General features: G+C 60.7%; 56 protein-coding genes (2 of these 56 only partly in view). 25 read left to right on the top strand and 31 right to left on the bottom strand.

The annotated features are described in order from the left end of the window. From rsd to J1D76_RS06700, 7 genes are all read right to left on the bottom strand, one after another. Window positions 1-122 carry the 5' portion of a sigma D regulator gene (gene rsd, locus J1D76_RS06670; protein ID WP_421137592.1) on the bottom strand. It extends 337 nt beyond the left edge of the window, so only the first 122 of its 459 coding nucleotides appear in the window; its start codon is at window positions 120-122; its stop codon lies off the left edge, out of view. Window positions 123-299: 177 nt separating this feature from the next. Next, entirely contained in the window at window positions 300-851 is a 552-nt protein-coding gene (locus J1D76_RS06675; protein WP_421137593.1) for a disulfide bond formation protein B, read from the bottom strand. A gap of 250 nt (window positions 852-1101) precedes the next feature. After that, on the bottom strand, window positions 1102-2340 hold the full coding sequence (locus J1D76_RS06680; RefSeq protein ID WP_421137594.1) for a heme biosynthesis protein HemY: 1239 nt from the start codon (window positions 2338-2340) through the stop codon (window positions 1102-1104). Beyond that, window positions 2337-3512, bottom strand: coding sequence for a uroporphyrinogen-III C-methyltransferase (locus J1D76_RS06685; protein ID WP_421137595.1), 1176 nt, complete (start codon window positions 3510-3512; stop codon window positions 2337-2339). Before J1D76_RS06685 ends, J1D76_RS06680 begins: the two co-directional genes overlap by 4 nt. Before the next feature lie 16 nt (window positions 3513-3528). Further along, the gene (locus J1D76_RS06690) at window positions 3529-4296 is read right to left on the bottom strand and encodes a uroporphyrinogen-III synthase (protein WP_421137596.1); all 768 of its coding nucleotides are present in this window, start codon (window positions 4294-4296) and stop codon (window positions 3529-3531) included. Then, the gene (hemC, locus tag J1D76_RS06695; RefSeq protein WP_421137597.1) at window positions 4293-5234 is read right to left on the bottom strand and encodes a hydroxymethylbilane synthase; all 942 of its coding nucleotides are present in this window, start codon (window positions 5232-5234) and stop codon (window positions 4293-4295) included. The genes J1D76_RS06690 and hemC overlap by 4 nt, the downstream gene beginning before the upstream one ends. A 138-nt stretch (window positions 5235-5372) precedes the next feature. Further along, the gene (locus J1D76_RS06700) at window positions 5373-6119 is read right to left on the bottom strand and encodes a LytR/AlgR family response regulator transcription factor (protein ID WP_421137598.1); all 747 of its coding nucleotides are present in this window, start codon (window positions 6117-6119) and stop codon (window positions 5373-5375) included. A 460-nt stretch (window positions 6120-6579) separates the two neighbouring features. On the opposite strand from J1D76_RS06700, the gene argH reads away from it, so the two are divergent. Then, window positions 6580-7974 carry an argininosuccinate lyase gene (gene argH, locus J1D76_RS06705; protein ID WP_421137599.1) on the top strand — a complete coding sequence of 465 codons (1395 nt, stop codon included), beginning with the start codon at window positions 6580-6582 and terminating at the stop codon, window positions 7972-7974. A gap of 101 nt (window positions 7975-8075) precedes the next feature. On the opposite strand, the gene J1D76_RS06710 is transcribed toward argH, so the two are convergent. Then, the gene (locus J1D76_RS06710; RefSeq protein WP_421137600.1) at window positions 8076-8735 is read right to left on the bottom strand and encodes a glutathione S-transferase family protein; all 660 of its coding nucleotides are present in this window, start codon (window positions 8733-8735) and stop codon (window positions 8076-8078) included. A 124-nt stretch (window positions 8736-8859) separates the two neighbouring features. Here J1D76_RS06710 and J1D76_RS06715 point away from each other — a divergent pair, with 124 nt between their 5' ends. From J1D76_RS06715 to J1D76_RS06725, 3 genes are all read left to right on the top strand, one after another. Next, complete coding sequence (locus J1D76_RS06715; protein WP_421137601.1) at window positions 8860-9144, top strand: hypothetical protein; 285 nt, start codon at window positions 8860-8862, stop codon at window positions 9142-9144. A gap of 210 nt (window positions 9145-9354) precedes the next feature. Next, window positions 9355-9600 (top strand): TIGR02647 family protein, encoded by a 246-nt coding sequence (locus J1D76_RS06720; protein WP_053163770.1) that lies wholly within the window; start codon window positions 9355-9357, stop codon window positions 9598-9600. Window positions 9601-9794: 194 nt separating this feature from the next. Further along, complete coding sequence (locus J1D76_RS06725; RefSeq protein WP_421137602.1) at window positions 9795-12638, top strand: class I adenylate cyclase; 2844 nt, start codon at window positions 9795-9797, stop codon at window positions 12636-12638. A 6-nt stretch (window positions 12639-12644) separates the two neighbouring features. Here the strand turns inward: J1D76_RS06725 and rnk are convergent, their stop codons facing one another. From rnk to cyaY, 3 genes are all read right to left on the bottom strand, one after another. Continuing rightward, entirely contained in the window at window positions 12645-13055 is a 411-nt protein-coding gene (gene rnk, locus J1D76_RS06730; RefSeq protein ID WP_008050852.1) for a nucleoside diphosphate kinase regulator, read from the bottom strand. Between the two features lie 240 nt (window positions 13056-13295). Next, window positions 13296-13514: a DUF1289 domain-containing protein gene (locus J1D76_RS06735; RefSeq protein ID WP_421137603.1), complete on the bottom strand. Its 219-nt coding sequence runs from the start codon at window positions 13512-13514 to the stop codon at window positions 13296-13298. Between the two features lie 4 nt (window positions 13515-13518). After that, on the bottom strand, window positions 13519-13851 hold the full coding sequence (cyaY, locus tag J1D76_RS06740) for an iron donor protein CyaY (RefSeq protein ID WP_421137604.1): 333 nt from the start codon (window positions 13849-13851) through the stop codon (window positions 13519-13521). Window positions 13852-14072: 221 nt separating this feature from the next. Between cyaY and lptM the strand changes: the two genes are divergently transcribed. From lptM to J1D76_RS06770, 6 genes are read left to right on the top strand one after another with little or no spacing between them, the layout of a single operon-like run. Further along, window positions 14073-14249 (top strand): LPS translocon maturation chaperone LptM, encoded by a 177-nt coding sequence (lptM, locus tag J1D76_RS06745; protein WP_133835434.1) that lies wholly within the window; start codon window positions 14073-14075, stop codon window positions 14247-14249. A gap of 12 nt (window positions 14250-14261) precedes the next feature. Continuing rightward, entirely contained in the window at window positions 14262-15509 is a 1248-nt protein-coding gene (gene lysA, locus J1D76_RS06750; protein WP_421137605.1) for a diaminopimelate decarboxylase, read from the top strand. A 3-nt stretch (window positions 15510-15512) separates the two neighbouring features. Further along, entirely contained in the window at window positions 15513-16343 is an 831-nt protein-coding gene (gene dapF, locus J1D76_RS06755; RefSeq protein WP_421137606.1) for a diaminopimelate epimerase, read from the top strand. Window positions 16344-16356: 13 nt separating this feature from the next. Continuing rightward, entirely contained in the window at window positions 16357-17082 is a 726-nt protein-coding gene (locus J1D76_RS06760; RefSeq protein WP_421137607.1) for a DUF484 family protein, read from the top strand. Between the two features lie 2 nt (window positions 17083-17084). Continuing rightward, complete coding sequence (gene xerC, locus J1D76_RS06765) at window positions 17085-17984, top strand: tyrosine recombinase XerC (RefSeq protein WP_421137608.1); 900 nt, start codon at window positions 17085-17087, stop codon at window positions 17982-17984. Beyond that, window positions 17981-18688: an HAD family hydrolase gene (locus J1D76_RS06770; protein ID WP_421137609.1), complete on the top strand. Its 708-nt coding sequence runs from the start codon at window positions 17981-17983 to the stop codon at window positions 18686-18688. The genes xerC and J1D76_RS06770 overlap by 4 nt, the downstream gene beginning before the upstream one ends. Before the next feature lie 936 nt (window positions 18689-19624). Here J1D76_RS06770 and sutA read toward each other — a convergent pair. The 4 genes from sutA to glnK form a co-directional block, all read right to left on the bottom strand. Beyond that, entirely contained in the window at window positions 19625-19948 is a 324-nt protein-coding gene (gene sutA / locus J1D76_RS06775; protein ID WP_421137610.1) for a transcriptional regulator SutA, read from the bottom strand. A 101-nt stretch (window positions 19949-20049) separates the two neighbouring features. Next, complete coding sequence (locus J1D76_RS06780; RefSeq protein ID WP_421137611.1) at window positions 20050-20475, bottom strand: secondary thiamine-phosphate synthase enzyme YjbQ; 426 nt, start codon at window positions 20473-20475, stop codon at window positions 20050-20052. Window positions 20476-20689: 214 nt separating this feature from the next. Then, a complete protein-coding gene (locus J1D76_RS06785) occupies window positions 20690-22027 on the bottom strand; it encodes an ammonium transporter (RefSeq protein WP_421137612.1) in 1338 nt (445 codons plus the stop codon). A 35-nt stretch (window positions 22028-22062) separates the two neighbouring features. Then, window positions 22063-22401, bottom strand: a complete 339-nt coding sequence (glnK, locus tag J1D76_RS06790) for a P-II family nitrogen regulator (RefSeq protein WP_002555808.1) — start codon at window positions 22399-22401, stop codon at window positions 22063-22065. Between the two features lie 409 nt (window positions 22402-22810). On the opposite strand from glnK, the gene J1D76_RS06795 reads away from it, so the two are divergent. The 4 genes from J1D76_RS06795 (at window position 22811) to J1D76_RS06810 (ending at window position 26528) form a co-directional block, all read left to right on the top strand. Further along, a complete protein-coding gene (locus tag J1D76_RS06795) occupies window positions 22811-23071 on the top strand; it encodes an accessory factor UbiK family protein (protein WP_421137613.1) in 261 nt (86 codons plus the stop codon). A 318-nt stretch (window positions 23072-23389) separates the two neighbouring features. Then, window positions 23390-23836, top strand: coding sequence for a hypothetical protein (locus J1D76_RS06800; RefSeq protein ID WP_421137614.1), 447 nt, complete (start codon window positions 23390-23392; stop codon window positions 23834-23836). Window positions 23837-23934: 98 nt separating this feature from the next. Next, window positions 23935-24747, top strand: a complete 813-nt coding sequence (locus J1D76_RS06805; RefSeq protein WP_421137615.1) for a hypothetical protein — start codon at window positions 23935-23937, stop codon at window positions 24745-24747. Between the two features lie 287 nt (window positions 24748-25034). After that, a complete protein-coding gene (locus J1D76_RS06810; protein ID WP_421137616.1) occupies window positions 25035-26528 on the top strand; it encodes a YifB family Mg chelatase-like AAA ATPase in 1494 nt (497 codons plus the stop codon). A 132-nt stretch (window positions 26529-26660) separates the two neighbouring features. On the opposite strand, the gene J1D76_RS06815 is transcribed toward J1D76_RS06810, so the two are convergent. Both J1D76_RS06815 and J1D76_RS06820 read right to left on the bottom strand, forming a co-directional pair. Beyond that, window positions 26661-28637: a methyl-accepting chemotaxis protein gene (locus tag J1D76_RS06815; RefSeq protein ID WP_421137617.1), complete on the bottom strand. Its 1977-nt coding sequence runs from the start codon at window positions 28635-28637 to the stop codon at window positions 26661-26663. Between the two features lie 188 nt (window positions 28638-28825). Next, on the bottom strand, window positions 28826-29746 hold the full coding sequence (locus tag J1D76_RS06820) for a LysR substrate-binding domain-containing protein (RefSeq protein ID WP_421137618.1): 921 nt from the start codon (window positions 29744-29746) through the stop codon (window positions 28826-28828). Between the two features lie 158 nt (window positions 29747-29904). Between J1D76_RS06820 and J1D76_RS06825 the strand changes: the two genes are divergently transcribed. Continuing rightward, entirely contained in the window at window positions 29905-31302 is a 1398-nt protein-coding gene (locus J1D76_RS06825; RefSeq protein WP_421137619.1) for a NorM family multidrug efflux MATE transporter, read from the top strand. A 109-nt stretch (window positions 31303-31411) separates the two neighbouring features. Here J1D76_RS06825 and J1D76_RS06830 read toward each other — a convergent pair whose 3' ends face one another. Continuing rightward, entirely contained in the window at window positions 31412-33085 is a 1674-nt protein-coding gene (locus J1D76_RS06830; RefSeq protein ID WP_421137620.1) for a putative bifunctional diguanylate cyclase/phosphodiesterase, read from the bottom strand. 264 nt (window positions 33086-33349) lie between these two features. On the opposite strand from J1D76_RS06830, the gene rep reads away from it, so the two are divergent. Further along, window positions 33350-35359, top strand: coding sequence for a DNA helicase Rep (rep, locus tag J1D76_RS06835; RefSeq protein ID WP_421137621.1), 2010 nt, complete (start codon window positions 33350-33352; stop codon window positions 35357-35359). Window positions 35360-35416: 57 nt separating this feature from the next. After that, window positions 35417-35989 (top strand): xanthine phosphoribosyltransferase, encoded by a 573-nt coding sequence (locus J1D76_RS06840; protein WP_008086064.1) that lies wholly within the window; start codon window positions 35417-35419, stop codon window positions 35987-35989. A 106-nt stretch (window positions 35990-36095) separates the two neighbouring features. On the opposite strand, the gene J1D76_RS06845 is transcribed toward J1D76_RS06840, so the two are convergent. From J1D76_RS06845 to dadA, 6 genes are all read right to left on the bottom strand, one after another. After that, a complete protein-coding gene (locus J1D76_RS06845; protein ID WP_421137622.1) occupies window positions 36096-38021 on the bottom strand; it encodes an acetyl-CoA hydrolase/transferase C-terminal domain-containing protein in 1926 nt (641 codons plus the stop codon). Between the two features lie 270 nt (window positions 38022-38291). Continuing rightward, window positions 38292-38711, bottom strand: coding sequence for a c-type cytochrome (locus J1D76_RS06850; protein ID WP_421137645.1), 420 nt, complete (start codon window positions 38709-38711; stop codon window positions 38292-38294). Between the two features lie 183 nt (window positions 38712-38894). Then, window positions 38895-39443 carry a cupin domain-containing protein gene (locus tag J1D76_RS06855; RefSeq protein ID WP_007975150.1) on the bottom strand — a complete coding sequence of 183 codons (549 nt, stop codon included), beginning with the start codon at window positions 39441-39443 and terminating at the stop codon, window positions 38895-38897. Between the two features lie 127 nt (window positions 39444-39570). Further along, window positions 39571-40644 carry an alanine racemase gene (alr, locus tag J1D76_RS06860; protein WP_421137623.1) on the bottom strand — a complete coding sequence of 358 codons (1074 nt, stop codon included), beginning with the start codon at window positions 40642-40644 and terminating at the stop codon, window positions 39571-39573. A gap of 95 nt (window positions 40645-40739) precedes the next feature. Beyond that, entirely contained in the window at window positions 40740-41093 is a 354-nt protein-coding gene (locus tag J1D76_RS06865) for a RidA family protein (RefSeq protein ID WP_421137624.1), read from the bottom strand. Beyond that, window positions 41065-42369 (bottom strand): D-amino acid dehydrogenase, encoded by a 1305-nt coding sequence (gene dadA, locus J1D76_RS06870; protein WP_421137625.1) that lies wholly within the window; start codon window positions 42367-42369, stop codon window positions 41065-41067. Before dadA ends, J1D76_RS06865 begins: the two co-directional genes overlap by 29 nt. A gap of 157 nt (window positions 42370-42526) precedes the next feature. Between dadA and J1D76_RS06875 the strand changes: the two genes are divergently transcribed. Next, complete coding sequence (locus tag J1D76_RS06875; RefSeq protein WP_007975155.1) at window positions 42527-43015, top strand: Lrp/AsnC ligand binding domain-containing protein; 489 nt, start codon at window positions 42527-42529, stop codon at window positions 43013-43015. Between the two features lie 109 nt (window positions 43016-43124). Here J1D76_RS06875 and J1D76_RS06880 read toward each other — a convergent pair whose 3' ends face one another. Next, window positions 43125-43478: a YkgJ family cysteine cluster protein gene (locus J1D76_RS06880; protein WP_421137626.1), complete on the bottom strand. Its 354-nt coding sequence runs from the start codon at window positions 43476-43478 to the stop codon at window positions 43125-43127. 147 nt (window positions 43479-43625) lie between these two features. Here J1D76_RS06880 and J1D76_RS06885 point away from each other — a divergent pair, with 147 nt between their 5' ends. Beyond that, on the top strand, window positions 43626-44930 hold the full coding sequence (locus J1D76_RS06885) for an NAD(P)/FAD-dependent oxidoreductase (RefSeq protein ID WP_421137627.1): 1305 nt from the start codon (window positions 43626-43628) through the stop codon (window positions 44928-44930). A gap of 144 nt (window positions 44931-45074) precedes the next feature. On the opposite strand, the gene J1D76_RS06890 is transcribed toward J1D76_RS06885, so the two are convergent. Next, entirely contained in the window at window positions 45075-45305 is a 231-nt protein-coding gene (locus tag J1D76_RS06890; protein ID WP_421137628.1) for a DUF1127 domain-containing protein, read from the bottom strand. Window positions 45306-45484: 179 nt separating this feature from the next. On the opposite strand from J1D76_RS06890, the gene J1D76_RS06895 reads away from it, so the two are divergent. Continuing rightward, window positions 45485-46918, top strand: coding sequence for a PLP-dependent aminotransferase family protein (locus tag J1D76_RS06895; RefSeq protein ID WP_421137629.1), 1434 nt, complete (start codon window positions 45485-45487; stop codon window positions 46916-46918). Between the two features lie 60 nt (window positions 46919-46978). Next, a complete protein-coding gene (locus tag J1D76_RS06900) occupies window positions 46979-48553 on the top strand; it encodes a phospholipase D family protein (protein ID WP_421137630.1) in 1575 nt (524 codons plus the stop codon). 40 nt (window positions 48554-48593) lie between these two features. On the opposite strand, the gene J1D76_RS06905 is transcribed toward J1D76_RS06900, so the two are convergent. Then, a complete protein-coding gene (locus J1D76_RS06905; RefSeq protein ID WP_421137631.1) occupies window positions 48594-49739 on the bottom strand; it encodes an MFS transporter in 1146 nt (381 codons plus the stop codon). A gap of 269 nt (window positions 49740-50008) precedes the next feature. Continuing rightward, entirely contained in the window at window positions 50009-51502 is a 1494-nt protein-coding gene (locus J1D76_RS06910; protein WP_421137632.1) for an aldehyde dehydrogenase, read from the bottom strand. Between the two features lie 234 nt (window positions 51503-51736). Between J1D76_RS06910 and J1D76_RS06915 the strand changes: the two genes are divergently transcribed. Then, window positions 51737-52099, top strand: a complete 363-nt coding sequence (locus tag J1D76_RS06915) for a cupin domain-containing protein (protein WP_421137633.1) — start codon at window positions 51737-51739, stop codon at window positions 52097-52099. A 189-nt stretch (window positions 52100-52288) separates the two neighbouring features. Beyond that, window positions 52289-52501, top strand: coding sequence for a hypothetical protein (locus tag J1D76_RS06920; RefSeq protein WP_347909756.1), 213 nt, complete (start codon window positions 52289-52291; stop codon window positions 52499-52501). A 142-nt stretch (window positions 52502-52643) separates the two neighbouring features. Here J1D76_RS06920 and rpmG read toward each other — a convergent pair whose 3' ends face one another. Continuing rightward, complete coding sequence (gene rpmG, locus J1D76_RS06925; protein ID WP_003177274.1) at window positions 52644-52799, bottom strand: 50S ribosomal protein L33; 156 nt, start codon at window positions 52797-52799, stop codon at window positions 52644-52646. A gap of 11 nt (window positions 52800-52810) precedes the next feature. Then, on the bottom strand, window positions 52811-53044 hold the full coding sequence (gene rpmB, locus J1D76_RS06930) for a 50S ribosomal protein L28 (protein WP_003177273.1): 234 nt from the start codon (window positions 53042-53044) through the stop codon (window positions 52811-52813). Between the two features lie 446 nt (window positions 53045-53490). Between rpmB and J1D76_RS06935 the strand changes: the two genes are divergently transcribed. Then, window positions 53491-55077, top strand: coding sequence for an ABC transporter substrate-binding protein (locus tag J1D76_RS06935; RefSeq protein ID WP_421137634.1), 1587 nt, complete (start codon window positions 53491-53493; stop codon window positions 55075-55077). A gap of 130 nt (window positions 55078-55207) precedes the next feature. Here J1D76_RS06935 and radC read toward each other — a convergent pair whose 3' ends face one another. After that, complete coding sequence (gene radC, locus J1D76_RS06940) at window positions 55208-55882, bottom strand: RadC family protein (protein WP_421137635.1); 675 nt, start codon at window positions 55880-55882, stop codon at window positions 55208-55210. 134 nt (window positions 55883-56016) lie between these two features. On the opposite strand from radC, the gene coaBC reads away from it, so the two are divergent. Further along, on the top strand, window positions 56017-56362 hold the 5' portion of the coding sequence (coaBC, locus tag J1D76_RS06945) for a bifunctional phosphopantothenoylcysteine decarboxylase/phosphopantothenate--cysteine ligase CoaBC (protein WP_421137636.1). 863 nt of this gene lie beyond the right edge of the window; the window shows 346 of its 1209 coding nt (coding positions 1-346); the start codon lies at window positions 56017-56019; the stop codon falls past the right edge of the window.

A 56362-nucleotide genomic window follows, 5' to 3' on the forward strand; every position in this document is an offset into this window, starting at 1 on the left:
TCAGGCTTCGCGCCGAGAGCGTCGTAGGCCCCGATCAGTTCGTGTCGCTCCTGTAACCAGCGATCGATCAGCAGGTGCACTCCACCCCAGCGTTCCTGAGCATTCTGACAACTTTCGAGCATGGTGATCTCTCTTCCCTTGTGGGTCAGCTGCTCTATGCCCGCTCGCCTCTTTTCACATCGGTGGGCGGTCAGGCAGAGCGTCATCGAGCAACATAATTCCAATGACACGTGCGGGCCAGATTATGCCCGCACGTCACTGGCTTCAAGGTACGCACGCGATAAAGTTCATACAAGTGTTTAATCGCCGGCAAACGCCCGGTGCGACGACTCGCCGCTGAATGGTCGCTGATAGCTGGTCCAGACCAGTCGCGACGATTGGTAGAGCGCCAGAATCATCATCGCGACGAAGAGCAGCAGGCTCCACTCGGTGAGACTCAGATCGAACAGCGTCCAGGAAATTTCCACACAATCGGCGGCGCCGTTGAACAATTGCTGAACGAGCGACAGCCAGGGTGTGTTGGCAAACAACTCCGGCAGAGCCGTCGTGCACGTCACTGACGGGTCTGCCGGAGGGTTTTGCAACAGGACTTGCCGCCATGCCGCGGTGGCACCTGCCAGACAGCAACACAAGCCGAGTAGCCAATACAGGACGCTGGCGCCGCGCCCGGGGCCATGGACCGACGCCATCAGGCAGATCGCCGTGAAAAGCGCCAGGCAAAAACGCTGCAACAGACACAAGCCGCAAGGCCGCAGGCCGACTGCATATTCCAGGTAGAAGGAAACGCCCAGCGCCAGGGCACCCGCAATGAAAGCCATGAAAAACAAGGAGCGTGAGCAGGCCAAAGACATGGCTTTTCCGTAAAAGTAGTGACAGGTCGTTACGGTAGAGGAAAGCGCGGCGGGCTTTCAAGGCGAACGCCCACGGAGACTTCAGCAGGAGTGTAGGGAAATCCCGACGCAGGCGAGAGGATTAAAAGTAGTCCCTTGTAGGACTTTGCCTGCGACCTAAAAGGGTGAGCAAATTCCAGCTGATTTTCGCCTTGCGACGAGGGCCTTATTGCCCTCATCCCACGTCATTGCTCAACGTATTGAACGTGACTCAGGCACGGGCCGCCACCGGCAGTGGCGCCGCGAGCAAACGCTCATCCAACAGCCCCAGGCCTTCCTGGAACAGCTGGTTGCTGCGCTCGGTATCACCCATTTGCGCCAACAACCGCGCAAGCTCGGCACAGGCTTCCGGATTGCGCTGCATGCGCAGGCTGCTTTCCAGATAGTCCCGGGCCTTGCCCCACAAACTGTTTTGCAGGCACAGACGACCCAGCGTCAGCAGCAGGCTCGGGTCGGCGGGATGGTTTTTGAGCCAGCCTTCGGCGGTTTGCAGTTGACGGGCCGGATCATTGCCCCGAACCAAACCGTAGAGTCGCGCCAGATGACTGTCGTAGTTGCGCTTGAGCGCGGTGCGCAGTACCTCTTCGGCCTCGATCTGAGCACCCAGTTGGCGCAGTTGCTCGGCATACGCCAACACCAGTTGCGGTTCTTGGCGCTGCGCCGAGGTCAGTTGCTGCCAGGCACTGTCGAGGGCCTGCTGCCCTACCGTGCCATCTTCTTCGCGCTGTGCCGCCAGGGACAGGTTTGCCCCCCAGGCACGGCGCTCCAGCTCGGCGAGCTCGGCCGCGGGCAAGACTTTATCCTTGCGCAACTCCGGCAGCAGGCGAATCAACGCCGACCAGTCACCGCGCTGCTGAAGCAGACGCTGCAACTGGCGCAGGGTTTGTGCGTTATGCGGATGGCGTTCATGCATGGCTTGCAGGGTGGCGAGGGCACCGTCGGTATCGCCGCGGTCGGTCTGCAGCTGCGCGTGGCTCAAGGCAATCGCCAATTCGGCTTGCGGTTGGCGCTCCAGTGCGCGCTCCAGCAGGTTGTCGCTTTCCTCGTAATGACCTTGTTCGTTCGCCGCGCGCGCCGCACCGAGGTAGTAAAGCAGCGGCTGGCGCTCGGCTTCGGCGGCCCGGTGCAAGTGACGCTGGGCGCTGGCCCAACGCCCCTCGGCGAGGTCCAGTTGACCGTGTTCGATAGCCACCTGCACACGACGGCTACGGTTGCGCCGCGACCATGGATTGACCACGCCGCTGGAGGTCATCACCAGCTCGACCAGCGCCTTGATGCCCCAGATCAGCAGCCAGAGCACGGCCACCAACGCCAGGGTGGCCCACAGGCTCGATTCGTAGCGGAAGGTTTTGTAGGCGATCAGCACGTAACCGGAATGTTCGGCAATCGCCAGCCCCAACGCGGCGGCAGCCGCAATCACAAGGAACACGATCACATACAGGCGTTTCATGGCGTGGCCTCCGGCGCGGCAGGCTTGGCCAGTGGCTTGATCGACTCTTCGGCATTGACGTTACGCCGCTCCAGATAACCCTGCACCGCACTCAGCGTGCCGGTCAGGTCCGGCGTAACGACAGTAACGGGCTGCTTGCTCAACTCGGCGACCTGTTCAAGCATGATTTTACTTTGCGCGTTGTCCGGATTGAAGTTGCCCTTGAGGATGTCCCGCGCTTCGTCCAGCACCTGGGAGTACACCGCCGCCTGACCATTGAGCGCAGCCCACTGCGCCTGCTCCAGCGCCAGGCTCAGGGCCAGGCGCACCTGGCTCAGGCTCTGGCCGGCGAGCAATGGACGAACATTCTTGTCGGCGCTGAAATCGATACGGATGTACCGCGAAATCTGGTCCCACCATTGCGCCCAGCGACTGGCACCGTCGCCATCGGCGGTCAGGCCGAGCAGCGAGTCGCCACGGTCCTTGTACTCGGGCGCCAGCTCGGTGAGGCTGGTCACCTGTTCACGCAGTGCACCCAGGCGCAGGAACAATCCGGTGCGATCCGGTTGTTCGGTGCTGCGCAAGGCGATCAGGGTCTTGGCCACCTGCTCGCGGGCGGCGAAGGAACCCGGGTCGTTCTGTTCACGCAGAATTTCGTCGGCACCTTGCACCAGCGCCTGGGCGCTGCTGATGTCCTGCAAGGCAGACAATCGCAGACTGGCAAGGCGCAACAGGTGCTCGGCTTCAGCCAGACGCCAGTCCTTGCGGCTTGCGCCAAGCACGGTTTCCAGACGCTGGTTCAGACGCTGCTGATCGCCTTGCAGTTGAATGACCAGGCGGCTGCGCGCTTCCAGTTCATCGGCGGCAGGCAATTGCGCGAGGCGTGCGCTCAGGCGTTCCTCATTGAGCTTGAGGTTCTGCGCCTGGTCGTTCAGCGCCTGCACCTGGCTCAACTGTTGTTGGTTGGTGGCTTGCAAGTGGCGCACCTGCCACACCCCCCAACCGCCCACTGCGACACCGGCGGCGCCCAGCAGCAACGCGACGATCGCCAGCGTATTGCCTCGACGCGGCTCGCCAGCGGGTGGCGGCGGCATATCACTAACAGGTGCATCAACAGACGCATCAACAGGCGCATCAACAGGCGCATCAAGCACCGGTCGCGAGTCATCTTTAGGCAAGGCTGTTTCGCTCACGTATCCATCCTTTGCATTAGAAAACGGGTACGGGATGCTCCCGTAACGCCGTCAGCAAGGCCGCGGCACTGGCACCACGACAATCCACAACTGTTTTGGCCCCGGCGGCACGCGCAAGCTCGGCGACCCTGGGGCTTGGTACGAACAACGACAACTGCGCCAACCGCGGCCAGGCATCGCCGGCCAATTGATGCAGGTGCTCAAAACCTTGTCCACTGCTGACCACCAACCCGTTCAGGCGTTCCGCTTCGATCCGTTGCGCCAGCGCTGCCGGTGGGTAGGCGGGCAACGCCCGGCGATACAACTCCAGATACTCGACACTAGCACCAAGCTCACGCAAACGCTCAGCCAGCAACTCACGCCCACCCTCCCCGCGCAGGATCAACACGCGCGGATCAGGTCGTGCGATTGCCTCGCGCAGCCTGGAACGTTCGAGCAAGGCCTCGCTGTCATCGCCCTCTGCCGGGAAGCTCACGTCCAAGCGGTGATCCTCGAGGATCTGCGCCGTCGCCGCGCCGACAGTGAACCACTTCACACCGGGCGGCGTTGGCCAGAAGCGCTCAAGCAGTTCGACGCCAAGACGGGCGGCCGGTTTGCTGACCACGATGACGGCGCAGAATTGGTCGAGCGTCTGAATCACCTGGCACATTGTGTCAGTCGCTGCGATCGGCACGATGTCCAAAAGCGGCAGGCTGCTGCTGAAAATCCCCTGACCGGCCAAAAAGCTGCTCAGCGCTGCCGCCTCCTCGGCGGGCCGCGTCAGCAGCAAGCGCCAGCCGGTCACTCGTGACCTGCCTCGCCATAGACCGCTTTGAGAATGTCATCGGCGCCCTGGCTGAGAAGATCTTCGGCCACGCGCACACCCAACGCCTCGGCATCGCCGCGAGGGGCGCGCGCCTCGGCACTGAGCAGCAGGCCACCGCTGGGATCGCCCACCAGACCGCGCAACCAGAGCTGTTGACCTTCCAGCACGGCGTAGCAGGCAATCGGCACCTGGCAGCCGCCATTGAGGTGCTTGTTGAGGGCACGTTCGGCGATCACGCGGGTGGCGGTGTCCTGGTGATGCAGGGGCGCGAGCAGCGCATGGATTTCATTGTCGGCGCTGCGGCACTCGATGCCCACGGCACCCTGGCCACCGGCCGGAAGGCTGTCGTCGACACTGATGGCCGAGGTGATGCGATCTTCAAAGCCCAGGCGAATCAGGCCCGCCGCAGCGAGGATGATCGCGTCGTACTCGCCGGCATCGAGCTTGGCCAGGCGAGTGTTGACGTTGCCGCGCAGGAAGCGGATTTCCAGGTCTGGACGCCGGGTCAGCAATTGCGCCTGGCGACGCAGGCTGGAGGTGCCGACGATGCTGCCCTGAGGCAACTCGTCCAGGCTTTTGTAGGTATTGGAAACGAAGGCATCGCGCGGGTCTTCCCGCTCGCAGATGCAGAACAGACCGAGGCCTTCAGGGAAGTCCATCGGCACGTCCTTCATGGAGTGCACGGCGATGTCGGCTTCATTGTCCAGCAGTGCGGTTTCGAGTTCCTTGACGAACAGGCCCTTGCCGCCGATTTTCGACAGTGGCGAGTCAAGCAGCTTGTCACCGCGACTGACCATGGGGACCAGGGTCACCAGCAACCCGGGATGAGCCGCTTCAAGACGGGCTTTGACGTATTCGGCCTGCCACAGGGCGAGCGCACTTTTGCGGGTGGCGATGCGGATTTCGCGAGAGGACATGGATCAATCCGTACTGAATAGATACGGCGGATAATAACAGCTCAGCCAAATCCACTTTGACTTGTATCAGATGTTGCTCGGCCTCCCTGGCCCCGGATGTCCGGCAATCGGGTGAGAAGTTCGCCTGCGGACCGCTGTTTAAAGCTGTTGCATCATTTTCCGCACACCGGCGACATGACGCCGGCTGACGATCAACGCGTCGCCGTTGAGCCCCTTGAGAAACAGCTGGAAATGGCCCAGGGGTGTGCGTTGCAGTCGCTCGATTCGTTCGCGGGCAACCAGTGCATTGCGATGGATACGCACAAAACGGTCGCCGAATTCGTCTTCGAGGGCCTTGAGCGGTTCATCGAGCAGCACTTCACCGTTTTCGTGGCGCAAGGTCACGTATTTGTGATCGGCAATGAAGTACACCACCTGATCCAGCGGAATCAGCTCGATCCCTTTGCGGGTACGGGCGCTGATGTGGCTGCGCGGGCCGCTGCCGCTCTCGGCAGCAGGGCGGGTCAGGGCGGCGAGCTGGGCACGGTTGGGCCGCTCGGCTTGTTTTAACGCGTCATGTAGATGTTCAGTTCTCACAGGTTTCACCAGATAGCCTACGGCGCTGGCCTGTAAGGCTTCCACGGCAAATTCATCGGGCCCGGTGCAAAACACCACGGCTGGCGGGGTTTCGCGTTCGCACAACCGGGCAGCTACTTGCAGGCCATCAAGGCCGGGCATGCGGATATCAAGCAAGACGATATCCGGTTTGTGGCTGTCGATCAGTGCCAACGCCTCTTCGCCATTCGTGGCGCTGGGCTCCAGGACGTTGTATCCCTCGAGTTCGCCAACCATTCGGCTCAGGCGCTCGCGGGCCAAGGGTTCGTCATCAACGATCAGGACATTCATATTGCGCTGGATTCCTGCGTGAGTCTCGCACAAGGATAGCGTAGACAGGTGAAGTGACGTCTGTCACCGCGATCCACGCTAAGACTAGCGCGAGCGCCAAAAAGTGCCGCTGGTCCGGCGGCTAAATTTTCATTTGCCGGGCGTTTGGCGGCCCAGGCCCGCATTGGCGACGCATCGCCACAGGGTTTGCTGATACGCAATATGAACACCCCCTCTTCTTATAGTCAGCGGCGACACCGAGAAGTGCGCTGATCCTACTGTCCAACTGTAGACGGTTGCCGGGGCGATATTGCTCAATCGGCAAATATCGTTTGGCAAATATGCGTCAGCCTTGCCCGGGCGTGGGCTCTCGCACCGAAAAAAAAGGTGTCGACCAGTGTCAGCGACAGGATTGGCAACCCTGTTATTATCCGCGCCAGCGTTTCACGCCTTCTTACTTCAAGCCGATACGAGCGAATTCATGAGCACTGACAAGACCAATCAGTCCTGGGGCGGCCGCTTCAGTGAACCCGTCGACGCCTTCGTCGCCCGCTTCACCGCCTCCGTCACTTTCGACCAGCGCCTGTATCGCCACGACATCATGGGCTCGATTGCCCACGCTACCATGCTGGCCAAGGTCGGCGTGCTGAACGATGCCGAACGCGACAGCATCATCGATGGCCTGAACACCCTTCAGGGTGAAATCGAGGCCGGCCAGTTCGACTGGCGCATCGACCTCGAAGACGTGCACATGAACATCGAGGCGCGCCTGACCGACCGCATCGGCGTGACCGGTAAAAAACTGCACACCGGCCGCAGCCGTAACGACCAGGTCGCCACCGACATCCGCTTGTGGCTGCGTGACGAGATCGACCTGATCCTGGCCGAAATCACCCGCCTGCAAAAAGGCTTGCTGGAGCAGGCCGAGCGTGAAGCCGCGAGCATCATGCCCGGCTTCACTCACCTGCAAACCGCACAGCCGGTGACCTTCGGGCACCACATGCTGGCCTGGTTTGAAATGCTCAGCCGCGACTATGAGCGCCTGGTCGACTGCCGCAAGCGCACCAACCGCATGCCGCTGGGCAGCGCCGCACTGGCTGGCACCACCTACCCGATCGATCGCGAGTACACCGCACAACTGCTGGGTTTCGACGCCGTTGGCGGCAATTCACTGGATAACGTCTCCGATCGCGATTTCGCTATCGAATTCTGCTCGGCCGCCAGCATTGCGATGATGCACCTATCGCGCTTCTCCGAAGAGCTGGTGCTGTGGACCAGCGCGCAATTCCAGTTCATCGACCTGCCCGACCGCTTCTGCACCGGCAGTTCGATCATGCCGCAAAAGAAAAACCCGGACGTGCCGGAGCTGGTGCGTGGCAAGACCGGTCGCGTATTCGGCGCGCTGATGGGCCTGCTGACCCTGATGAAGGGCCAGCCCCTGGCCTACAACAAGGACAACCAGGAAGACAAGGAACCGCTGTTCGACGCTGCCGACACCCTGCGCGACTCGCTGCGCGCCTTCGCCGACATGGTGCCGGCGATCAAGCCCAAGCACGCGATAATGCGCGAAGCGGCCCTGCGCGGCTTCTCCACCGCCACCGACCTGGCCGACTACCTGGTGCGTCGCGGCCTGCCATTCCGTGATTGCCACGAAATCGTCGGTCACGCCGTGAAGTACGGTGTGGACAGCGGCAAGGACCTGGCGGAAATGAGCCTGGAAGAACTGCGCCAGTTCAGCGACCAGATCGATCAGGACGTGTTCGCCGTGCTGACCCTCGAAGGTTCAGTCAATGCCCGTAACCACATCGGCGGCACCGCGCCGGCGCAAGTGAAGGCTGCCGTGGCTCGCGGCCAGGCGCTGCTCGCCAGCCGCTAAAAGCTTCGCGAGCAGGCTCGCTCCCACATTGATCGTGTTTACACATCGAACTCTGTGGGAGCGGGCTTGCCCGCGATGACTGACTTCAAAACCCCACAGAACTACTTCTTGGCCGCGATCATCGCCATGAACGCCGGCATCGCTGCTTCCTTGTCCGCCGCAATTCGCTGCACGTTCGGGTTTTGCTCCAACAGCGCCAGCAAGGCCTTGGCCGCCGGCAGCTCGGCCAGCAGATCAATGCCAAAGAGTTTCTTCGCGACCCCACACGCCAACGGCACGCTGTACAGGAAATACAGGTCCGCCACGCTCAGGCTGTCGCCAGCCACGTAAGGACTGAATTTGCCGTGCCGGCCCAGCGCCGCTATCCCCAGCAACAGTTCGGCCTTGGTCTTCTCCTTGATTGCATCCGGCACGGTCACGCCAAAGAACGCCTCACCGTAACTGGCGCGCCCCGGCAATTCGATATACAGCTCGATTTCCCTGGCCAGTGCCAGCACCTGCGCGCGCTCGAATGGATCGCTCGGCAGCAATGGCGTGCCGCTCTGGCTTTGCTCGATGTATTCGAGGATGACGCTGGTTTCATTGATGAAACCCTGCTCTACCTGCAGGACCGGGACTTTTCCGCGAGGGCTGATCGCCAGTGCCTCGGGGCTGCTGCCGGCGTAAAACGGTACCTCTTCAAAGGGCAGCCCTTTTTCCAGCAGCGCCAGTTTGACCATGTTGTAGTAGTTGCTGACGCAGAATCCATAAAGCTTGATCATCACAAAGCCTCCAGGCCGTGCGGGGTGGGCAGTGCCTGTTTATAGAACGCTGGCGGAATTCTTGCCAGCAGCATCACGCACCTTAATGCGGGTAAACTGGCCACCTTTCCCTGAGGAGCCTGCCATGAGCGAGCCGACCGATATCGACAACGACGAAGAAGAGTTCGCCGAAACCACCCTGATCCAGGCCATCGAAAACCAGATCGAAAGCGACAACCCGCCAGCGGCCAAGGCAACGTTCAACAAGCTGACGCTGGTGGGCTACGAGCGCGAAGACATCCTTAACCTGATGGCTCACGTGTTGGCGGTCGAAATCGACGCAATCCTCGAAGAAGACCGCGCGTTCAACACCGAATGGTACGAAGCTGCGCTGCGTGCATTGCCCGAGCTGCCGCCGGAAAAGCAGTAAGCCCTCCCGCCCCTGTTAGGAGCGAGCCTGCTCGCGAAGGTCATCAACGATGACGCGTAAAACCAGATGCCCCGTGGCGCGCTCGGGTTTTTCGCGAGCAGGCTCGCTCCTACAGAGGCAAAAAACCCTGTCGCGAGCACTGGACATGCCGCACAAGCGGGTTCACCTTAGTGGCGCTGTCGTCCAATTCCTAGAAAGTCTGGAGTCCTTATGTCGCTTACCCCTGAGTTGGTTGCCGAACTGGAAGTCCTCGCACTCTTCAACCTGGACAGTTCCCAGGAAGGTCTGAAAATTCATCAGACCGCTGCCCCGAAACACATTGCCGCCGCCAAACGTCTCTTTGAAAAAGAACTGACCGACCAGCCTGATGGCGGTTATTTGACCAGCCTGGGCCGTGACGCCGCGCAAAACGTGCAAACCGTGCTGACCATTCTGAACGCCGAAGAAACCGCCTGAATTCATGCCGTCGCCCACGGAAACCCCAGGCACGGGATTTCCGCGGGCAGATCCGGTTGCCGGCCATGTCGCGCCGCGATAGAAATCTGACGCCAGAAATACAAAATCAGCTTAAAAGTCCCCGGCGCGAGGCGCTAAACTGGCGCACAACCCGAGACCCCACGTCCGAGCCCTGCGAGCCGGTTTGAGCTGACATGACGCGCACCCATGAAATCCGCCCCGATCTGGACGAGGGAATCGACCGCAAGGTTCTCAGCCAGCTGCGCGCACGCTTCCTGAAACTCAACGAAGGCCGCATGGCCCGCGCCATGGAAGGGTTGTCGACCCGCCAGCAAGGGGTCCTGACCCTGCTGCCGCTGTTTTTCCATGTCAATCATCCGCTGTTGCCCGGCTACGTGTCCGGCAGCACGCCGGCGGGGCTGTCGAATTTCGAGCCCGATGCCAATGTCCTCGCCGAAGCCCAGCGCCTGACCCGCTCGTTTTCCTACAAGCCACGCCACGGCAGCAACCCGCCCCGACCGATTCACGGCCTGTTCCTGATGGGCAGCCTCGGCACCCTGGCGCAGGCCGACCAGAGCGACATGGATGTGTGGGTCTGCCACGGGCCGGACCTGACCGAGAACGAGCTCGCCGAGCTGCGCAAAAAATGCCAGCTGTTGGAAACCTGGGCGGCGAGCCAAGGCGCCGAGGCGCATTTTTTCCTGATCGACCCGACGCGCTTCATCCGTGGTGAGCGCGATACCCAGCTCAGCTCCGAGGATTGCGGCACGACCCAGCACTACCTGTTGCTCGACGAATTCTATCGCACCGCGATCTGGCTGGCCGGGCGTACGCCGATCTGGTGGCTGGTGCCGGTCTACGAGGAGTCGAGCTACGACCGCTACACCCATACCCTGCTTTCCAAACGCTTCATACGCGCCGATGAAACCCTCGACCTCGGCCACCTGGCCTTCATCCCGCCCGGCGAGTTCATCGGTGCCGGGCTCTGGCAATTGTTCAAGGGCATCGAGTCACCGTACAAGTCGGTACTCAAGTTGTTGCTGACCGAGGTCTACGCCAGCGAACACCCCAGGGTTCATTGCCTGAGCCTGCGCTACAAGCAAGCGGTGTTCGCCAACCGGCTCGACCTCGACGAGCTCGACCCGTACGTGGTGGTATACCGACGCATCGAGGAGTACCTGATCGCCCGCAACGAACCGGAACGCCTGGAGCTGGTGCGCCGCGCGCTATACCTTAAGGTCAACCGCAAGCTCACCGGCAACAGTCGCAGCCAGAGCTGGCAACGCGCACTGCTTGAGCGCCTCGCCCACGAATGGCACTGGGACCCGCGCCAACTGGCCCTGCTCGACAGCCGCAGCCAGTGGAAAGTCCGCCAGGTCAGCTCTGAACGACGGGCGCTGGTCAACGAGCTGAACCACAGCTACCGCTTCCTGACCCAGTTTGCCCGTCAGGAGCAAACGGTCAGCCGCATCAACCAGCGCGACCTGAGCGTGCTGGGCCGTCGCCTGTACGCGGCGTTCGAGCGCAAGGCCGGCAAAGTCGAATTCATCAACCCCGGCATCGCCCCGGATCTGGCCGAAGACACCCTGACCCTGGTCCACGCGCCGAACAAAAAAGAACCGGGCCAAGGCCAGTGGGGTTTGTACAACGGCAGCCTGACGGCGCTGGAGTGGGAGCATTTCGCGCCGATCAAGCGCAGCCGTCACTTGCTGGAACTGCTGACCTGGTGCCACCGCAACGGCGTGATCGACAGCAGCACTCGCCTGGCCTTGCACCCCGGCACCAGCGACTTGCGCGAGTTCGAACTGTTCAACCTGCTCGGCAGCCTGCAACAGACCATCGCCCTGCCCTCGCCGACCGTCGCCGAAGAGCCACTGCTGCGCGCCAGCGTGCCGAGCGAAGTGCTGATCCTGGTGAACGTCGGCATCGATCCGCTCAAGCATCATCGCGACCTGAACATCCTGATGACCACCGAGCGCACCGATTCGCTGAGTTACGCCGGCGTCCGGGAAAACCTGGTGCTGACCCTGGACCAGGTCACGCTCAACAGCTGGAACGAAGTGCTGGTCAGCCGCTTCGATGGCCCCCATGCCCTGCTCGATTGCGTGCGCGACTACCTCAACAACCTGCCGGCCGGACCGCAACAGCCGAAGCTGCGGGTTCGGTGTTTCTGTCATAACCGTGCGCAGTTCATTGCCCAACGGGTGGATGACATCCTCGAAACGGCGCAGAACCTGTTGCTGAGCAGGCTCAATCATCGCTACCTGATCCAGGTCCAGCAGCATTACCACGTGCTGGAGTTGGTGCCGGGCCAGGTCCAGCACATCGCACTGGCCAGCCTGCCAGCGCTGATCGATTACCTGGGCGAGGACATGGCCGGCTATAGCCCGCTGCACCTGGACCACAAGGCACTGGAGGACCACGACCTCGCGCTGTTCCTGCCGACGGGGCAGCCGGACTGCATCCAGGTGTTCTACCGGGTCAACGAGGATCAGGCCGATCTGTATGTGCTGGATGAATTCAATGCCCTGTGGCAGCAACGCCTGCCCTGGCACGACGAGCAAAGCCTGCTGGTGCCGCTGCAACGTTTCCTGCAATCGATCCAATACCGGCGCGATGCGTTGTTGCCGATGGACGCCGCCCAGCCGCTGAACCTCGACACGCTGTATAGCCAGTTGTTGCCGTCAGGCCCAGGCCGGGCGCGCCGGATCGAAGCCCGGCCAGTGCCGCAGACGCCGGTAAACAAACCGTTCTACGACGTGCAGGCAATCGTTGGCAAAGCTGCACCGGGTCAGGTGCAGGTGACGCTGTACTGCAATCAACGGGAGTTTTCCGAGCTGGAGCATGGCGACCAGCTGTTCAGCGTGGTCGCCCGGGAAATCGTCGGACAGCGTCGGGAACCCGAGCGCTACCGCTGCTACATCACTGACCTGGACCTGTCGGGCCTGCTCGGTGAAGGGCAGAGTTCGACCCATTTGTATCTGCGCTACAAGGCTGACCTGGAGCACGCATTGAACGAGGCGCTCGATCAGGCCTGAGGCAACTCACTCGGGGAACGCGCCGCCATTGGCCGGCTGCGATTCGACTTCCAGCAACGTCAGTTTCAGGGTCTTGCCGCCCGGCGCCGGCCAGTCGATGTGTTGGCCCACCTTCAGGCCAAGCAGTGCGCTGCCCACCGGGGCCAGGATCGAGACCTTGCCTTCGTCGGCGTTCGCGTCCTTGGGGTATACCAAGGTCAGGTGGTAGTCCTTGCCGCTGCCTTCTTCGCGGCAATGCACACGGGAATTCATGGTCACGACATCCGCCGGCACTTCATCGTGGCCGACCAGGGTGTCGGCGCGATCCAGTTCGGTTTGCAGCGCAATAACGCCCGGCAGCGTGTCGTCCAGGCTGTCGATCAGACGCTCCAGACGTTGAACGTCCAGACGGGTAAGGGTGATGGAAGGTGCGGTCATGATCTGGGCAGACTCCTTTCTTCTGCACGAAAAAAGCAAAACCCCGCCAGGAAAAGGCGGGGTTTTCATCAGCCTCGATGGGTTGAGGCGTTTCCGGACACTATCACAGCTCAATAAATAAACAAGCTGGTGGCCATTGTGGCGAGGGGGCTTGCCCCCGTTCGGCTGCGTAGCAGTCATAAAGATTTTGCGGCCGCTGCGCGGCCCAGCGCAGGCAAGCCCCCTCGCCACAAAAGCCCTTTATGCCAAAGATTTGCGGTGGGTAGCTTGCGCACAGATAACCCGCCGACGCTCATCATCGGCCGAGCGCCATTCGCGGATGTCTTCGACGTGGCGCAAGCAGCCCAGGCAGACTTTCTGCTCATCCAGCCGGCAAACACCGCTGCAAGGCGACGGCACCGCCGGGCTGACGTTGCTGTAGAGTGGCTTGGGCGGGCGGACCGTAGCGGGTTGAGTCACCGGCTTACAGGCCTTCGAATTCGAATTCAACACCGGCCTGCTGCCAGACGATGCGCTCGAGCATTTCACCCAGCTGCTCTTCGCTCTTGTCGCACATCCAGCGCTCGCTTTCTTCGTCGTAATCGAAGTGGAAACCGCCGGACACCGCCGCCAGCCACAACTGACGCAGCGGCTCCTGACGGCTGAAGATCAACTGGCTGCCGTTCTCGAACTTGACAGTCAGCACACCGGCCGAGCTTTCGAGGTCGATATCCAGGTCGCTTTCGTCAAAGATGTCTTCCAGGGTTTGCTGGGTGGCATCGACCAGGTCGTGGAAACGCGCTTCGGACAAACTCATTACGGCAACCTCAAAAAGTGTCTGATCAGGCTCAAGCGCCGCAAGATACGACCGAGCCCCGCCGATTGCAAAGGATAACGACCGAGAACCCACACGTGTGGGATTGCATGCGACCCACCGGCGCAGGCCAAGCCCCGCCGGACGGGCGGTCCGTTGCATAGGCAAGCTGCCGGGTGGCCGGTATACTCCGGCGCAATTAATGCATTTTCAAGGATTTCGCCATGAAGCGCCTGATCTCTTCCCTTGCTGCGCTCCTCGCGGTTGCCTGCCTTGTGTCGGCCTGCGGTCAAAAAGGCCCGCTGTACCTGCCTGACGAGAACCAGGACCCTGCCGAACAGGCCAAGTCCTCGCAACAGCAGCCTGCCTCCAAAGCACACAAGCACGACGTCTACCAATAATAAGGGAACCTCATGGACGCTTTTAACTACCGTGACGGTGAACTGTTCGCGGAAGGTGTTGCCCTGTCTGCCATCGCCGAGCGCTTTGGTACACCGACCTACGTTTACTCTCGCGCGCACATCGAAGCCCAATACCTGGCTTACGCCGATGCGCTGGCCGGCACGCCGCACCTGGTGTGCTTCGCGGTCAAGGCCAACTCCAACCTGGGTGTACTGAATGTCCTGGCGCGATTGGGCGCCGGTTTCGACATCGTCTCCCGTGGCGAGCTGGAACGCGTACTGGCCGCTGGCGGCAGCGCCGACAAGATCGTGTTCTCCGGCGTCGGCAAGACCCGTGACGACATGCGTCGCGCCCTGGAAGTCGGCGTGCACTGCTTCAACGTCGAATCCACCGACGAGCTGGAGCGCCTGCAAGTAGTGGCCGCCGAGCTTGGCGTTCGCGCGCCGATTTCGCTGCGTGTCAACCCGGACGTCGATGCCGGCACCCACCCATACATTTCCACCGGTCTCAAAGAGAACAAGTTCGGCATCGCCATCGCCGACGCCGAAGACGTGTACGTACGTGCCGCGCAGCTGCCGAACCTGGAAGTGGTCGGCGTCGACTGCCACATCGGTTCGCAACTGACCACGCTGCCACCGTTCATCGATGCCCTCGACCGCCTGCTGGGCCTGGTCGACCGACTCGGCGATTGCGGCATCTACCTGCGCCACATCGATCTCGGTGGCGGCCTGGGCGTGCGCTACAAGGACGAAGAGCCGCCACTGGCCGCCGACTACATCAAGGCTGTGCGCGAACGTCTCGACGGTCGCGACCTGGCGCTGGTGTTCGAGCCGGGCCGCTTCATCGTCGCCAATGCCGGCGTGTTGCTGACCCAGGTCGAGTATCTCAAGCATACCGAGCACAAGGATTTCGCCATCGTCGATGCGGCCATGAACGACCTGATCCGCCCGGCGCTGTACCAGGCCTGGATGGACGTCACGGCTGTACGCCCGCGTGAATCTGCCGCCCGCGCCTACGACATCGTCGGCCCGATCTGCGAGACCGGCGACTTCCTGGCCAAGGACCGTCAGCTGGCCCTGGAAGAAGGCGACCTGCTGGCCGTGCATTCGGCCGGTGCCTACGGGTTTGTCATGAGTTCCAACTACAACACCCGCGGCCGTACCGCCGAAGTGTTGGTGGACGGTGATCAGGCATTCGAAGTGCGTCGCCGTGAAACGGTAGCCGAGTTGTTTGCTGGCGAAAGCCTGCTGCCGGAGTAAGCCATGCTGCTGCGTTTTACCAAAATGCACGGCCTGGGCAATGACTTCATGGTCCTCGACCTGGTCAGCCAGCACGCGCACATCCTGCCCAAGCATGCCAAGCAATGGGGCGACCGGCACACCGGCATCGGTTTCGACCAACTGCTGATCGTCGAGGCGCCGAGCAACCCGGACGTGGATTTCCGTTATCGGATCTTCAACTCCGACGGCTCCGAGGTGGAACAGTGCGGCAACGGTGCGCGCTGCTTCGCCCGTTTCGTGCTCGACAAGCGCCTGACCGCCAAGCGGCTGATTCGCGTCGAGACCAAAAGCGGCGTCATCGAGCTCGACATACGCAATGACGGCCAGATCAGCGTCAACATGGGCGCCCCGCGCCTGGTGCCGGCGGATATTCCGTTCCAGGCCCCGGAGCAAGCCAAGAGCTATTCGGTCGACGTCGACGGCACCGCGGTCGATCTGGCCGCCGTGTCCATGGGCAATCCCCATGCGGTGGTGCGCGTGAGTGACATCAACAACGCGCCGGTGCATGAACTGGGGCCGAAAATCGAACATCACCCGCGCTTTTCGGCACGGGTCAACGTCGGTTTTCTCCAGGTTATAGACCGCAACCGCGCGCAGTTGCGCGTCTGGGAGCGTGGCGCCGGGGAAACCCAGGCCTGCGGAACCGGCGCCTGCGCCGCCGCAGTGGCCGCGATCAGCCAGGGGTGGATGGATTCGCCGCTATTGATCGACCTGCCGGGCGGGCGCTTGTCCATCGAATGGGCAGGCCCTGGCCAACCGGTGATGATGACCGGCCCGGCAGTGCGAGTCTATGAAGGACAAGTGCGTCTTTGAGAGAGCGAAATCCATGACCGATAAGCCTCAGGTACCCGCACGAGAAACCGACGAATCAGCGTCCGAGAGCCTTGAGGCGGCGGCGGTTGCCGCGTACCTGGAGGCCCATCCGGAGTTTTTCGTCGAACACGAAGAACTGCTGCCGTCCCTGCGCATTCCCCATCGACGCGGCGATACCGTGTCGTTGGTGGAACGGCAAATGACCATCCTGCGCGACCGCAACATTGAACTGCGCCATCGCCTGTCGCATTTGATGGACGTGGCCCGGGACAACGACCGGCTGTTCGAAAAGACCCGTCGCCTGATCCTGGCGCTGATGGACGCCGCCAGCCTCGAAGACGTGGTGATGTGCGTCGAAGACAGCCTGCGCCAGGAATTCCAGGTGCCCTTCGTCAGCCTCATCCTGCTCGGCGACAACGCCATGCCGGTCGGTCGCTGGGCCACGCACGCCGAAGCACAAGTGGCCATCGGCGGCTTGCTCTCGGAAGACAAAAGCGTCAGCGGCAGCCTGCGCGAGCATGAACTGGACTTCCTGTTCGGCGAAGAGCAGCGCAAGCAGATCGGCTCCACCGCAGTCGTTGCGATCAGTCACCAGGGCATCCACGGAATCCTGGCCATTGCCAGCCGCGATCCGCAGCATTACAAAAGCTCGGTGGGCACCCTGTTCCTCAGCTATATCGCCGAAGTCATGGGCCGCGTGCTGCCACGGGTCAACAACGCCCTGCGCTCGGTACGCTGATCATGGAACGGCAACTGGACGCTTACTGCGAACACTTGCGCAGTGAGCGGCAGGTGTCGCCGCACACGCTGTCGGCCTACCGCCGCGACCTCGATAAAGTGCTGGGCTGGTGCATCAAGCAGAACATCGGCAGCTGGGCAGCGCTGGACATCCAGCGTCTGCGCAGCCTGATTGCCCGCCTGCATGCCCAAGGGCAGTCGTCCCGCAGCCTGGCGCGATTGCTATCCGCCGTTCGCGGGCTGTATCACTACCTGAACCGCGAAGGCCTGTGCGACCACGACCCGGCCAATGGCCTGGCACCGCCCAAGGGCGAACGCCGCCTGCCGAAAACCCTCGACACCGACCGCGCCCTGCAACTGCTTGAAGGCGGGGTCGAGGATGACTTTCTGGCGCGTCGGGACCAGGCCATTCTCGAGCTGTTCTATTCCTCCGGGTTGCGGCTTTCAGAGCTGACGGGGCTCAATCTCGATCAGCTCGACCTGGCCGACGGCATGGTCCAGGTGCTCGGCAAAGGCAGCAAGACCCGCCTGTTGCCAGTGGGCAAAAAGGCTCGCGAAGCGCTGGAACAATGGTTGCCGCTGCGAGCCATGGCCAACCCGGTGGACGATGCGGTGTTTATCAGCCAGCAAGGCCGACGCCTTGGCCCGCGGGCGATTCAAGTCCGGGTCAAAGCCGCCGGCGAACGCGAGCTGGGACAAAACCTGCACCCGCACATGCTGCGGCACTCCTTCGCCAGCCATCTGCTGGAATCCTCCCAGGACCTGCGCGCCGTACAGGAACTGCTCGGCCACTCGGACATCAAAACCACGCAGATCTACACCCACCTGGACTTCCAGCACCTGGCAGCGGTCTACGACAGTGCCCACCCACGGGCCAAACGCATGAAAGGCGATGATTCATGAGCATCCAGTTGATCACTTTCGACCTCGACGACACCCTGTGGGACACCGCCCCGGTCATCGTCAGCGCCGAAGCCGTTTTGCGTGAATGGCTGACCGAGCATGCGCCCAACCTGGGGGCGGTGCCGGTGGAACATCTGTGGGCCATTCGCGAGCGTATTCTGAACATCGAGCCGGGCCTCAAGCACCGCATCAGCGCACTGCGTCGGCGGGTACTGTTCCATGCGCTGGAAGAGTCCGGTTATGAGCATGACGAGGCCTCGGATCTGGCGGACAAGAGTTTTGAAGTGTTCCTGAACGCTCGCCATCAGGTCGAAGTGTTTCCGGAAGTCGAACCGACCCTGGAAATCCTCGCCAATCATTACGCCCTTGGCGTGGTCACCAATGGCAACGCCGATGTGCGCCGACTAGGGCTGGCGGATTACTTCAAGTTCGCGTTGTGCGCCGAAGACATCGGCATTGGCAAGCCTGATGCGCGACTGTTTCACGAAGCCTTGCAGCGCGGTGGCGCCACGCCAGAAACCGCCGTGCACATTGGCGATCATCCAGGCGATGACATTGCTGGCGCTCAAACGGCAGGGATGCGGGCCATCTGGTTCAACCCCGCGGCCAAGGTTTGGGAAGCTGACCGATTACCGGACGCCGAAATCCAGAGCCTGACCGAGTTGCCGGCGTTGCTCGCCAGATGGAACAGCGGCGCAGCGTAATCTCACGAAATCGCCCCCATTCCCTGTAGGAGCCGGCTTGCCAGCGAAGGCGGCCTCGGATTCGGCGCAAGTCTCGAAGACGCCTTCGCCGGCAAACCGGCGCCTACAATGGCCGTGTTTGGCCGATGAAATTGCCAGCACCGAAATCCGTAGGAGCTGGCTGGCCAGCGAAGGCGGCCTCGGATTCGATGCAAGGCTCGAGGACGCCTTCGCCGGCAAACCGGCGCCTACAATGGCCGTGTTTGGCCGATGGAATTGCCAGCACCGAAATCCGTAGGAGCTGGCTGGCCAGCGAAGGCGGCCTCGGATTCGATGCAAGGCTCGAGGACGCCTTCGCCGGCAAACCGGCGCCTACAATGGCCGTGTTTGGCCGATGAAATTGCCAGCACCGAAATCCGTAGGAGCTGGCTTGCCAGCGAAGGCGGCCTCGGATTCGGCGCACGTCTCGAAGACGCCTTCGCCGGCAAACCGGCGCCTACAATGGCCGTGTTTGGCCGATGAAATTGCCAGCACCGAAATCCGTAGGAGCTGGCTTGCCAGCGAAGGCGGCCTCGGATTCGGCGCACGTCTCGAAGACGCCTTCGCCGGCAAACCGGCGCCTACAATGGCCGTGTTTGGCCGATGAAATTGCCAGCACCGAAATCCGTAGGAGCTGGCTGGCCAGCGAAGGCGGCCTCGGATTCGGCGCACGTCTCGAAGACGCCTTCGCCGGCAAACCGGCGCCTACAATGGCCGTGTTTGGCCGATGAAATTGCCAGCACCGAAATCCGTAGGAGCTGGCTTGCCAGCGAAGGCGGCCTCGGATTCGATGCAAGGCTCGAGGACGCCTTCGCCGGCAAGCCGGCTCCTACAAAGGTTTGCGCCGCGCCGGATTTTGCTCCGGGCATGAAAAAGCCCGCAGCGACGGCGGGCTTTTTCAGCAAGCGCGAAGCGGCCTCAGATAGGCCGGCTCCCGTACTTGTTATCAGGCTTCTTGGGCGGATCGGCGACCACATTGGCCTCCACTTCCTGCACCTTGCCACCTTTCGCCAAAAACTCTTCCATGGCCCGCGCTAGAGCATCGCGCTCCTTGTTCTTGGCTTCGACACTCGGCAGTTCATCGACCGATACCGCTGCCTTGGCCTTGCCTTTGGCAGTCGGAACCGGCGCATCAGCACCGTCGTCTTCAGCGACGTCTTCCGCCGCTGCTTCCAGGCCTTCCTCGGCCTCGTCTTCGTCGCCTACTTCGAGGTCGTCGTTTTCCAGATCATCGTCGCTCATGTTCTACCTCATGACTTGCGAAAAGCAGATTAGTTATAGCCCAGCTTTGCCTCCTGTCGAAGGCTGCCAGAAAAAATTCAACAACCGCTGCTGACCAGCGGCTATGCCTCTTCACCGTGCAAGGTGGCGAGGACTTTACGGGCACCGCCATGATCACGGTGCTCGCCCAGGTAAACGCCTTGCCAGGTGCCCAACGCCAACCGGCCTGCCGAAATCGGCAAACTGAGCTGACAGCCAAGTACGCTGGCCTTGAAGTGCGCCGGGAGGTCGTCCAGGCCTTCGTCGTTATGCTCATAGCCGTCTGCTCCTTGTGGGATCAGACGATTGAAAAATCGTTCGAAGTCGCGACGTACCGCCGGATCGGCGTTCTCGTTGATGCTCAACGACGCCGAGGTATGCTGCAGCCACAAATGCAACAGACCGACCCGGCACGCCTTGAGTTCAGGCAGGCCGGCAAGTAACTCGTCCGTTACCAGATGAAAGCCCCGGGGCCTCGCCCGCAAGGTAATCAGAGTCTGTTGCCACATACAGTTCTCCGCACGTTCGGGGCGCATTCTAGCGCGCTCTGGGAAAAAACAAAGGCCCTAATATTCCTTCGTTCCTGTAAGCCTTCGGCTGCACAAATACAGCCTGGATTAACATCGCAAAACCTGTAGGAAAAAACCTTTCAGCTAACACTTCAATGACAAATCGCAGACAAAAAAATGCCCGGCAAGCCGGGCAAATTTTTTATGCGCGTGCTTACACGTTGTAGCCGCGTTCGTTGTGAAGTGCCAGATCGATGCCGACAGCCTCTTCTTCTTCGTTGACTCGCAGGCCCATGACAGCGTCCACGATCTTGAGGATGACGAAGGTGGCGATCGCGGTGTAGATCACCGTGAAGCCTACGCCTTTGCACTGGATCCACACTTGTGCGGCGATGTCGGTCACGGTGCCGAAGCCACCCAGGGACGGTGCAGCGAATACACCGGTCAGGATCGCGCCGAGGATACCGCCGATACCGTGTACACCGAAGGCGTCCAGGGAGTCGTCATAGCCGAGTTTGCGTTTCAGGGTCGTGGCGCAGAAGAAGCACACCACGCCTGCGGCCAGGCCAATGATCAGCGAACCCATCGGGCCGACAGTGCCGGCAGCCGGAGTAATTGCCACCAGGCCGGCGACCACACCCGAGGCGATACCCAGTGCGCTAGGTTTGCCGTGGGTGACCCACTCGGCAAACATCCAGCCCAGTGCAGCAGCGGCGGTTGCGATCTGGGTCACCAGCATCGCCATGCCGGCAGTGCCGTTGGCCGCTGCGGCGGAACCGGCGTTGAAGCCGAACCAGCCAACCCACAACATGGCCGCGCCCATCAGCGTGTAACCGAGGTTGTGCGGTGCCATCGGGGTGGTCGGGAAGCCTTTACGCTTGCCCAGTACCAGGCACGCTACAAGGCCGGCGATACCGGCGTTGATGTGCACCACGGTGCCACCGGCGAAGTCCAGCACGCCCCAGTCGCCCAACAGCGAACCCGGACCACTCCAGACCATGTGCGCGATGGGCGCATACACCACGGTGAACCACAGGCCCATGAAGACCAGCATCGCGGAGAACTTCATCCGCTCGGCGAACGCACCAACGATCAGCGCCGGGGTGATGATCGCAAAGGTCATCTGATAGGTGACAAAGACCGCCTCAGGGAACAGCGCCGCAGGCCCGGTAATGCTGCTCGGCGTAACGCCGGCGAGGAAGGCCTTGGCGAAGCTGCCGACAAAGGAGTTGTAGTTGACGATGCCGGCTTCCATACCCGTCGTGTCAAACGCCATGCTGTAGCCATAAATGAACCACAGGATGGTGACCAGACCAGTAATGGCAAAGCACTGCATCATCACGGAAAGAATGTTTTTGGACCGCACCATGCCGCCGTAGAACAGCGCAAGACCTGGAATGGTCATGAACAGCACGAGCGCTGTGGAGGTCAGCATCCAGGCGGTATCGCCGGAATTGAGGACTGGAGGCGCCACCGGGTCTGCCGCCAAAGCCAGGCCGGGCATTACGATGGACAACAGGGCTCCTAGCCCTGCGAATTTACGCAGAGTCATATTGTTTTCTCCTGGGGCGTTGGGTTTGTGGCGGCTTAGATCGCGTCGGTATCGGTTTCGCCGGTACGGATGCGAATCGCCTGTTCCAGATTGACCACGAAGATCTTGCCGTCACCGATCTTGCCGGTGTTGGCAGCCTTGGTGATGGCCTCGATTACCCGGTCCAGATCCTTGTCGTCGATGGCGACATCGATCTTCACCTTAGGCAGGAAATCGACCACATACTCCGCGCCGCGGTACAGCTCGGTGTGACCCTTCTGCCGGCCAAAGCCTTTGACTTCAGTTACGGTAATGCCCTGCACGCCGATCTCGGACAGCGACTCGCGTACGTCGTCCAACTTGAACGGCTTGATGATGGCAGTGACTAGCTTCATGAAAACTCTCTCCCGAATTGGTGGACTTGCCCCAGGAAAACAAACCCGTCTCAAGTCTAAGCGCAGTGCCTGGCTTTGTAACGCATCGTCGGCCCTGACCTGCCCGTCCGACGCCCCTCACGAAACACTCCCCTGCTCCGCTTGGCGCACTGCATTCGTCACAACGACTGCATCAGTGCATGGGTCATGAGGGTCTAAGCAGAAAGCTTGCCATCTTCACAAAACTGACTGTTTTCAAGCGTTTGACAGGCGATGCCCCCCCCCATCGCGACGGCACTCCGCGCGTTACGCACAATAACGGTGCGATGCCGTCCGTCTGCATGCGCGAAAAGCGTGCGGTCCTTGCCCGCGCAAATGACGATAGACACCGCGTGATACACTGCCGACCATTGTTTCCAGGACATTGCCCATGCTCGCGCCAAAAGACTTCCTCGACGCCCTGACCGGCACCGCCTCGCGCCTCTTCAGCGGTGACACCCCGCTGCCGAAGGCCGAAATCGAAAGCCAGTTCAAAATGTTGCTGCAAAGCGGCTTCAGCAAGCTGGATCTGGTGAGCCGGGAAGAGTTCGACAGCCAGATGGTGGTGTTGGCGCGCACGCGGGCGCGGCTGGAAGCACTTGAAACGAAGGTCGCGGAGATGGAAGCGAAGCTCAATCCGCCTGCCGAATAACGCCCCGCCCGCCAATGGTTAACCCCATTGCGCCGTGTTAGCGAACCCTGTTCGCGATTAACTCGTAACGACCGTCAGATTTATCTGTAGGAAATGCCGGGACTGCGGTCTTCAAGCCCGCAAGAGTCCCGGCAACATCCTACGAAGCTCTCATCCGCCGTCTGATTGCGCCGCAAATCCACCCTTTCTAAGCTCACTTCTCAAATAATTCATTTGAACTCGAGCGCTGCATCCGCGCGGAAAAATTCTAGCCCGGATTGAATAATAGTTATTGATATACCCAATGGAATTTACATAACACCACAAGGAGCAACACCTATGAAACCATACTCGTTTTTAATTTCTGCTTTTGCATTGACGGTACTTCAGACAAACGCAGCTTTTGCCGGACCACCCGTGACAGTTACCTTCAAGAACATTGGAAATCAGACCGCTACGTATACACCCGAAACCAGCAATGAACTTATTACAAAAACAAACGCAAACCCCATTCCAGAAACCACCGTAAATGCAAATAGCTCGGATACTTACACCATACAAAGCCCAACATCCCTTGACTACAATCATGCTAATTTACGATATAAAATCGGAACAAAAAGCTGCATATATCTATCTACTTTTGTGTATACCCCAGGCCCAGATGGAAGCAAAATTCCAAAATGGAACAATAAAGCCACTCCCAGCGGTAGTGCTACCTGCACTATAAGAGTAACCAGAACAAACCCGTCCACCCATGCTTGGTCGGTAGAAATCACGATGAGGTAAATAACGCCGCAAAACTTAAAAGACCTTACCAACCTATTGCCAACAGATAAATTCTTTTTGCAGATTCCATCTAACTTATAAAAACAAAAGGTGTAGCAATGACGATCAATTCAACAAGCAACCCTGTAATTGAAAGCGGTCCAGTCCTGACAGGATCAAAACCAACGACAACCATTCTTGGGGGAAATACGGGCATCAGCCAGAGAACCTCCCAAGCCCCGGTTGGCAGAGAGGCTAGCACTACAGTTTCCACGATGGCGAATCAATTAAGCGAAGCCTCATTACGTGCACAAGCCCGAGATGCACGTCTGACCCGAGTGGAACTGGAGTCGCTGGCTAGAAAAACAGTCAATGAACTCACCAGCCCATACTATACTGCAAACAAATTGACGCACGACACCGAAGTTCCTGACACAAACGACCCCACATTATTAGCACGCGCCGAAAAAGCCACTTCATATACAAGAGGACTGGCCAGCAATCCATTTTCTGGAATGTCGATGGACCAATTGGCCTTAATCACATACGATGACAGCGGCACGTTTACCGTCAATGAAAGACGGGCAGCACTGGAAGAGTCAGACAAACAAGAATTTGCATGGAGGCAAAAAGTTGTTGCCCAAGCAGAGCATGAATACAACACCACAGGAAAACTGACCAAGTTCTTCCAAAGCGTCCTTGACCATTACAAAGACTTACCTCAAATACAACAAGCAGAGTACCCAAGCGACTACGAATCCAGACTTAATGAATTGATAGCTTTAGACTTTAACTACTTGACGCATGTCGCAGAAGGCAAAAACAAGATCGACATAGAAAGCTTTATATTAAAAATTCTAAATCATGATAGCAACTTACCAGACAACGAACGCCTTCCCTCTAAGCAGCCTCAGCCGAGCGAGAGATCCTGAAGCCACAAAGTTGGCCACCTATATTTCACCACACGCAGGATTGCAATAACCGACCACTTTCCACTCACACAAGCGCATCGCACATCAGTGTCTCTTCAAAGAAATGAACGATTGAATGTTTGTGGCGAGAGAGCGCTTTCCCCTCGCCAAAAAATCAATGCGCTGTCCGTGGACCGCGCAACATCTTGCGAAAATTCCTTCTCTGCCATGCACTGCGGGAACAGCGCTGCCGTCTACCCTTCAAAAACCCGCAGGAAGCGGCCCCCGTTTTAGCTCAAGGAGCGACCATGTCCCTTTCCATCGTCCACAGCCGCGCCCAGGTCGGCGTGGAGGCGCCAGCCGTTACGGTTGAAGTCCACCTGGCCAACGGCCTGCCGTCGCTGACGATGGTTGGCCTGCCCGAAACCGCAGTGAAGGAAAGCAAGGACCGCGTGCGCAGCGCGATCATCAATTCGGGGCTGCAATTTCCGGCACGACGGATCACATTGAATCTGGCGCCTGCCGATTTACCCAAGGATGGGGGGCGGTTCGATCTGGCGATTGCCTTGGGGATACTTTCGGCCAGCGTGCAAGTGCCGACGTTGACGCTGGACGATGTGGAGTGCCTGGGGGAATTGGCGTTGTCCGGTGAGGTGCGCGCCGTCAGGGGTGTCTTGCCGGCGGCGCTGGCAGCGCGCAAGGCCGGGCGCTCGCTGCTGGTGCCGAGGGCGAATGCCGAGGAAGCGTGCCTGGCGTCGGGGTTGAAGGTGATCGCGGTGGATCATCTGCTGCAAGCGGTGGCGCATTTCAATGGGCACACGCCGGTCGAACCTTATGTCTCCGACGGATTGATGCACGCCAGCAAGCCCTACCCCGACTTGAATGAAGTACAGGGTCAGAAAGCCGCGAAACGAGCACTGCTGATTGCGGCGGCCGGGGCGCACAACCTGCTGTTTAGTGGCCCCCCAGGTACCGGCAAGACTCTGCTGGCGAGTCGCTTGCCAGGGCTGCTGCCACCGCTGACCGAGAGCGAAGCGCTGGAGGTGGCGGCGATCCAGTCGGTCGCCAGTTGCGTGCCGCTGACCCATTGGCCGCAACGACCGTTTCGACAGCCGCATCACTCTGCCTCTGGTCCGGCGTTGGTGGGCGGCAGCTCAAAACCGCAACCCGGCGAAATCACTCTCGCCCATCATGGCGTGCTGTTTCTTGATGAGCTGCCGGAGTTCGACCGCAAGGTATTGGAGGTGCTGAGGGAGCCGCTGGAGTCCGGTTACATCGTGATTTCCCGGGCGAAGGACCGTGTGCGCTTCCCGGCGCGTTTCCAGTTGGTGGCGGCGATGAATCCGTGTCCCTGTGGATATCTTGGCGAGCCGAGCGGCAAATGCTCGTGTACCCCGGACATGGTGCAGCGTTATCGCAACAAGTTGTCGGGGCCATTGCTGGACCGCATCGACCTGCACCTGACGGTCGCCCGGGAAGCCACGGCGTTAAACCCGGCGGTGCAACCGGGTGACGACAGTGCCAGCGCGGCGGCGCTTGTCGCCGAAGCTCGTGAGCGTCAACAAAAACGTCAGGGTTGCGCCAACGCCTTTCTCGACTTACCGGGACTGCGCCGGCACTGCAAGTTATCCACAGTCGATGAAAACTGGCTGGAATCGGCGTGTGAACGGCTGACCTTGTCGCTGCGCTCGGCGCACCGTTTGCTCAAGGTGGCGCGCACGCTCGCAGATCTCGAACAGGCTCACGAAATTAGCCGTGAGCATCTGGCCGAGGCGTTGCAGTATCGGCCAGCGACTCAATAACAGCTCAAACCGAGTCGCACCCTTCGCGGGCAAGCCACGCTCCCACAGGTTCTGCGTCGTTCACACGATTTGCGGATCGACACATATCCCGTGGGAGCGTGGCTTGCCCGCGAAGGCGATTTCAGCCGCCCCTCAACGAAACCGGTCAACCTCGGAACGCAAACCCGCCGCCAGGCTTTCCAGCTCCTTGGCCGTCACTGCCAGGTTCGACACCACCTCCCGTTGCTCACTGTTCGCCATGGCAATACTTTGCAAATTGCTGCTGAGCAATGTTGCGGTGCTGCTCTGCTCCTGCGTCGCCGTGGTAATCGCCGCGAACTGCTGACCCGCCGAACGACTTTGCTCGTCAATCCGCGCCAGCGCCGACGCCACATTGGCGTTGCGCGACAGGCCTTCCTGCATCAGCACGTTGCCCTGCTCCATGGTGCTGATGGCGTTGCCGGTTTCCTGCTGGATGCTCTGGATCATTCCGGAGATTTCATTCGTGGCCTCGCGGGTGCGCGAGGCCAGGTTGCGTACCTCGTCGGCCACCACCGCAAAGCCACGGCCCTGCTCGCCGGCACGAGCCGCTTCGATCGCTGCATTGAGGGCCAGCAGGTTGGTCTGCTCAGCAATCGAGGTGATGACGCCGACGATCCCGCCGATTTCCTGGGAGCGTTGGCCCAAGGTGTTGATCACCGTCGCCGTACTGTTCAAGGCCCCGGCAATTTGCTCCAGCGACGAGGACGCTTCGTCCATCGAGGTGCGACCGATTCGGGTTTGCTGGGCGTTCTCCTGCGCCAGGCGCTGGGTGTTGCCCATGTTGTCGGCGATGTTCAGGGACGTGGCGCTGAATTCTTCCACGGCGCCCGCCATGCTGGTGATTTCGCCGGACTGCTGCTCCATCCCTTCGTAGGCACCGCCGGACAGCCCCGACAATGCCTGGGCGCGGCTGTTGACCTCTGCCGACGCGTTGCGGATGTGCTCGACCATCGTCGACAAGGCCTGGCTCATCTGGTTGAACGCGCGGGCCAGCTGGCCAATCTCGTCGTTGCTCGACACGCTCAGGCGCACGCTCAAATCACCAGCACCCAAGGCCTCGGCCTGACGCACCAGATCCCCCAGCGGCGCCAGTTTGCTGCGCAACAACCAGACCGCAGCGCCGACCGCCAGCAACATGGCCAGCAAACTGCCGATGGCCAACTGCAAGCCGACGCTCCAGGTCACGGCGCGGATTTCGCGTTTGGGCATGCTCGCCACCACCGACCACGGGCCACCGTCGAACGGGACGGCCAGGCTGTAGAAGTCTTCGGACTTGTCACTCCAGAACTCCCCCTTGCCCGGGGTTTTCGCCAGATTGGCGATGGTCGGGACGGCCTGATCCGGTACCTCGACACCGGCAATGGGCACCAGCCATTTATTCTGTTCGTCGAGCAACGCCAGGGAACCGGTCTGGCCGATACGGAAGCGCTTGAGGTTGGCGAATTGCGCAGTCTGCGCATCGGTGTAATCAAATCCTACGAACAGCACCGCAATGACCTTGCCACTGCTATCCCGAACCGGGGTGTACTGGGTCATGTAGGAGCGATCGAACAACAAGGCACGACCGACGTAGCCCTGCCCCGCCATCAACTTCTCGTAAGCCGGGTGTGCATGATCGAGCAAAGTGCCAATGGCCCGGTTACCGTCCTGTTTGGTCAGCGAAGTGCTGACCCGGATGAAGTCCTCGCCACTGCGCACAAACAGCGTGGCGACACCGGCGGTCATTTGCTTGAACTCGTCGACCTCCTTGAAGTTGTTGTTCAGCACTTCGCTGCCCAGATGCAAACCCGGGGTCTGCACGCCGGCCACCGTGACCGGTTCGTCCGGGTGCACGCTCAGGCCGGCGCTGAAACGCTTTTCGAACAGCCCGCTCAAGCGCTGGGTGCTTTCACGCAAGGTGCCGTGGAAGGTGCTCAATTGATCGGCCAGCAAACGGGCCTCGCTGGCCAGGTGCTCTTCCCGGGTGGCGAGGTTGGCCGAATCCAGCGAACGCAGGGCGAACACGGTGCTGCCGCTGATGACGATTGCCAGGATCACGGCGAGGGCTAGCCCCAGCTGAGAGGCGATGCGAGCGCGAGGTTGAGGCATGACAACTCCTGGCCGAGTGACCGGATCGTCCTGATCGCGACGCACACTCAGCAAAATTTTCCGGTAATGGGGCAATAACGGCGAACCTGTACGGAGGTTCCATTTGCCAATATTCGGCGGCAAACCTGAATACTTGAGTGATTCACCGGGAGATCGCAGGATGCCGCCATCGCGACGGCTTCATCGTTTCAGCTCAGGTGCTCGACGGCCGGCAGTTCCATGGAGCGCACTTCGCCTTGCAGGAAGTCGCTGAGCCGGCGCATGCGCTCGCCTCCGGGCCGGGTTTTTGGCCAGACGAGGTAGTAACACAAGCCGCTGGCCACCGCCGTCGGCCACGGCAAACTCAAGCGACCCTGGGCGACATCTTCCGCCACCATCAGCAGATCACCCATCGACACGCCATAACCGCGTGCGGCAGCGATCATGCCCAGCTCCAAGGTGTCGAACACCTGGCCGCCCTTCAGCGACACCTGCTCGGCCAGGCCCATGCGTTCCAGCCAGTTGCGCCAGTCACGGCGGTCTGGCGTAGGGTGCAACAATTCCGTGTGTGACAGACGCTCGGCATCCCAAGGCTGATCATTGAGCAAATTGGCCGCGCCGACCGGGATCAATTCCTCGGGGAACAGGTAACTCGCCTCCCAGTCCGGTGGGAAATGCCCGTCGCTCAACAGCACCGCACAGTCGAAGGGCTCGTCGTTGAAATCCACCGAATCAACGTCCATCCACGCACTGGTCAACTGCACTTCGTTGCCCGGCTGCAAGTGCCGGAAGCGACTGAGCCGGGCCAGCAACCAGCGCATGGTCAGGGTCGACGGGGCTTTCATGCGCAGGATGTCGTCTTCAGCGCGCAAGGTATTGCAGGCGCGTTCCAGGGCCGTGAAACCTTCGCGAATACCCGGCAACAGCAACCGGGCCGATTCGGTCAGTTGCAAGTTACGACCGCTGCGGTGAAACAAGCGGCAAGCAAAATGCTCTTCGAGCGTACGAATATGGCGGCTGACCGCGCTTTGGGTAATCGACAGTTCTTCGGCGGCGCGGGTAAACGAGCTGTGCCGCGCCGCTGCTTCGAATGCGCGAAGGGCATACAAGGGTGGAAGACGACGTGACATCAGGAAAGCTCCTACGGCGGAATCCGCCAACCCTAGCAGAAACGACCAAGCATGAGTTTTAATCATGCCACCCATCCTTTTTATCCCTTTGTGCAAACCGCGCAGAGCGCCGAGAATCGCTGCTCTCCTGATCCCTTTGCCCATCGAGCGTGATGATCATGCAGCATCCAGCACGTACTGAACTCTGGGCCATCCTGCGGCTGGCGGGGCCGCTGATTGCCTCGCAGTTGGCGCATATGCTGATGGTCCTCACCGACACCCTGATGATGGCGCGCCTGAGTCCCGAAGCACTGGCCGGTGGCGGGCTGGGCGCGGCGAGCTATTCGTTCGTGTCGATTTTCTGCATCGGCGTGATTGCTGCGGTCGGCACCCTGGTGGCGATCCGTCAGGGCGCCGGCGACATTGTCGGTGCCACCCGGTTGACCCAGGCCGGGTTGTGGCTGGCGTGGCTGATGGCACTGGTGGCCGGTTTGCTGCTGTGGAACCTCAAACCGGTATTGCTGCTGTTTGGCCAGACGGAAACCAACGTGCATTCGGCCGGACAATTCCTGATCTTCCTGCCCTTCGCCCTGCCCGGTTACCTGAGCTTCATGGCCTTGCGTGGGTTCACCAGTGCGATTGGCCGGGCGACGCCGGTGATGGTCATCAGCCTGGGCGGTACGGTCGCCAACTTTCTGCTCAACTACGCGTTGATCACCGGCATGTTCGGCCTGCCGAAGCTGGGGTTGATGGGCATCGGGTTGGTCACGGCGATTGTCGCCAACCTGATGGCGCTGGCGCTGGCTTGGCACATTCGGCGGCACCCGGCGTACGACGCCTACCCACTGAGCCAAGGCTTGTCGCAGCTCAACCGCCAGTACCTCAAGGAGCTGTGGCGCCTGGGCCTGCCGATTGGTGGCACCTACGCGGTGGAAGTCGGGCTGTTTGCGTTCGCTGCGCTGTGCATGGGCACCATGGGCAGCACGCAACTGGGCGCACACCAGATTGCCCTGCAAATCGTCTCGGTGGCGTTCATGGTTCCGGCGGGGATTTCCTATGCGATCACCATGCGCATCGGCCAGCACTACGGCGCCGGGCAACTGCCGGATGCGCGGCTGGCCGGGCGGGTCGGCATAGCCTTCGGGGCAGTGGCGATGCTGGGTTTTGCCATGGTCTTCTGGCTGCTGCCGAACCAGTTGGTGGGGCTGTTTCTTGACCCGAACGACCCGGCGTTTCGGGATGTCATCCAGCTGGCTGTGAGCCTGTTGGCGGTGGCGGCGTGGTTCGAGCTGTTCGACGGCACGCAAACCATCGCCATGGGCTGCATCCGTGGTCTCAAGGACGCCAAGACCACGTTCCTGGTGGGTTTGGGCTGCTATTGGCTGATTGGTGCGCCGGCGGCATGGTGGATGGCGTTCCACCTGAACTGGGGGCCAACGGGCGTCTGGTGGGGGCTGGCACTGGGCCTGGCCTGTGCGGCGGTGAGCCTGACGCTGGGGTTCGAGTGGAAGATGAAGCGGATGATTCGGCGAGAATCATCGCAACCGAACGGTTTCACCATCGCCCAGCCGGATTGAGTCCCTGTAGGAGCTGGCTTGCCAGCGCAGGCGTCGTGTCAGCCGCCAATGTGCTTGCCTGACCCACCGCTTTCGCTGGCAAGCCAGCTCCTACAAGTCGGGGTGATGATTACACCACCCCTTCCAACATCGGTTGCTCACCGGAACCAAACGTCAGGTATTGCACCAGCTCGGCCAACGGCAATGGCTTGCTGATCAGATAGCCCTGCACCTGATCGCAGTCGAACCCGCGCAGCAGGTCCAGTTGCTCCGGCGTCTCGACGCCTTCGGCCACCACCTCCAAGTTGAGGTTGTGCGCCAGGTTGATCATCGCGTGCACCAGTTTGCGGTTTTCCTCGCGCTGCTCCATGCCGCCGACAAAGCTCTTGTCGATTTTCAGCAAGGTGATCGGCAGGCTGTTGAGGTGCACGAACGACGAGAAGCCGGTGCCGAAATCGTCGAGGGAGAAGCGCACACCGAGGCGGCCGAGGGCGTCCATGGTCTGCTTGACCAGATCGCTGCGGCGCATCACGGCGGTTTCGGTCAGCTCGAACTCCAGCCACTGCGCCTCGACACCGCGTTCGGCAATCAGCCGGCTGAGGGTCGACAGCAACTGGCTGTCCTGGAACTGCCGGAACGACAGGTTGATTGCCATGTGCAGCGGCGGCACACCGAGTTCCAACAATGCCTGCATGTCGCGCAGGGCCCGGGAAATCACCCAGTAGCCCAACGGCACGATCAAGCCGCTTTGCTCGGCCAGCGGCACGAACTCGCTCGGCGGCAACAAGCCGCGCTCGGCATGGCGCCAGCGCACCAGGGCTTCGAGGCCGACGATCTGCCCGTCTTCAAGGTTCAGGCGTGGCTGGTAATGCAATTCCAGCTCATCGCGCCGCAAGGCACGGCGCAACTCGGTTTCGAGGTCGGCGATGCTGCGGGCATTGCGATTGATGCGTTCGTTGAAAATGTGAAAGGTGCAACCTTGGGTGCTTTTGGCCTGTTGCATGGCGATGTGCGCGTGCCACATCAGCGGGTCGGCACCGGCCTGGGCGCGGGCATGGGCGATGCCCAGGCTGGAACCGATTAGCAGGCTTTCGCCGTCGACCCAGTAAGGCTCGGCCAGCGCTTCGCTGATGCGTTCGGCCATCCACTCGGCACGCTGGGGTGCGCGGCGGGTGTCGATCAGCAGGGCGAATTCGTCGCTGCCCAGGCGTGCCAGTTGATCGCCGACTTCGAGCTGGCTCTTGAGCCTCGCCACCACTTGCAGGATCAGTCGGTCGCCGGCCTGATGGCCGAGGGCGTCGTTGGCGTAGCGGAAATTGTCGAGGTCGAGGTGACCGAGGGCCAGACCACGCCCGTCATTTTCCGCCAGTCGCGCCGTCAGCAGGGTCTGGAAACCCTGGCGATTGGCGATACCGGTCAGCGGGTCTTGCTCGGCCAGGCGTTGCAGGGTGGTTTCCAGCACACCGCGCTCACGTACATGGCGCAGGCAGCGACGCAACATGCCGGGGTCGAGGTGATCGCGCACCAGCCAGTCACTGACGCCATCGGGCGGGGTCAGCGGCTCATGGTCGAGCAGCAACACCGTCGGCAGGCTGCAACGGCCCGGCGCCGGTTGAAGTGACGGGATGGTCAATAACACCGCGCTGCGGTTGTCATCGAACAGGCTGCTGACCGACTCCCAACTCGGTGCACTGATGAGCACGGCCGAGCTCCCCATAGGAGCCAGACACTCGCGCAACAACGCTGCCCACGCTGGCTCTTCGGCCAGTAGCAGCAAACGCAAGGGTTCGACAGGCGTAGACAAGCTAGCTCCCTAGACTCTGCAAAGATGTAGGCGACGGGCATTATGCCGTGCCGAAAACCAATGGCAATGACATCAGTTATCAAAACGAGCCCTTTGTATCCGCAATTACGAACATTAGCTGCAAATTCGTAGCGCATCCTGCGTGAAAGTAGCAAAACCGGCAATTACAGATCGCGTTGTACGTCACAAGTCGGACAAAGCAGCACAATTCGCTGAGCCTGTTAAAATGCCGGCCCATTTCGTGACTGACTCCTGAATTTACGTATGTCCCGACTCAATCCCCGGCAGCAAGAAGCCGTGAACTACGTCGGCGGCCCTCTATTGGTGCTCGCCGGTGCTGGCTCCGGCAAGACCAGCGTGATCACGCGCAAAATCGCGCACCTGATCCAGAACTGCGGCATTCGCGCCCAGTACATCGTCGCCATGACCTTTACCAACAAGGCCGCGCGCGAGATGAAGGAACGGGTCGGCACCCTGCTGCGTGCCGGTGAAGGTCGCGGGCTGACGGTCTGCACCTTCCACAACCTGGGCCTGAACATCATCCGCAAGGAGCACGTGCGGCTGGGCTACAAACCGGGCTTCTCGATCTTTGACGAGACCGACGTCAAGGCCTTGATGACCGACATCATGCAGAAGGAATACTCGGGCGAGGACGGCGTCGACGAGATCAAGAACATGATCGGCGCCTGGAAAAACGACCTGATCCTGCCGGCCCAGGCCCTGGAAAACGCGCGCAACCCCAAGGAGCAGACCGCCGCCATCGTCTACACCCACTACCAGCGCACGCTCAAGGCGTTCAACGCGGTGGACTTCGACGACCTGATCCTGCTGCCGGTGAAGCTGTTCGAAGAACACGCCGACATCCTCGAAAAGTGGCAGAACAAAGTTCGCTACCTTCTCGTCGACGAATATCAGGACACCAACGCCAGCCAGTACCTGCTGGTGAAAATGCTCATCGGCAAACGCAACCAGTTCACCGTGGTCGGCGACGACGACCAGTCGATCTACGCCTGGCGTGGGGCGCGTCCGGAAAACCTGATGCTGCTCAAGGACGACTATCCGTCCTTGAAAGTGGTAATGCTGGAGCAGAACTACCGCTCCACCAGCCGCATCCTGCGCTGCGCCAACGTACTGATCTCGAACAACCCCCACGAATTCGAAAAGCAGCTGTGGAGTGAGATGGGCCACGGCGACGAGATCCGTGTGATCCGCTGCCGCAACGAGGACGCCGAGGCCGAGCGCGTGGCCATGGAGATCCTCAGCCTGCACTTGCGCACCGACCGCCCGTACAGTGATTTCGCGATTCTCTATCGCGGTAACTACCAGGCCAAGCTGATCGAGCTGAAGTTGCAGCATCACCAGGTGCCATATCGCCTGTCCGGCGGCAACAGTTTCTTCGGGCGCCAGGAAGTGAAAGACCTGATGGCCTACTTCCGCCTGATCGTGAACCCGGACGACGACAACGCCTTCCTGCGGGTGATCAACGTGCCGCGCCGCGAGATCGGCTCGACCACCCTGGAAAAGCTCGGCAACTATGCGACCGAGCGCAAGATCTCGATGTACGCCGCCACCGATGAAATTGGCCTGGGCGAGCATCTGGATTCGCGCTTCACCGATCGCCTGTCGCGCTTCAAGCGCTTCATGGACCGGGTACGCGAGCAGTGCGCCGGCGAAGACCCGATTTCCGCCCTGCGTAGCATGGTCATGGACATCGACTACGAGAACTGGCTGCGCACCAACAGCTCCAGCGACAAGGCCGCCGACTACCGCATGGGTAACGTGTGGTTCCTGATCGAGGCGCTGAAAAACACCCTGGAGAAAGACGAAGAAGGCGAGATGACCGTCGAGGACGCCATCGGCAAACTGGTCCTGCGCGACATGCTCGAGCGTCAGCAGGAAGAGGAAGACGGTGCCGAAGGGGTACAGATGATGACCTTGCATGCGTCCAAGGGCCTGGAATTCCCCTACGTGTTCATCATGGGCATGGAAGAGGAAATCCTCCCGCACCGCTCCAGCATCGAAGCCGACACCATCGAAGAAGAACGTCGCCTTGCCTATGTGGGCATTACCCGCGCGCGCCAGACCCTGGCCTTCACCTTCGCCGCCAAGCGCAAGCAGTACGGCGAGATCATCGATTGCGCGCCGAGCCGCTTCCTCGATGAGCTGCCGCCGGACGATCTGGCGTGGGAAGGCAACGACGACACACCGACCGAAGTCAAAGCCGTACGCGGAAACAACGCACTGGCGGATATACGCGCGATGTTAAAGCGCTAGAATTGACCACTTTTTTAAAACCTTAGGGCGCACAAGGCGCCAACAGAGGACAGCTTCATGGAAGCCCTGCACCAGAAAATCCGCGAACAAGGCATTGTGCTTTCCGACCAGGTCCTGAAGGTCGACGCCTTTTTGAACCACCAGATCGACCCGGCCCTGATGAAGCTGATCGGCGACGAATTCGCCGCGCTGTTCAAGGACTCGGGCATCACCAAGATCGTCACCATCGAAGCCTCGGGCATCGCCCCGGCAATCATGACCGGTCTGAACCTCGGCGTGCCGGTGATCTTCGCCCGCAAGCAACAGTCCCTGACCCTGACTGAAAACCTGCTGTCGGCGACCGTTTACTCGTTCACCAAAAAGACCGAAAGCACCGTCGCCATTTCCCCGCGCCACCTGACCAGCAGCGATCGCGTGCTGATCATCGACGACTTCCTGGCCAATGGTAAGGCGTCCCAGGCGCTGATCTCGATCATCAAGCAGGCCGGCGCGACCGTTGCCGGTCTGGGCATCGTGATCGAGAAGTCGTTCCAGGGCGGCCGTGCGGAACTCGATTCGCAGGGTTATCGCGTTGAGTCGCTGGCGCGCGTCAAATCGCTGAAAGATGGCGTCGTCACCTTCATCGAATAACCCGCCACACCGCAATCCCCCTGTGGGAGCTGGCTTGCCAGCGAAGAGGCCCTGACATCCAACATCGATGTTGTGTGTCGCGCCGCCCTCGCTGGCAAGCCAGCTCCTACAAGGTCTCGGTCGCCTTGAGGCCGGTGAGCAGCAAACGCTGATACAAGTCCTCTTTCAGCCCCTGCGGGTTGGCCAACTGCATGCGTTCCAGATGTTCCGGAAACGCCGCCGCCTGCGGCGCATCCAGCGCGGCCTTGCCCAACTCCAGCACTTCGCTCAGCTTGAACTTGCTCTTGAGCCAGTTCAGCGCCCGCAACACATCCCGCTCCACCGCCGTGAAATCACACCCCAGCGGGTACTCCGGAAACAGGTTCGGATGCCGCGCCTCTATTCCCTGCAAGCGCTGCGCACTGTTGTCGGCAAAACGCGGATCAAGACAGAAATCCGCGGGTAACTTGCCGATCTTCTGCGCCTGTTCGATGAGCCCCTGCTGGAAGCGCGAGTCGCTGATATTGAGCAACGCCTCGATCACCGCCGCATCGGTTTTACCGCGCAAGTCGGCGATGCCATATTCGGTGACCACGATGTCGCGCAGGTGCCGGGGGATCGTACAGTGGCCGTACTCCCAGACGATGTTTGAGCTGACAACGCCACCCGACTCCCGCCAGCTACGCAGCAGCAAGATTGAACGCGCGCCTTGCAGCGCATGGCCCTGAGCCACGAAGTTATATTGCCCGCCGACGCCGCTGAGCACGCGTCCGTCCTCCAGCTGATCCGCCACCGCAGCACCGAGCAGGGTCACGGTAAACGCGGTGTTGATGAAGCGCGCGTCCAGGCGCTGCAAACGCTTGAGTTCTTCCTGGCCGTACAACTCGTTGATGTAGCTGATGCGGGTCATGTTGAATTCGAGGCGCTTGCTTTGGGGCAATTCACGCAGGCGCTCGTAAAAGCTGCGCGGCCCGAGGAAGAAACCGCCGTGCACCGAGATGCCGTCGATTTGCGCGGCTTCGTCGAGGGTGCCGGCGTTGGCCTGCAGTTGGGTGGCCACGTCCGGATAGACCTTGCGCCGCACGATCCCGGCGTCCGCCAGAACCAACAACCCGTTGACGAACATTTCGCTGCAACCGTAAAGGCCTCGGGCGAACGGTTCGACACCGCCTTCGCGCTCGATCAGTGGCGCCCACTGGCTGAGGTTCACCTCGCTCAGCAACGCCTTGTAGGCCTCACTGTCGGCTTGCCGCGCCAGCAGCGCCGCCGTCAGTGCATCGCCCATAGAACCAATGCCGATCTGCAATGTGCCGCCATCGCGCACCAGGGTGCTGGCGTGCAGGCCGATGAAGTGGTCCTGGAAGCCCACGGGCATGTTCGGCGTGGAAAACAGCGTGGTGCTGTCCTTCTCATCGATCAGCAGGTCGAAGGTGTCGATGTTCAGTTCCGCATCGCCGGGCATGTACGGCAGGTCGTTGTGCACCTGGCCGACCATCAGGATGGTTTCCCCGGCAGCGCGGCGCTGGGCGATCATGGGCAGCAAATCGAGGGTGATGTCCGGATTGCAGCTCAGGCTCAGGCGATCGGGGTGTTCGGCATGGCTAGCGATCATTTGTGCCACCAGGTTCAACCCGGCAGCGTTGATGTCCCGGGCGGCGTGGCTGTAGTTGCTGCTGACGTAATCCTGCTGCGCCGTGGCACTGTTGAGCAGGCTGCCGGGCTGCATGAAGAACTGCTGAATGTGGATGTTCGATGGCAGCGTGTCGCGGCGCAGATCGGCGAGGAACTCCAGTTCGGGATAATCGCCGAACACGCGCTCGATGAAAGGCTCGAGGAAGCGCTTTTGCAAGCCATCACCCAATGGCGGGCGGCCCAGGCACAGTGCGGTGTAGATCGTCAGCCGCCGCTCGGGCAGCTGCGCAACACGCCGATAGAGCGCATTGACCAATGGGTTGGGCTTGCCCAGGCCCAGGGGCAGCCCCATGTGGATATGCGCCGGCAACCTTGTCAGAACCTCATCGACTGCCTGTTCGATCGAGCACAGCTGAACCATCGGACTCTCCCCTCATATTCCATGACTTGGGCTTGGACCGAGCTTGCCGGGTCTTTGCTGCAATGAACAGCCGCCGATACATGAAATCCTGATGATCGCCCGCACGCCGAACATTGTAGGAGCTGGCTTGCCAGCGAAGGCGTCCTTCCAGTCAATGCAAATGTCGCCTGACCCGGCGCTTTCGCGGGCAAGCCAGCTCCTACAAGGGCAGAAATCGCGGGACACAAAAAAGCCGCTCGAAAGCGGCTTTTTGTTGAGATTCGGGCCGGGTTACAGGCCGGACATCTTGTGGATCGCGCCTTTCAGCTCGTCATCCGAGCAGTCGGCGCAGGTGCCTTTTGGCGGCATGGAGTTGATGCCGCTGATGGCTTTGGCCAGCAGGCCGTCAATCCCGCCTTGCTCTTTGGCACGTTTGCCCCAGTCGGCGGCGTCGCCGATTTTTGGCGAACCCAGCAGGCCTGAACCGTGGCAAGCGTTGCAATGTTTTGCAATCACTTCATCCGGGGTTTTCGCTCCACCACCGCCACCGGCGGTAGCAGCCACTTCCATGCCCTTGCATTCTTTGCCCTGAACACAAACCTGGCCGACTGGCTCAAGGCGCTTGGCGATATCGTCGTTGGTCGCAGCTTGTGCGCTCACACTCACAGCCCACAGGGCCAATACGGTTGCTGGTGCAGCCAGCATTTTCATAATTAGGTTCACGCGTTCACCCTCAATGGTGGCTAGTCACGCCTACGGCCACGGTTCGCAGGCGGGCGCAAGTATAGCGATAAGCCCGTCGCTCTGAAACAACCCCAAAGTCAAAGGGGTCTTAGGCCGCGGCGGAAAAACAGCCTGGACGCCTCTGCAAAGGCTGGCAGGACGCCTCTTGTCTTAGAAATTCGCCGGGGTGGCTGCGCTGATTAGTCGCGCAGGTGCATCGAACGGATTCCGGAAACGATGGGGCTTGGTACTTTCAAAGTAGTAGCTATCGCCAGCTTCGAGGACAAAAGTTTCCAAACCGACCACCAGCTCCAGTTTGCCTTCGACCAAAATGCCGGTTTCCTCGCCCTCATGGGTGAGCATCTCGTCACCGGTGTCGGCGCCTGGCGGGTAGATTTCATTGAGGAACGCGATGGCCCGGCTCGGGTGCGCCCGGCCAACCAGCTTCATGGTCACGGCGCCATCGGAGATGTCGATCAGCTCGTTGGCCTTGTAGACGATCTGGGTCGGTTTTTCCTGCAGGATTTCTTCGGAAAAGAACTCGACCATGGACATGGGAATCCCACCCAGCACCTTGCGCAGCGAACTGATCGAGGGGCTGACGCTGTTTTTCTCGATCATCGAAATGGTGCTGTTGGTGACGCCCGCACGCTTGGCGAGCTCACGCTGGGAAAGGCCTTTGAGCCTACGGATGGATTGCAGTCGTTCACCGACGTCCAAAGCTTGCGCCTCCAGGATTCAAATTATTGGAATAGTGAACGTTATCATGGCGACAGCGTTCAGTATTTACAACACTTTGACCTGAATCCTGTTCAGCGAGGCGACTTCCGGTCCGGCCCCTTGTGCATCAAGCCCCGGAATAGAGCAGCGGCACTCGGCGCAGGTTGCAGAAAATCTGGTAAGGAATTGTGCCAGCGGCGATCGCCACGTCACTGGCGAAGATGTTTTTGCCCCACAACTCGACAGTCGAACCGAGACCGGCCTGCGGCACATCGGTCAGGTCGATGCAGAGCATGTCCATCGACACCCGGCCAATCAACTGGCTGCGCTGCCCGGCCACCAGCACCGGCGTGCCGGTCGGTGCCAGACGCGGGTAGCCGTCGGCGTACCCCATGGCCACCACGCCGATACGCATCGGCTTGGGGGTGGTGAATTTGGCGCCGTAACCCACGGGCTCACCGGCCGGCAGTTCACGCACGCAGATCACTTTCGATTCCAGGGTCATCACCGGTTGCAGGCGCGAGGCCACTTCGTTGGCCTCTTCGAACGGCGTGGCGCCGTAGAGCATGATGCCCGGGCGTACCCAATCGCTGTGAATCTGCGGCCAGCCAAGCACCGCCGGCGAGTTGCGCAAACTGACTTCGGCGGATAAGCCTTTGCGTGCAGCTTCAAACACCGCCACCTGGTCGTTGCTGGCCTGCTCATGCAGTTCATCGGCGCGGGCGAAGTGGCTCATCAACACCACTTTCGCGACCTTGCCGCTGGCCTGCAGGCGTTGATAGGCCGCCTGATAATCCGCCGGGTGCAAGCCCACGCGGTGCATGCCCGAATCAAGCTTGAGCCATACGGTGATCGGCTTGTTCAACGCGGCTTTCTCGATGGCTTCGAGTTGCCACAGCGAATGCACCACGCACCAGAAATCATGCTCGACGATCAACGCCAGCTCATCGGCTTCGAAAAAGCCCTCCAGCAGCAATACCGGCGCACGAATGCCTGCGGCCCGCAGTTCCAAGGCTTCTTCGATGCACGCCACGGCAAACCCGTCCGCCTCGGCTTCCAGCGCCTGGGCGCAACGCACCGCGCCATGCCCGTAGGCATCGGCCTTGATCACCGCCAGGGCACGGGCACCCGTGAGTTCACGAGCGATACGGTAGTTGTTGCGCAGGGCTTGAAGGTCGATCAGGGCACGGGCAGGACGCATGGCGGCAGACTTCTGGGCGGGTTATCGGGAAGAAAAAACCGGCGCAGGCTGGCGGCGTAAACCGCCAACAGCTCCGGAAGAGGGATCGTTAAAACTTACGGCAACGCGGCGACGATGGAGATCTCGACCAGGATGCTCGGCTTGGCCATCTTCGCTTCGACGGTGGCACGGGCTGGGGCGGTGCCTTTTGGCAGCCACTGGTCCCACACCGAATTCATGCCGGCAAAGTGCGCCTCGATGTCGTTCAGGTAAATCGTCGCCGACAGCAGGTGCTGTTTGCCAGTCCCGGCCTGATCGAGCAAACGCTCGATATTGGCGAGCACGTCGCGGGTCTGTTGTTCAATACCGGCGTTGAAGTCGTCGCCCACTTGCCCGGCCAGGTACACCGTGCCGTTATAGGTGACGATCTGACTCATGCGCTCATTGGTGAGCTGGCGCTGGACTGACATGTTTTTCAGACTCCTGGGTTTTGTTGCCATAACGGGAAATATCGAGGCCTTCGGCGCTGATCTGCGGCTTTTTCTTCGCCATCAGGTCAGCCAGCAAGCGACCCGAGCCGCACGCCATGGTCCAGCCGAGGGTGCCGTGACCGGTGTTCAGGAACAGGTTCTTGAACGGCGTGGCACCAACGATCGGCGTGCCATCCGGGGTGGTCGGACGCAGGCCGGTCCAGAAACTGGCCTGGGCCAGATCGCCGCCCTGAGGATAAAGATCGTTGACGATCATCTCCAGGGTTTCCCGCCGACGCGGGTTCAGCGACAGGTCAAAACCGGCAATCTCCGCCATGCCGCCGACGCGGATGCGGTTGTCGAACCGGGTGATCGCGACCTTGTAGGTCTCGTCGAGAATGGTCGACGTCGGGGCCATCGCCGGGTTGGTAATCGGCACGGTCAGCGAGTAGCCCTTGAGCGGGTACACCGGGGCCTTGATCCCCAGCGGCTTGAGCAGTTGCGGCGAGTAGCTGCCGAGGGCCAGCACGTAGCGGTCGGCAGTTTCCAGCTTGCCATCGATCCACACGCCGTTAATGCGATCACCGGCGAAGTCGAGGCGCTGAATGTCCTGGCCGAAACGGAATTGCACACCGAGGTTCTTGGCCATTTCGGCGAGCTTGGTGGTGAACATCTGGCAGTCGCCCGTCTGATCGTTCGGCAGGCGCAGGGCACCGGCGAGAATGTCGGTGACATTGGCCAGGGCCGGTTCGACGCGGGCGATGCCGTCGCGGTCGAGCAGTTCGAACGGCACGCCGGACTCTTTGAGCACGGCGATGTCTTTCGCGGCGCCGTCCAGTTGAGCCTGGGTGCGGAACAATTGGGTGGTACCCAGGCTTCGGCCTTCATAGGCGATGCCGGTTTCGGCACGCAGTTCGTCGAGGCAGTCACGGCTGTACTCGGACAGGCGCACCATGCGTTCCTTGTTCACCGCGTAACGGCTGGCGGTGCAGTTGCGCAGCATCTGTGCCATCCACAAGTACTGGTCGATGTCGGCAGTGGCCTTGATCGCCAATGGCGCGTGACGCTCCAGCAGCCACTTGATGGCCTTGAGCGGCACGCCCGGCGCGGCCCACGGCGAGGCATAACCCGGCGAGACCTGGCCTGCGTTAGCGAAACTGGTCTCCATGGCAGCAGCTGGCTGACGGTCCACGACCACCACTTCGAACCCGGCACGGGCCAGATAGTAAGCACTGGTGGTACCGATAACGCCGCTACCCAAGACCATGACGCGCATTTTCATATCCCTCATCGCGGCGTACCGCTGACGTTTGTTATTCAGAGCTTCAGATGCGCGCAGTGTAAAAAAGATTTGCCAGTGCTTTTCACTATATAAGCGCCTATATTTGGCGACAATTCTCGGCAAAAACCCTTTTCACGGAGGCGCATCCCCTATGCGTACCAACACTCAGACCAAACGTGAGCTGGACAAGATCGACCGCAATATCCTGCGGATCCTGCAAGCGGACGGGCGGATTTCGTTTACAGAGCTTGGGGAAAAGGTCGGGCTCTCGACCACGCCCTGTACTGAGCGGGTCCGGCGTCTGGAGCGCGAAGGGATCATCATGGGCTACAACGCCAGGCTCAATCCGCAACACCTCAAGGGTAGCCTGCTGGTGTTCGTCGAGATCAGCCTGGATTACAAGTCCGGCGATACTTTCGAGGAGTTCCGACGCGCAGTGCTGAAACTGCCCCATGTGCTGGAATGTCACCTGGTGTCAGGGGATTTCGACTACTTGGTGAAGGCGCGGATTTCCGAGATGGCCTCGTACCGCAAATTGCTGGGCGACATCCTGCTCAAGCTGCCGCATGTGCGCGAGTCCAAGAGCTATATCGTGATGGAAGAGGTGAAGGAGAGTTTGACCCTGCCGATTCCGGACTGACATTTGTGCTGCTGCCATCGCCAGCAGGCTGGCTCCCACATTGGATCTGTGAGCGACGAAAATCCCTTGTAGGAGCGAGCCTGCTCGCGAAGGCCAGCGACTCGGTCTTTTAGACCAACACCTGCCGGTTTGCAGCCATGTACTCAAACACCTGCTTCTCCACCCGCGGATGAATCAGTTCCACCGGCCCACGTCCATTGGGGCATGGCAAGGTCTTGGTGGTGCCGAACAATCGGCAGATCAGCGGCCGCTCGCCATACACCGTGCAACCGTTCGGCCCCAGGTGCACACAGTTGAGCTCGTCCATGGCGGCATCTTGCTCGGCGCGGGTCTTGCGCGGCAGGCGTGACATTTCTTCCGGCGAGGTGGTTACCGGTCCGCAGCAGTCATGGCAGCCGGGCACGCACTCGAATGAGGGAATCTGCTGGCGCAAGGTGCGGATTGTCTGGCTGTTGCAGCTCATTGCAGCGGTGACCAAAAGCGGAGTAGAGCGCGATTCTGACGCAAAAGCCCCGATCCAGACAGCGCCAGCCGACCAATGTTGCCCGTGCGGGAAGGTCCGGCTTATGCTCCGTCAAATTTTCTAAACATCCGAATCAGGACTCCGCACATGAATGCCCGTGCCCAACAGCCTGCCCGCCACGCCGCTTCCTACTACGCCGCCAGCAGTCTGCCGCAGCCCGAACACCCGGTGCTCAAGGGCGAAGTCCTGGCCGATGTCTGTGTGGTAGGCGGTGGGTTCTCGGGGTTGAACACGGCGCTTGAGCTGGCCGAGCGTGGCCTCAGTGCAGTGCTGCTGGAAGCCCATAAAATCGGTTGGGGCGCCAGCGGCCGCAACGGCGGGCAGTTGATTCGCGGCGTCGGTCATGGTCTCGATCAGTTTGCCAATGTCATCGGCGTCGACGGTGTGCGGCAAATGAAACTCATGGGCCTGCAAGCTGTGGAAATCGTCCGGCAACGGGTCGAGCGCTTCCAGATCCCCTGTGACCTGACCTGGGGTTATTGCGACCTGGCCAACAAGCCCAAGGATCTGGAAGGTTTCGCAGAAGATGCCGAGGAGCTACGCGGCCTCGGCTATCGCTACGAGACTCGCTTGCTGCAAGCCAACGAGATGCACACTGTGGTTGGTTCGAAACGCTATGTCGGCGGCTTGATCGACATGGGCTCAGGGCACCTGCACCCACTCAACCTGGCGTTGGGCGAAGCCGCTGCCGCGCAGCAATTGGGCGTGAAACTGTTCGAACAGTCGGCCGTCACCCGCATCGACTATGGTCCCGAGGTCAAGGTCCACACCGTCGAAGGTTCGGTGCGCGCCAAAACCCTGGTGCTGGGCTGCAACGCCTACCTCAACAATCTAAACCCGCAACTCAGCGGCAAAGTCCTGCCCGCCGGCAGCTACATCATCGCCACCGAGCCTTTGAGCGAAGCTCAGGCCCACGCCCTGTTACCGCAGAACATGGCGGTGTGCGACCAACGCGTGGCGCTGGATTACTACCGGCTCTCGGCGGACCGGCGCCTGCTGTTCGGCGGCGCCTGCCATTACTCGGGCCGCGACCCGAAAGACATCGCCGCGTACATGCGCCCGAAAATGCTCGAAGTCTTCCCGCAACTGGCCGGTGTGAAGATCGACTATCAATGGGGCGGCATGATCGGTATCGGCGCCAACCGCCTGCCGCAGATCGGACGGCTCAAGGATCAGCCGAACGTGTATTACGCCCAGGCCTATTCCGGTCATGGCGTGAACGCCACGCACCTGGCGGGCAAATTGCTGGCCGAAGCGATCAGCGGGCAGCACAGCGGTGGCTTCGATTTGTTTGCCAAGGTGCCGCACATCACCTTCCCTGGCGGCAAGCATTTGCGTTCGCCGTTGTTGGCGTTGGGGATGTTGTGGCATCGGATGAAAGAGTGGGTCTGAAAGATGGGTTGCGCCAGTTCCGACGCCTTCGCTGGCAAGCCAGCTCCTACGGGGGTTCGGCGGTGAGCACACTTGTTGTGTACACCACCCCTCACCGTAGGAGCTGGCTTGCCAGAGAAGAGGCCCTAAAGAACACTGAATAAATCAGATCCGCCAGAACGGCTTAAGCCCCTCCTCCCGCGCCTGCTCCCGCGTCAGCCCGATGTCCTTGAGCTGATCGGCCGTCAGCGTCAGCAACGCCTTGCGCGTATGCAGCCGACGCCAGAACAGGTCCCAACGATTCTCGCCAGACGACGCATTGCGCATGTCCGCCTTCTGCCCTGCCGTCAGTTCCTGACTGTGTAACGTCAGCCGCACATCGCTCAAACCGTTCATCTTGGATGCTCCTGTTTACTTGGGTAGCCAGAGGTTCCATGATGCGTGGGCGACAAAAATCGTTACAGATTCAAAGCAACTGTATTAACTCCATACAGTTTTGCCGTTTCCACCACTGAATCCTGATTTTTTGCCTGATCTGTACTGGTTAACCGACTCACCTGCTTCGAGGCTGCATCATGACCCTTTACGTCAACCTCGCCGAATTGCTCGGCACGCGAATCGAACAGGGCTTCTATCGCCCCGGCGACCGGCTGCCCTCGGTGCGGGCCTTGAGCGTCGAGCACGGTGTGAGCCTGAGCACGGTGCAGCAGGCCTATCGGGTACTGGAAGACAGCGGCCTGGCCATGCCACGGCCCAAGTCCGGCTACTTCGTCCCGGCCAGCCGTGAATTGCCTGACCTGCCCGCGATCGGCCGCCCGGCCCAACGGCCGGTAGACATTTCCCAGTGGGACCAGGTATTGGAACTGATTCGCGCTGTGCCGCGCAAAGACGTGGTGCAACTGGGGCGCGGCATGCCGGACGTCACCAGCCCGACCATGAAACCGCTGCTGCGCGATTTGGCGCGGATCAGTCGGCGGCAGGACATGCCCGGCCTTTATTACGACAACATCCACGGCAACCTCGAACTGCGCGAACAGATCGCGCGCCTGATGCTCGATTCCGGCTGCCAATTGGGCCCCGGCGACCTGGTGGTGACCACCGGTTGCCATGAAGCGCTGTCCACCAGCATTCGGGCGATTTGCGAGCCGGGCGACATCGTCGCGGTGGATTCGCCGAGCTTTCACGGCGCCATGCAGACCCTCAAGGGCCTGGGCATGAAGGCCCTGGAAATCCCCACGGACCCGCTGACCGGCATCAGCCTCGAAGCGCTGGAACTGGCCCTGGAGCAATGGCCGATCAAGGTCATACAGTTGACCCCCAACTGCAACAACCCGCTGGGCTATATCATGCCGGAGTCGCGCAAACGCGCGTTGTTGACGCTTGCCCAGCGGTTTGACGTGGCGATCATTGAGGACGATGTGTATGGCGAACTGGCCTATACCTACCCGCGCCCGCGCACCATCAAGTCCTTCGACGAAGACGGCCGCGTGCTGCTGTGCAGTTCGTTTTCCAAGACCCTGGCGCCAGGCCTGCGCATCGGTTGGGTCGCGCCCGGCCGTTATCTGGAACGGGTGCTGCACATGAAATACATCAGCACCGGTTCCACCGCGCCACAGCCGCAGATCGCCATCGCCGAGTTTCTCAAGGGTGGTCATTTCGAGCCGCATTTGCGGCGGATGCGTACGCAATACCAACGCAATCGCGACCTGATGATCGACTGGGTCACCCGCTACTTTCCGGCCGGCACCCGCGCCAGCCGCCCGCAAGGCAGCTTCATGCTGTGGGTCGAGCTGCCGGAAAGCTTTGACACCCTGAAACTGAATCGTGCCCTGCATGACCAGGGCGTACAGATTGCCGTGGGCAGCATCTTTTCTGCCTCGGGCAAGTACCGCAATTGCCTGCGCATGAACTACGCTGCCAAACCAACACCGCAGATCGAAGAAGCGGTGCGCAAGGTCGGGGCGACAGCGATCCAGCTGCTGGCGGAAACCGATCAGTTCAGCGACTGACTTTTATTCGGGAATCAGCGTCCATATGCCTATCTGCGCCGCCAAACGGAACGATCCTACGTGAGAGTCAGACAGCCCCTGCTTGCTTTTCTGCTACTCGCCTCGTTCCTGAGTGGTTGCGCCAGTTTTGACGTGCAGCATGAACCCAGCCAGGCGTTGCCAGCGTCAGATTCGGCATTCGGTCGCTCGGTCCAGGCACAAGCGGCGACCCATCAGGGACAATCCGGCTTTCGCCTGCTGTCGGACAGCACCGAAGCCTTCACCGCGCGCGCCGAGCTGATCCGCAATGCCCAAAGCAGCCTTGACTTGCAGTACTACATCGTCCACGACGGCATCAGCACGCGCATGTTGATCGAAGAACTGCTCAAGGCCGCCGACCGTGGTGTACGCGTGCGCGTCCTGCTCGACGACACCGCCAGCGACGGTCTCGACCGGGTGATCGCCACCCTCGCCGCCCACCCGCACATCCAGATCCGTGTGTTCAATCCACTGAACCTGGGCCGCAGCACCGGCGTGACGCGCACCGTGGGACGGCTGTTCAACCTGTCGCAACAACATCGACGCATGCACAACAAGCTGTGGCTGGCTGACAACAGCATGGCCATCGTCGGCGGGCGCAACCTGGGGGACGAGTACTTCGATGCCGAACCCGACAGGAACTTCACCGACATCGACATGCTCAGCGTCGGCCCGGTGGCCGAACAGCTCGGGCACAGTTTCGACCAGTACTGGAACAGTGCGCTCAGCAAGCCGATCGATGCCTTCATGTCGAGCAAACCGACGGCTCAAGACCTGCAAGACAGCCGGGCCCGACTGGAAGCGTCCCTTGCGCAAACCCGCCAACAGAATCACGCGCTCTATCAGCACCTGATGACCTTCGCCACCCACCCGCGCCTGGACATCTGGCGCCGCGAGCTGATCTGGGCGTGGAACCAGGCCCTGTGGGATGCGCCGAGCAAAGTGCTGGCCAAGGGCGAACCCGACCCGCAATTGCTGCTGACCACGCAACTGGCCCCTGAACTCCAGCGTGTCAGCAAAGAGCTGATCATGATCTCGGCCTACTTCGTGCCCGGCCAGCCAGGATTGGTGTACCTGACCGGTCGCGCCGATGCCGGGGTGTCGGTGAGATTACTCACCAACTCTCTGGAAGCCACGGATGTGCCGGCCGTTCACGGCGGCTACGCGCCCTACCGCAAGGCGTTGCTGGAGCATGGCGTGAAGCTGTACGAATTGCGCCGACAGCCGGGTGAAGGCGGCGGCAGCGGTAGCGGGCCGCATCTGTTTTCCGGCGGCTCCTATCGCGGCTCGGACTCCAGCCTGCACAGCAAGGCGATTATTTTTGACCAGCAGAAATCCTTCATCGGCTCGTTCAACTTCGACCCGCGTTCGGTGCTGTGGAACACCGAAGTCGGTGTGCTGGTGGACAGCCCCGAGCTGGCCGCCCGGGTTCGCGAACTGGCCCTGCAAGGCATGTCGCCCGCCCTGAGTTATCAGGTGGAACTGGAAAACGACCAAATCGTATGGGTCACCGAGGACGACGGCCAGATGCACACCCTGACCGAGGAACCGGCGGGCTGGTGGCGACGGTTCAATGCGTGGCTGAGCACTACGGTTGGGTTGGAGAGGATGCTGTAAGCAGCCAATGATCCATTGTGGCGAGGGAGCTTGGAGTTCCTTAGGCTGGTTCTGCAACAGGACCAAACGCCCCTTGCCGCGACACTACGATCAATACCCCCAAGGCCCCCACCGCCATCAGCAACGGCAACGCATGCCCGCTGATCCACTGGCTGCCCGCACCGGCCAGCAGCGGCCCGATCAAGCAACCAATGCCCCACAGCTGGGCGATGTGCGCATTGGCCCGGACCAACGCATCGTCCCGATAACGCTCGCCAATCAGGATCAGCGACAAGGTGAACAACCCACCGGCGCTGGCGCCAAACAACACCCACAGCGGCCAGATCAACAACGTGTCGATCAACATCGGAATCGCCAGGCTCGCCCCCAGCAAGATGACCGCACAACCGGTAAACAACGCCCGCCGCGACAAGCGATCAGCCAACGCACCAATCGGCAATTGCAGCACCGCATCGCCGACCACCACCGTACTGACCATCGCCAGTGCGATCTCCGTGGAAAAACCCTGGCGCAGGCAGTACACCGGCAGCAGCGTCAAAATCATCGCCTCGAATGCGGCGAACAGCGACACCGCCCAGGCAATCGCCGGCAGCCCGCGGCAGAACTCAAGCAAATCCCGCAGGGTCACGCTGCTGGCTTCGCTACTCGGCGCACCACTGCGGCCCAGCAACAGGAACGGTGCCGCCATCAGCAAGCCGACACCGACCCAAAAGCCATAATCGTGTTCGGTGCCCAGCAAGCCCAGCAATACCGGGCCGGCCAACTGACTCAACGCGTAGCTGCTGCCATACAGCGCCACCAGCCGCCCGCGCCATTGTTCGACCACCAATTGATTGATCCAGCTTTCACCGATGATGAACACCAGGGTCAGGATCACCCCGATCATCAATCGCAGCACCAGCCAGATCGGATAACTCGGCAACAATGCGAGCAAGCCGATGGACACCGCCCCGGCCCACAGGCACAGGCGCATCAGGTTGGCCGTGCCGAAGCGCGCCGCCAGATGACTGGAGATTTTCGCCCCCAACAACACGCCGATGGCCGGCATCGCCGCCATCACGCCAATAGCAAACGAGCCGTAGCCCCAGCTTTCCAGGCGAAACGACACCAGCGGCATGCTGACGCCCAGGGCCAGGCCGACACTCAAGACAGACGCCAACACGGCAAAATACGTCGCCCAACGCATGTTCCACGCTCCTGTGGATAATTATTGTTTTTTACAAACGCCACAAAACACTGTGGGAGCGAGCCTTAGTGGCGAGGGGGCTTGCCCCCGCTGGGTCGCGAAGCGGCCCCAAAACCTGCAATTGCGGCGCATCAAATACGCCGCGTGCAATGGTTTTGCGTCTGCTCCACGGCCGAACGGGGGCAAGCCCCCTCACCACAAGGCTCGCTCCCACAGGGGATCTGCGTCGTTCGGCAGGCCTGCCGTTAAAGCAGGCCTGCCTTAACGGCTTACAACTTGATCCAGGTTGCCTTCAGCTCGGTGTATTTGTCGAACGCGTGCAGCGACTTGTCGCGGCCGTTGCCCGACTGCTTGAAGCCACCGAACGGCGCGGTCATGTCGCCGCCATCGTACTGGTTGACCCACACGCTACCGGCACGCAGTGCACGAGCGGTCAGGTGCGCCTTGGAGATGTCGGCCGTCCAGACTGCCGCGGCCAGGCCATACGGCGTGTCGTTGGCGATGGCAATGGCTTCTTCGGCGTTGTCGAAAGCGATGACCGACAGCACTGGGCCGAAGATCTCTTCCTGGGCGATTTTCATCGCGTTGCTCACGCCGTCGAAAATCGTTGGCTCAACGTAGGTGCCGCCGGTTTCCTGCAGCGTACGCTTACCACCGGCCACCAGCTTGGCGCCGTCGGCATGGCCGGATTCGATGTAGGACAGCACGGTGTTCATCTGCTGCGTATCGACCAGCGCGCCGACATTGGTCGCTGGGTCCAGCGGGTTGCCCGGCTTCCATGTTTTCAACGCTTCGATCACCAGCGGCAGGAATTTGTCCTTGATCGAACGCTCCACCAGCAGGCGCGAACCGGCGGTGCAGACTTCGCCTTGGTTGAAGGCGATAGCGCCCGCCGCGGCTTCGGCCGCTTCCTGCAGGTTCGGTGCATCGGCGAACACGATGTTCGGGCTCTTGCCGCCAGCTTCGAGCCAGACGCGCTTCATGTTCGATTCGCCGGAGTAGATCAGCAGTTGCTTGGCGATCTTGGTCGAACCGGTGAACACCAGGGTGTCGACATCGTTGTGCAGGGCCAGGGCCTTGCCGACGGTGTGACCGTAGCCCGGCAGCACGTTGAGCACGCCTTTCGGGATGCCGGCTTCGACAGCCAGTTGCGCGATGCGGATGGCGGTCAGCGGCGATTTTTCGGACGGCTTGAGGATCACCGAGTTACCGGTGGACAGCGCCGGGCCGAGTTTCCAGCAGGCCATCATCAACGGGAAGTTCCATGGCACGATGGCGCCGACCACGCCCACTGGTTCACGGGTCACCAGCCCCAGTTGATCATGCGGAGTGGCGGCAACTTCGTCGTAGATCTTGTCGATGGCTTCGCCGCTCCAGCTCAGCGCTTGCGCAGCGCCAGGAACGTCGATGTACAGGGAATCGCTGATTGGCTTGCCCATGTCCAGGGTTTCAAGCAGGGCCAGTTCTTCGGCGTGCTGTTTCAGCAGGCCGGCGAAACGGATCATGGTGGCTTTGCGTTTGGTCGGCGCCAGGCGTGACCAGGCGCCGGAATTGAAGGTGGCGCGGGCGTTTTCCACAGCGCGCTGGGCATCGGCAACGTCACAGCTGGCAATCTTGCCCAGCAGGCGGCCATCGACCGGGCTGATGCACTCGAACGTCTCGCCGGAGACCGAGTCGGTGTATTCGCCATTGATATAGGCGCGGCCTTCGATTTTCAGGTCTTTGGCGCGTTGTTCCCAATCGGCACGGGTCAGGGTGGTCATGCGAGTGTCCTCCTCTTATTGATACGACACCCGCGTTCTTCGCGGGCGCTGTCAGGAATTCTGCCCGGCCAGCCTGCTGTTCGGCCCAAGGCATCCGCCACCCTAAACCAGCCGCACACAAAGTTTCAATATATTTGACATAACGCAGGCAAACGGCCTTGCGATGTTCATTTTAATAAACATAGACTTTGAATCTTTTCACCACTCGCGCCGTAATCACGGGGGATAACAACAATGAACATCCAGAACGTCGTCGACTTCAGCCAGGCCACCACCGCCGCCGAGCGCTACCGCCCGGACGCAGCCAAGGTGCTCAAGGGCGACCCGGAACAAACCGTTTACAACCACTACAACAGCCCTTGTGGCCAGTTGAACGCTGGTGTGTGGGAAGGCGGAGTCGGGCAGTGGACAGTGAACTTCACCGAACACGAATACTGCGAGATTCAGCAAGGGGTTTCGGTGCTGCGTGACAGCGAGGGCAATGCCAAGACCCTGCGCGCCGGCGACCGCTTCGTGATCCCCGCCGGGTTCAAAGGCACCTGGGAAGTGCTGGAGCCATGCCGCAAGATCTACGTGGCGTTTGAACAGAAGGCTTGAAGCAAGACCATCGCAATACCCGAAAGCCCGTCCTTTGTGACGGGCTTTTTCATGGGCGAGCCCCGGCAAACATCGCGACACAGTACAACAGGTGATAAATGACCGGAGCTGCTCCAGTATTTCTGCACGGCATCCAAGACGGATGACGGGAGCAATTTCGCTCACTCACTCATTGCAAGGAAGCGGTAAATGACCATTGACTTGAAACAACACCTGGACACAGCCATTCAGTACATCGGCCGACAATATTCCGAAGAGCTGCGTGGAGAGCTCGCCAACAAGACCGGGCTGGCGGTACGCCCAAGGGGCATCGGGTTCATCATGAGCAAGGACTACAATCCCGCACGGATCAATCTGCTGGTTGAAAACGAAATCATCACCCATGTCACCATGGGCAATTGATTTGCGCCAAGCCATGCATCGCTCTACTCAGCACTGAAGCGCTGTGACTTGAACAGGCCGAAGCGCCACCCGCTTTTTCAAGCACAACAAAAAAGGCCCGTATCTCGCGATACGGGCCTTTTTCGTAAGAGGGAAAAATCAATTACTTGATTTTGCCTTCTTTGTAGATCACGTGCTTGCGAACAACCGGATCATATTTCTTGATCTCGATTTTGTCCGGGGTAGTACGCTTGTTCTTGTCGGTAGTGTAGAAGTGACCAGTACCGGCGCTCGAAATCAAACGAATCAATTCACGCATGATTAGCTCCCTTAAACCTTGCCATCGCGACGAAGTTCGGCCAGCACGACACTGATGCCACGCTTGTCGATGATGCGCATGCCTTTGGCAGATACGCGCAGACGCACGAAACGTTTCTCTTCTTCAACCCAGAAGCGGTGATGCTGCAGGTTCGGCAGGAAACGACGACGGGTTTTGTTGTTTGCGTGGGAAATGTTATTCCCAGTCACCGGACCCTTACCGGTAACTTGACATACTCTAGACATGCCTCAGCCCTCTAAAACCACATGCCCAACCCGGCATGGGTTGGCCGCTTAATCTCTCAGTCATTTGGCGCCAGGCGCCGCGTTTCTTTAGAGGTCTTACCGGCTACACCTACAGTGAAGGAACCGGGCCCCTAGAAAAGAGCGCTGCTTTATACCAGAAAGACTGGAGAGCAACAACATTCAGTGTGCGGCGAATTCATAAAAACCCCATTTTCCTGGCTCTGAGCGCCTTGGACAAAGGCTATCGCCGATGTCGACCGCTCGTCGCAGAGAATCAGCCAACTGGCCAATCGAGGGTTTTGCTCGCCCGCCTCACAGCAAATTCAGGCGCCTATAGTCCCCTCAAAATGAAAAAGGGGATAGTCATTTGCAAAAGAGCCCACTAGGGTAAGCCTTTTCCAGACTGCACTTGCAGATGGGCCTTCGATCTGTAAAGGAAGCCGACCATGCGCCTCGCTGCCCTACCGCTGTTGCTCGCCCCTCTCCTGTTGAGCCCTATGGCCTTTGCTGCCGCCCTGAGCGTCTGCACCGAGGCCAGCCCGGAAGGGTTCGACGTGGTGCAGTACAACTCGCTGACCACCACCAACGCCTCGGCCGACGTGCTGATGAATCGCCTGGTGGACTTCGACACCGCCAGCGGCAAAGTGGTCGCCAGCCTCGCCGACAGCTGGGAAGTCAGCCCCGATGGCCTGACCTACGTCTTCAAGTTGCATCCGCAGGTGAAATTCCACCGCACGGACTACTTCACCCCAACCCGCGACTTGAGTGCCGAAGACGTGATCTTCAGCTTCGACCGCATGCTCGACCCGGCCAACGAGTGGCACAAAGTCGCCCAAAGCGGTTTCCCCCATGCGCAATCGATGCAGTTGCCTGCACTGATCAAGAAGATCGACGCCCTCGACCCGCAAACCGTGCGTTTCACCCTCGACCACCCGGACTCGACTTTCCTGGCGACCCTGAGCATGGGCTTCGCCTCGATCTATTCGGCCGAGTACGCGGACAAACTGATGAAGGCCGGCACGCCGGAGAAACTCAACAGCCAGCCAATCGGCACCGGGCCGTTCGTATTTACCCGTTTCCAGAAGGACGCCTCGGTTCGCTACAAGGCCAACCCTGATTACTTCGGCGGTAAACCTTCTGTAGACCCGCTGATCTTCGCCATCACGCCGGACGCCAACGTGCGCCTGCAGAAGTTGCGCCGTAACGAATGCCAGATCGCCCTGTCGCCCAAGCCGCTGGACGTACAGGAAGCGCTGAAAGAGCCGACCTTGAAAGTCGAAAAAACTGACGCGTTCATGACCGCGTTCGTCGGCATCAACAGCCAGCACCCGCCATTGGACAAGCCCGAAGTGCGTCAGGCCATCAACCTGGCCTTCGACAAGGCCAACTACATCAAGGCCGTGTTCGAAGACACTGCCGAGGCCGCCAACGGCCCCTACCCACCGAACACCTGGAGCTACGCGAAAAACCTGCCGGGTTACCCTCACGACATCGAGAAGGCCAAGGCCTTGATGGCCAAGGCCGGGCTCAAGGATGGCTTCCAGACCACCCTCTGGACCCGCCCTTCCGGCAGCCTGCTTAACCCGAACCCAAGCCTGGGTGCGCAATTGCTTCAGTCGGATCTTGCAGAAATCGGCATCCAGGCCGAAATCCGCGTGATCGAATGGGGCGAGTTGATCCGCCGCGCCAAGGCCGGCGAGCATGACCTGCTATTCATGGGCTGGGCCGGCGACAACGGCGACCCGGACAACTTCCTCACGCCGCAGTTTTCCTGCGCAGCGGTCAAGTCCGGCACCAACTTCGCCCGTTACTGCAATGCCGACCTGGACAAGCTGATCAGCGCTGGCAAGACCACTGGCGAGCAAGGCGTACGGACCAAGCTCTACGAACAGGCGCAGGCGCAGATCCAGCAGCAGGCGCTGTGGTTGCCGCTGGCCCATCCGACGGCCTTCGCGCTGACACGCAAGGATGTCGAGGGGTACTCGGTCAGCCCGTTTGGGCGGCAGGATTACTCGAAGGTCAACATCAAGTAATCCGCCATACACAACCTGTAGGAGTGAGCCTGCTCGCGATTGCATTCTTTCAGTTACCGTCCAAGTGACTGACACAACGTCATCGCGAGCAGGCTCACTCCTACACTGGATTTGTATTCTCCCTTCAGAACTACATCCACCCATACTCCGCCATCGACAACGGATCGCCGTCCCCGATGATGAAATGGTCGAGCACCCGCACGTCGATCAACTCCAACGCTTTTTGCAAACGTTGAGTCAGCACTCGGTCGGCCTGACTGGGGTCGGGGTTACCTGACGGATGGTTGTGGCACAGAATCAGCGCCGCAGCATTGTGGGCCAACGCGCGCTTGACCACTTGGCGCGGGTGCACGGTGGTGTAGTCGATGGAACCGCGAAACAGTTTCTCGAACGTCAACACCTGATGCCGTGAGTCGAGAAACAGGCAGCCAAAGACCTCATGCGGCTCGTGGCGCAGCATCGATTTGAGGTAATCACGCACCGCCTGAGGGTTTTCCAGCGCCGACTTTTGACACGCCCGCTCGGCCAGATGACGCCGGCTCATTTCCTGCGCGGCCTGCAGTTGCGCAAACTTTGCCGGGCCGAGCCCCAGTTGCCCGCTGAACGTTTGCTGGTCCGCCTCAAGCAGCGAACGCAAGCTGCCAAATTCACTCAGCAGGTGCCGCGCCAAGTCCACGGCACTTTTGCCCACCACGCCTGTGCGCAAGAAAATCGCCAGCAACTCGGCATCTGAAAGGCTTGCCGGCCCCTGTTCAAGTAACCGCTCCCGCGGCCGCTCCGCCACTGGCCAATCCCGAATACTCATAGCCTCTCCCTGTCTGTAAGCCCGCTGTTCCGTAGCGGTCGCTGTGATATCGTAGCCCATCTTTTTAGCGGGCGAATTCACCCTGGGGAGGGGGTTTCGCCACGTATGTCACCCACGAATTGAAAGGCAGGCCTATGCAGCGGCTGTATCGGAAACGCATTGTTCTGGGCGTCGGCGGCGGTATCGCCGCCTACAAGAGCGCCGACCTGGTTCGCCGCCTGATCGACCAGGGCGCCGAAGTGCGCGTGGTCATGACCCGTGGCGGTGCCGAGTTCATCACCCCGCTGACCATGCAGGCCCTGTCCGGGCACCCGGTCCACCTGGACCTGCTTGACCCCGCGGCCGAAGCGGCCATGGGCCACATCGAACTGGCCAAATGGGCTGATCTGGTGCTGATCGCCCCAGGCACTGCGGACCTGATCGCCCGCCTGGCCCAAGGCATCGCCAACGACCTGCTGACAACGCTGGTGCTGGCCACCG

The organism is Pseudomonas sp. NFX15 (genome assembly GCF_049132105.1).
Classification (GTDB): domain Bacteria; phylum Pseudomonadota; class Gammaproteobacteria; order Pseudomonadales; family Pseudomonadaceae; genus Aquipseudomonas.

Bases quoted from the DNA above. Each gene is read 5' to 3' on its own strand.
- J1D76_RS06680 (WP_421137594.1), bottom strand. From the start codon at position 2,340: ATGAAACGCCTGTATGTGATCGTGTTCCTTGTGATTGCGGCTGCCGCC.
- J1D76_RS06845 (WP_421137622.1), bottom strand. From the start codon at position 38,021: ATGGTTCAGCTGTGCTCGATCGAACAGGCAGTCGATGAGGTTCTGACA.
- J1D76_RS06675 (WP_421137593.1), bottom strand. From the start codon at position 851: ATGTCTTTGGCCTGCTCACGCTCCTTGTTTTTCATGGCTTTCATTGCG.
- J1D76_RS06890 (WP_421137628.1), bottom strand. From the start codon at position 45,305: ATGAACGGTTTGAGCGATGTGCGGCTGACGTTACACAGTCAGGAACTG.
- J1D76_RS06770 (WP_421137609.1), top strand. From the start codon at position 17,981: ATGAGCATCCAGTTGATCACTTTCGACCTCGACGACACCCTGTGGGAC.
- J1D76_RS06840 (WP_008086064.1), top strand. From the start codon at position 35,417: ATGGAAGCCCTGCACCAGAAAATCCGCGAACAAGGCATTGTGCTTTCC.
- radC (WP_421137635.1), bottom strand. From the start codon at position 55,882: ATGAGTATTCGGGATTGGCCAGTGGCGGAGCGGCCGCGGGAGCGGTTA.
- J1D76_RS06935 (WP_421137634.1), top strand. From the start codon at position 53,491: ATGCGCCTCGCTGCCCTACCGCTGTTGCTCGCCCCTCTCCTGTTGAGC.
- rpmG (WP_003177274.1), bottom strand. From the start codon at position 52,799: ATGCGTGAATTGATTCGTTTGATTTCGAGCGCCGGTACTGGTCACTTC.
- argH (WP_421137599.1), top strand. From the start codon at position 6,580: ATGAGCACTGACAAGACCAATCAGTCCTGGGGCGGCCGCTTCAGTGAA.
- J1D76_RS06885 (WP_421137627.1), top strand. From the start codon at position 43,626: ATGAATGCCCGTGCCCAACAGCCTGCCCGCCACGCCGCTTCCTACTAC.
- J1D76_RS06815 (WP_421137617.1), bottom strand. From the start codon at position 28,637: ATGCCTCAACCTCGCGCTCGCATCGCCTCTCAGCTGGGGCTAGCCCTC.
- xerC (WP_421137608.1), top strand. From the start codon at position 17,085: ATGGAACGGCAACTGGACGCTTACTGCGAACACTTGCGCAGTGAGCGG.
- J1D76_RS06825 (WP_421137619.1), top strand. From the start codon at position 29,905: ATGCAGCATCCAGCACGTACTGAACTCTGGGCCATCCTGCGGCTGGCG.
- dadA (WP_421137625.1), bottom strand. From the start codon at position 42,369: ATGCGCGTCATGGTCTTGGGTAGCGGCGTTATCGGTACCACCAGTGCT.
- J1D76_RS06920 (WP_347909756.1), top strand. From the start codon at position 52,289: ATGACCATTGACTTGAAACAACACCTGGACACAGCCATTCAGTACATC.
- J1D76_RS06810 (WP_421137616.1), top strand. From the start codon at position 25,035: ATGTCCCTTTCCATCGTCCACAGCCGCGCCCAGGTCGGCGTGGAGGCG.
- alr (WP_421137623.1), bottom strand. From the start codon at position 40,644: ATGCGTCCTGCCCGTGCCCTGATCGACCTTCAAGCCCTGCGCAACAAC.
- J1D76_RS06895 (WP_421137629.1), top strand. From the start codon at position 45,485: ATGACCCTTTACGTCAACCTCGCCGAATTGCTCGGCACGCGAATCGAA.
- lptM (WP_133835434.1), top strand. From the start codon at position 14,073: ATGAAGCGCCTGATCTCTTCCCTTGCTGCGCTCCTCGCGGTTGCCTGC.
- J1D76_RS06760 (WP_421137607.1), top strand. From the start codon at position 16,357: ATGACCGATAAGCCTCAGGTACCCGCACGAGAAACCGACGAATCAGCG.
- J1D76_RS06865 (WP_421137624.1), bottom strand. From the start codon at position 41,093: ATGTCAGTCCAGCGCCAGCTCACCAATGAGCGCATGAGTCAGATCGTC.
- J1D76_RS06910 (WP_421137632.1), bottom strand. From the start codon at position 51,502: ATGACCACCCTGACCCGTGCCGATTGGGAACAACGCGCCAAAGACCTG.
- J1D76_RS06720 (WP_053163770.1), top strand. From the start codon at position 9,355: ATGTCGCTTACCCCTGAGTTGGTTGCCGAACTGGAAGTCCTCGCACTC.
- J1D76_RS06915 (WP_421137633.1), top strand. From the start codon at position 51,737: ATGAACATCCAGAACGTCGTCGACTTCAGCCAGGCCACCACCGCCGCC.
- J1D76_RS06725 (WP_421137602.1), top strand. From the start codon at position 9,795: ATGACGCGCACCCATGAAATCCGCCCCGATCTGGACGAGGGAATCGAC.
- J1D76_RS06715 (WP_421137601.1), top strand. From the start codon at position 8,860: ATGAGCGAGCCGACCGATATCGACAACGACGAAGAAGAGTTCGCCGAA.
- J1D76_RS06780 (WP_421137611.1), bottom strand. From the start codon at position 20,475: ATGTGGCAACAGACTCTGATTACCTTGCGGGCGAGGCCCCGGGGCTTT.
- rpmB (WP_003177273.1), bottom strand. From the start codon at position 53,044: ATGTCTAGAGTATGTCAAGTTACCGGTAAGGGTCCGGTGACTGGGAAT.
- dapF (WP_421137606.1), top strand. From the start codon at position 15,513: ATGCTGCTGCGTTTTACCAAAATGCACGGCCTGGGCAATGACTTCATG.
- lysA (WP_421137605.1), top strand. From the start codon at position 14,262: ATGGACGCTTTTAACTACCGTGACGGTGAACTGTTCGCGGAAGGTGTT.
- J1D76_RS06700 (WP_421137598.1), bottom strand. From the start codon at position 6,119: ATGAATGTCCTGATCGTTGATGACGAACCCTTGGCCCGCGAGCGCCTG.
- J1D76_RS06820 (WP_421137618.1), bottom strand. From the start codon at position 29,746: ATGTCACGTCGTCTTCCACCCTTGTATGCCCTTCGCGCATTCGAAGCA.
- J1D76_RS06785 (WP_421137612.1), bottom strand. From the start codon at position 22,027: ATGACTCTGCGTAAATTCGCAGGGCTAGGAGCCCTGTTGTCCATCGTA.
- rep (WP_421137621.1), top strand. From the start codon at position 33,350: ATGTCCCGACTCAATCCCCGGCAGCAAGAAGCCGTGAACTACGTCGGC.
- J1D76_RS06795 (WP_421137613.1), top strand. From the start codon at position 22,811: ATGCTCGCGCCAAAAGACTTCCTCGACGCCCTGACCGGCACCGCCTCG.
- hemC (WP_421137597.1), bottom strand. From the start codon at position 5,234: ATGTCCTCTCGCGAAATCCGCATCGCCACCCGCAAAAGTGCGCTCGCC.
- sutA (WP_421137610.1), bottom strand. From the start codon at position 19,948: ATGAGCGACGATGATCTGGAAAACGACGACCTCGAAGTAGGCGACGAA.
- J1D76_RS06710 (WP_421137600.1), bottom strand. From the start codon at position 8,735: ATGATCAAGCTTTATGGATTCTGCGTCAGCAACTACTACAACATGGTC.
- glnK (WP_002555808.1), bottom strand. From the start codon at position 22,401: ATGAAGCTAGTCACTGCCATCATCAAGCCGTTCAAGTTGGACGACGTA.
- J1D76_RS06800 (WP_421137614.1), top strand. From the start codon at position 23,390: ATGAAACCATACTCGTTTTTAATTTCTGCTTTTGCATTGACGGTACTT.
- rnk (WP_008050852.1), bottom strand. From the start codon at position 13,055: ATGACCGCACCTTCCATCACCCTTACCCGTCTGGACGTTCAACGTCTG.
- J1D76_RS06875 (WP_007975155.1), top strand. From the start codon at position 42,527: ATGCGTACCAACACTCAGACCAAACGTGAGCTGGACAAGATCGACCGC.
- J1D76_RS06880 (WP_421137626.1), bottom strand. From the start codon at position 43,478: ATGAGCTGCAACAGCCAGACAATCCGCACCTTGCGCCAGCAGATTCCC.
- J1D76_RS06805 (WP_421137615.1), top strand. From the start codon at position 23,935: ATGACGATCAATTCAACAAGCAACCCTGTAATTGAAAGCGGTCCAGTC.
- cyaY (WP_421137604.1), bottom strand. From the start codon at position 13,851: ATGAGTTTGTCCGAAGCGCGTTTCCACGACCTGGTCGATGCCACCCAG.
- J1D76_RS06850 (WP_421137645.1), bottom strand. From the start codon at position 38,711: ATGAAAATGCTGGCTGCACCAGCAACCGTATTGGCCCTGTGGGCTGTG.
- J1D76_RS06905 (WP_421137631.1), bottom strand. From the start codon at position 49,739: ATGCGTTGGGCGACGTATTTTGCCGTGTTGGCGTCTGTCTTGAGTGTC.